Here is a 57,671-nt window from a genome sequence, read left to right on the forward strand (position 1 = left end):
CTCGGCAAATTGCACGCGTAACTTCGGAAGAAGCGTGACCCCATGATGGGCAACCATTGTGGGGTGGCACAGACCAGGGGGTAGCGACTGTTTATCAAAAACACAGGGCTCTGCGAAGTCGCAAGACGACGTATAGGGTCTGACGCCTGCCCGGTGCTGGAAGGTTAAGAGGAGGGGTGCAAGCTCTGAATCGAAGCCCCAGTAAACGGCGGCCGTAACTATAACGGTCCTAAGGTAGCGAAATTCCTTGTCGGGTAAGTTCCGACCTGCACGAATGGCGTAACGACTTCCCCGCTGTCTCCAACATAGACTCAGTGAAATTGAATTCCCCGTGAAGATGCGGGGTTCCTGCGGTCAGACGGAAAGACCCCGTGCACCTTTACTATAGCTTTACACTGGCATTCGTGTCGGCATGTGTAGGATAGGTGGTAGGCTTTGAAGCAGGGACGCCAGTTTCTGTGGAGCCATCCTTGAAATACCACCCTTATCGTCATGGATGTCTAACCGCGGCCCGTCATCCGGGTCCGGGACAGTGTATGGTGGGTAGTTTGACTGGGGCGGTCGCCTCCGAAAGAGTAACGGAGGCGCGCGATGGTGGGCTCAGACCGGTCGGAAATCGGTCGTCGAGTGCAATGGCATAAGCCCGCCTGACTGCGAGACTGACAAGTCGAGCAGAGACGAAAGTCGGTCATAGTGATCCGGTGGTCCCGCGTGGAAGGGCCATCGCTCAACGGATAAAAGGTACGCCGGGGATAACAGGCTGATGACCCCCAAGAGTCCATATCGACGGGGTTGTTTGGCACCTCGATGTCGGCTCATCGCATCCTGGGGCTGGAGCAGGTCCCAAGGGTTTGGCTGTTCGCCAATTAAAGCGGTACGTGAGCTGGGTTCAGAACGTCGTGAGACAGTTCGGTCCCTATCTGCCGTGGGTGTAGGAATATTGACAGGATCTGTCCCTAGTACGAGAGGACCGGGATGGACATATCTCTGGTGGACCTGTTGTCGTGCCAACGGCATAGCAGGGTAGCTATATATGGAAGGGATAACCGCTGAAGGCATCTAAGCGGGAAACCCACCTGAAAACGAGTATTCCCTATCAGAGCCGTGGAAGACGACCACGTTGATAGGACGGGTGTGGAAGCGCAGCAATGTGTGAAGCTTACCGTTACTAATAGCTCGATTGGCTTGATCGTTCTCATTGACCATGCTCATCAAAGATGAGCCAGTAGGAGTTGGGCAGTAGGCAGTAGTCTTCGCCGCTCCAGGACGTGTTCAAAGAAAGACTGTTGCCTAAGGCCTCAGTCACCAGCTTCTCAAATATGATTGCCCTTAGCTGACCTGGTGGTTATGGCGGGGTGGCTGCACCCGTTCCCATTCCGAACACGGCCGTGAAACGCCCCAGCGCCAATGGTACTTCGTCTCAAGACGCGGGAGAGTAGGTCGCTGCCAGGTCTGCTAAAGGCAATCAAAATCTTCTCATCACAAAAAGGGCCTCGTGCCCAAAACGAGGCCGCGAAAGCGGCCTTTTTGCTTCATACAATAACACCCGGGCCAGAGCAGCCCCGCCCTCCCCAAGGCAAAAAAGCCCAAAAGGAAGGCCAAAAAAACCGGGATCGCCCGGCAGCTCAGGTCTAACGCGGGGTGGAGCAGCCCCGCCCTCCCGCAGAGCGCAACGCGCGCGAGGAAGGGCAAAACAAAAATCCGGGCAAATCCCCGGACAGCTCAACATAACGCGGGGTGGAGCAGCCCGGTAGCTCGTCAGGCTCATAACCTGAAGGCCGCAGGTTCAAATCCTGCCCCCGCAACCAACCTTCCACCCGATCCCAAAGAGCCCCCACCGCGGGGCTTTTTGCGTTTCTGCAAGCCGTCATCGCAGAACTACCAAGCAACTGACCTGCCACCACCTCCCTCCCGGCAAAACGCCGGGCGCTCCTGGCTGCCGCCACAAACCAACAGCTCCGCCGCTATCGGAAGGAATTGCCTTGCGAGGCAGCTTCTTCATCCAGCCGCAACCGCAACGTCCCCAACCGGTTGCGGGGATCAGGTGACAGATCCGGCCGCCGTTCGCTGACGCCCCCATAGAGACGGCAAGCTCCCAGTACACATAGAAAAACAACCGCCGGTGCGTCAGCGCACCGGCGGCCTCCAGTTCTTGCAGCGCTGCGACGCCTGATCAGCTTCGCGGCTTCAGGTTTTCCGGATCGTAGAGCGGCTTATAGCCGACGCCGGCGACTTCGACCGGGTAAGTTTCGGCGAAATATTCGACGGTGAGCTTCCGGCCGACCTGACAATATTCCCAAGGCAGGTACGCGAGTGCGATGTTCTTGCCGATCGTCGGGCCGAAGGCGATCGAGGTGGTGTAGGAGCGGCGGCCCAGGCTGTCGACCAGCGTCTCGCCGGTCTCCGGGTCCATGACCGGGAGCGAGCCGACCGGATAGCGCTGCACGCCGTCTTTGTCGGTATTCTCCGTCATGACCAGCGTGCAGAGCATGGCCGGCTGGTGGTCCCGCGCCTTGTATTCGAGGTGCTTCGCCTTGCCGCGGAAATCGGCTTCCTTGACCTTCGGGCGGGCGAGGTCGGCTTCGATGAGGTTATACTGCGTGAGCAGGTCTGCGTTCTGCAGGCGCAGGCTCTTTTCCATGCGGCGCGAGTTTGCATAGGTTTCGACGCCGAAGGCCATGACGCCGGTGGCGCGGAGCGCATCCCAGACGGCAAGGCCGTCTTCGTATTTCATGTGCAGTTCCCAGCCCTGCTCACCCACATAGGAGATGCGGAAGGCGGTGACGGACTTGCCGGCGATTTCGATCGGCTTGATCGCGGCGAAGGCGAAGTTTTCCGGGTCGAGGCCGGCCGGATCGGCGACGGCCTTTTTCAGCGTCGCACGCGCATTCGGGCCCCAGATGCCGATGGTGATGTACTTTTCCGAGACGTCGGTGATGGTGACGTCGAGGCCGCGATCTTGCGCCACTCGCTTCATGTAGTGGAAGTCACGCGGCCCGGCATCGGCACCGTTCACGAGACGGCAGCGGTCGGCCATGCGGAAGACGGTGAAGTCGGCCCGCACCATCCCCTCGTCATCGAGGAAGTGGGTGTAGATGCCCTTGCCGATATTGGCGTCGCCGCCAATTTTTGCGGCGCAGAGCCATTCGAGCAGCTCGACATGGTCCGGCCCCTCGATGTCCACCATGTGGAAGTGCGAAAGGTTGACGATGCCGCAATCCTCGCTCATCGCCAGATGCTCGGCGTTGGAGACGCGCCAGAAGTGGCGGCTGTCCCATTCGTTCTCGCGGTCCGGAATCTTGTCGCCGTATTTTTCCAGGAGATGCTCGTTGGCGGCGTAGCCGTGGGCACGCTCCCAGCCGCCGAGCTCCATGAAGTATCCGCCGAGCTCGACTTCGCGCTCGTAGAAGGGCGAGCGCTTGACACCGCGGGCGCTGGCATAGGGTTCGCGAGGGTGAACGGCAGGGAAGTAGATCTTCTGGGCGGCCTCAAAGCAGCGGCCGGCGATGAAGTCCTCGGTCAACTGGTGCGGATAGAAGCGGGCGTAGTCTATCGAATTGTGATCGATCTCGGTGCGGCCGTCGGTCATCCAGTCGGCGATCAGCTTGCCGTAGCCGGGGCCGTCCTTGACCCAAATGGCGACGCAGTACCAGAGGCCGCGCACTTTCTGGCTCTCGCCGCAGGAGGGGCCGCCGGCGGCAGACACCTGCAGCAGGCCATTGAAGGAATGGCCTTCGTTGTAGCCGAGTTCGCCGAGGATCGGGGTGAGCTCGATCGCGCGCTCCAGCGGCTCGAGGATCTGCTCCATCTCCAGGTCGCGCTGTGACGGGGAGAGGCGGGCTTCATGCTTTTCGAGAAGGTCGCGCGGATGGCACATGCGCGGATTGGTGGTCTCGTAATAGCCCCATTCGATTTGGCCGCCCTCGGTGGTTTTCGGGTCGCCGGTGTCGCGCATATAGGCGGAATTGCCCTGGTCACGCAGCAGCGGATAGCCGATCTCCTTGCCGGTGCCTTCGAATTCGTTGAACGGACCGAAGAAGGTGAGCGGGTGGTCGACCGGCATGACCGGCAGGTCTTCGCCGACCATTTCTGCGATCAGGCGCCCCCAGAGGCCGGCGCAGACGATGACGTGATCGGCCATGATCGTGCCGCGATGAGTGACGACGCCCTTGATGCGGCCGTTCTCGACGATCAGCGATTTGGCCGGTGTGTTTGCAAAGGCCTGCAGCTTGCCGGCCTTCTCGCCGGCATCGACCAGCTTGCCGGCGACAGTCTGCGAGCGCGGGATGACGAGGCCGGCGTCGGGGTCGAACATGCCGCCCTGGACCATCTCCTCCTCGATTAGCGGGAAGAGCTTCTTGATTTCTTCCGGAGAGACGTAGTGGGCGCGGGTACCGAAAGCCTTGGCGGAGGAAAGCTTGCGCTTGATCTCTTCCATCCAGGCGTCGTCGCCGGTGCGGGCGACCTCGAGGCCGCCGATGCGAGCGTAGTGGCCCATCTTCTCATAGAAGTCGATCGAATACTGCGTCGTCCAGACCGAGAGATAGTCGTGGCTGGTCGTATAGCAGAAGTCGGAGGCATGCGCCGTCGAGCCTATGTCGGTCGGAATGCCCGACTTGTCGATGCCGACGATGTCGTCCCAGCCGCGTTCGATGAGATGATGCGCGATGGAGGCGCCGACGATGCCTCCCAGCCCGATGATGACGACCTTAGCCCTAGTCGGAAACTCTGCCATTGCCTGCGATCCTGATTGACGTTGACGCGGGATATTAGGGCGTAAGTCGGCCCGTGTGCAGCCTGTCTGCGACATTCTTCAAAGACTGCACGACCAGCACCGGAAGGCGTGGTGTCTAGGCGGCGATCTGCCGGCTGATGCCCTCGGCGAGACGGCGGATGTCGCCGGCGGGCAGATGGCCGATCAACATCGCGGCGTGGCGGCCATTCGACCAGAAGGCGATGTCGAGCGCGTAGCGACGTTCGCTTGCGATCGACGCTTCGGCCGTTCCAGAGGCGAAGATGCAGAGCGCGAGCGGGCGCCCTTCGGGGTCGACATAGAGGATCTGCGCGAGCGGACGGTCGTCATAGGCGAGGATCTGTGCGCGTTTGAATTCGCTGCCCGGAAGGGCGATCGCCTCCGGCGTCAGCGACAGGCCGAGGCGCTCGTTGACGATCGCGAGCTGGGCGGCCGCGGCCTCGCGGCCGGGATGGGCAGCGCCGAGCGTCTCGGCCGTATAGAGCGCCATGTACTGCGCGACGGCGTCGCGCCACTCCGCACTTTCGCCGACGGCGGAAGGCTCTGCAAACCGCATCCAGGCGCGATCGACGACGATGCCGGCGGCGACCGAGGCGGCGATGGCGGTGATAAAGCCGCGCCGGGCGAAGTTTCTCGGTTCGGCGGCATCCTGCGCGGGAATGGCGGCGAGCATGCCTTCGAGGTCACGGCGGGGCGCTTCGTCAAGAAGGGTGGCAAAGCTCTCGCGCAGTGGCAGGAGATCGGCGCGTTCGAGGAAGGCGAGCCGCTCGGCGGCCTGCGGGTTGTCTCGCACCGCTTGCGTGATCCGGGCATGCTCAGCGGCGTCGAGTTCTCCGTCGATGAAGGCGGTCAGCTCCTCGTCGGAGGGGATCGGTGTCTTGTCGTTCATGTCACACTCCCCCGTCGGTGCCGGCGGCGAGTTTCGCGCGCGCTGCGGCGAGCCGGCTCATCACGGTGCCGATCGGAATATCGAGGATCTCAGCGACCTCGCGGTAGGTAAGGCCCTCGACATAGGCGAGGAAGACGGCGGCGCGCTGCGCCTCCGGCAGGGCGTTCACCAGCCGCAGCACCTTGCCGGCATCGGCGCGGAGCTCGGCTTCGCGGGCGCCGTCGAAGGCGAGGTGCTCCTCGGCCGGTACGAGACCCTGTCCGAACCGAACCTTGCGGGCGCGGGCCTCGTTGAGCCAGACCGAATGCAGGATCGAAAAGAACCAGCGGTCGGGACTGCCGTCCGTCACGAACTGGCCGCAGCGCTCCAGCGCCCTCACACAGGTCTGCTGCACGAGATCGTCGGCCACGTCGCGCTGGCGCGATAGCACGAAGGCGTAACGCCACAGTCGCGGCAGACTGGCGAGAAGCCCGCTTCGTATGACTGCTTGGCTGGCGATCTCCGCCTCCCGTACACCATGGAGAGGACCCGTCTCGCTACGGGGCGTCTCCGGAGAGTGGCGACTATAGCCCGCCGTGACGTCCCATGCGATGACCATTTTCCTGTTCTTCCAGCGCTTTGTTCGCGAGGACCAGGCAGACAGCGTGCCGCCCGGTCCGAGATGGTCGAGGTGGATCAGATGTCAGAGGCGCCGTGGATCGCCTCGTCGAGATCGCGATATTCCTCGCAGCCCTCACCGCAGATCGTGCGGATGGTGGCGAGCTGTTCCTGGGCGAGGTCGAGCCGTCCCTTGATGACATAGGCCTCGCCGAGATATTCGCGCACCTTGGCGTATTGCGGGTCTGCGGCCACCGAGCGGAGATAATAGGAGATGCCCTCGTCGGTGCGGCCGAGCTTGCGGGTCGCGTAGCCGCGATAGTTGAGCACCTTGGGATCGTTCTGGTCGGCCACGGTGTCGAGCATGGCGAGCGCTTCTTCGTAGCGGCCGGCCTTGGCAAGCGAATAGGCGTAGTCGGTGCGGTTCTCGTCGGTGACGTTGGCGCCGCTCTGCTTCACGCATTTGCCGCTCGCCTCATCGTAGACCTGGCCGGCTTTGCAGGTCGGGGTGCTGGAACTGTCGTCACCCGCGGCAAGGGCGGGGCCGACGGAGCGAGGGAGGAAAGGCCGAGTACGACGGTGGCGGCGAGAAAGGTTTTCGTGTTCATCAAGATATCCCCATGCAGGACGTTGCAAGGGGAGAACACGCGATGCTGTCGTTCTATTCGGTGTTGTGGGAAATAAATCGATGCCCCCGACGGGCGGGCGGAATGACGCCGGAACGACGCACGATCGGCAGCATGCGTCCCGTCGCGGTAAAGATTGTATTTAGCATTCTCCGATAAATGATCCGTTAGGAATTTTTGTCTGGGCTGCAGGCGTCGCGATCGCGTGCCGTCCATGTCTGTTCGGAGTTGCGTGTTCCATGCGTGTGTCGGCTGCGTCACTTGTCGTCGTCTCTCTTCTGCTTGCGAGCTGCCGTTCGACCTCGGGGCCGGAGGAAGTGCTCGCGATCAAGCCCTCGAACGAGGTGACGAGCGCGATCTCGGCGCCCGCCGCGCCGATCCCTGCGGCGGAGGTCGCCGCGGACGCGGGTGCACCCCAGAAAGAAGTGCAGGAACAGCACGCACTCGCCTGGGCGGGGCAGGTGCCTCAGTCGCAGGCGCTCACCTCGGCGACGATGACCGTCGCGATGCCGGTGCCGGCCGAAAAGCCGGTGGCGATGCTGGTGCCGGACAATCCGGCGACCACGATGGAGCCGCAGAGCCGAACACGAATCTACAGTCATCGTTTCCGCGACGCCAAGCCGATCAATTTCGGCAAGTCCTCGCCGAAGAAATACGCCGTACACGGAGTGGACGTCTCCCGCTGGCAGGGCGATATCGACTGGGCGAAGCTCCGAACGCAGGGGGCGAACTTCGCCTACATCAAGGCGACGGACGGCGGCGACCACCTTGATCCGATGTTCAGGACGAACTGGCGTCGGGCGAAGGACGCCGGTCTCAAGCGCGGCGCCTACCACTTCTTCTACTGGTGCCGTACCGCCGGCGAGCAGGCCGAATGGTTCATCCGCAACGTGCCGCGCGACCCGGACGCGCTGCCGCCGGTAATCGATGTCGAATACAACGCGGAATCGAGTTGCAAGCGGCGGCTTTCTACCACCAAGATCCACGAGAAGATGCAGGTCTTCATGGACATGCTCGAGCGCCACTACGGCAAGCGCCCGATCATCTACACGGCGCCGGATTTCTATGGCGACCACCTCGACGGCGCTTTCCGCGAATACCCCTTCTGGCTCCGTTCGGTCGCCGCACACCCCTCGAAGATCTATCGGGGTCGCAAGTGGCTGTTCTGGCAGTATTCTGGCTCGGGGCTTTCGCACGGCGTCCAGGGCCGCATCGACCTCAACGTCTTCCGCGGCAGCGAGGAAGACTGGCATAATTGGACGGCAGCGCGGGCGAGCTGACCTCTCCCGCCCATCGGATATCAGCCGGCGATCAAGAGCAGGACATAGGCGAGAACCGTGGCGATGAGGCCGCGGAACGCATAGGACACGAAGCGGTATTTCTGGCCGGCGATCTGTGCAAGAATGTCCGCATTCTTCAGATACTCGTTGAAAAGATAGCGGAGATCACCGTATGCCGCCGCGCCCTCGAGCAGCGGACGATGCTTGGACCATGTACCCCAGAACAGCGAGGTGGATGTCGTGATATGACGCGGCAGGATCACCATGACTGCGGAAAGCATCGAGAACGTCGAGGTCAGTCCAAGAATAGCTGACAGCGTATTCTCCCAAATCGTCCGATCGTAGTAGCGTTCGAGCGTGAATACATTTCTGACTTCGCTCGATGTCACGAGAAAAGCCAGCATGAAAGTAAAAATATAGGCAGCCTTCTGGTCGGACGTCTTCACCTGATCATAGAAAACGTCGTTAATTTTTTTTATGTGGCTGAAATATTCTTGATTCACGTCCGCGCTCGCAGGCGGAGTTTCGATCAATTCGGTCGGTACCGTGTCAAAATCGGCCATCTTCTCCTGCCCCTCAGTTGAAAGTGTATTTTTGCTACTACACTCCCTTAAAAAGGCAAGGGTATTTGTGTTGGGGATACTTGACACCTCCCCGGGAGTTGAACACTGCTGTCGCCATGGCGGGAGAATCCTTCAAGATAAAGTCGACAATCGCGGCGCTGCTTGTCGGGGTGAGCTGGAATTGCTCGCCCGCTGCGGCGGAGCCGGTCGCGCGTGCTGCAGATGCCGCAGCCTCGGTGATCGCACGCAAGTTCGGCGAAGAAGTGCGCTTCATCGACATCTCGGACTGGCGCTTCGTCGACCTGAAGCAGGACCTTCTTCCGGGCGACGTGCTGCGCACAAACGCAACCGGACAGCTCGCCATTCTCTTTGCGGACCGCACGCAAATCCGCCTCGGGCGTAATTCGTCGCTCAGGGTGCGGCAGGTTTCCGCCGGCAGCGATGCCGAACTGGAGCTCGAGGCTGGCACAATGTGGGCACGCGCCGAGCGTGGCGGAACCGGCGTGAAGATCATGACGCCTGCGGCCACCGCGGCGATACGCGGCACCGACTGGACAATGACGGTCGAGGGAGCGAAGACGTCGCTCACCGTTCTCGAAGGCCTGGTCGAGCTCAGCAACGATTTCGGCAGCGTGCAGGTCGCCCAGGGCGAGGCGGCGGCGGCCACGATCGGCCAGGCGCCACGCAAAGTGGTGATCGTCGAGTCCGACGATCGTGAGCAGATGCTCTTCTATCTGGCACCGCGCAACGCCTTCAACTTCATGCCGGCCTCGCCGCTGAAGGTCGCGGACATGCGCCGCGAGATCGACCGGATTTCCGCCATGCCTATCGAAGCGCGGAGCTCCGAAGACCTTTTGGTACTGGCGGAAACGCAGCTTTCGCTGGAAGGTCGCGAGGCGGTGAAGGCAACGCTTGCGCTTTTGCGTACGCGGTCACTTTCACCGGCACAACGGGCGCGGGTCGACTTGATCGAGGCGACGCTCGCGGCGGCGGAGAAGCGCTATGACGAGGCTGCGGTACTGTTCGGCCGGGCAGCCGGAAAGCTCGATGCCCGCCGCCGGGATATCGCCATCTACGGGCGCTATTACGCCCGATCGCTTGCCGATCCGAACCGGGTCGAACCGCTGCCGACTGCGGTGAGCGGGCCCTACGGGGCCCTGCTGCAGGCCTATGCGCAGGGTTTCCTCAAGGATATCAAGGCGGCGATCGCGACGATAAAGGCGGCTGAACGGCGTTTTCCGGATGATCCTTCCCTGCCGGCCTACCGGGCACAGCTCGCGATGCTCCTGAACGACCGCGAACAGGCGGAGGAAGCGTTCAGCCGTTCGCTGTCGCTCGACCCCGCCGATCCCACGGCGCTCGAAGGACGTGCGAACTATCGCGCGGGGATCAAGGGCGATCTCGACGGCGCCCTTCAGGATCTGCAGGCGGCCGTCAGGGTCGCTCCCGGTTCGACAACGACATGGAATGCGATCGGTAACGTCCAGTCGGCGCGCGGTGACACGCAGTCTGCGGAGGAGGCCTTCAAGAAGGCGATCACTCTCGATACCCAGGACCCCGTCGCCTATGCGAACCTTGCGATCCTCTATCTCGACCAGTCGCGGGTGGAAGAGGCGAAGGCTGCGATCGACCAAGCGCTCGAGGCGGACCCGAGTTTCGAAGTCGCGCTGGTGGCGCGCGGGCGTTACCATATGCAGACGGGCGAGGTCGACCGCGCCATCGACGACCTGCTCGCCGCTTCGGTGTCCAATCCCTCCTATTCGCAAGGGCAGCTGCTCCTTGCCGCCGCACACTACCAGAAGGGCGACAGGGTGCCGGCCCAGCAGGCGGTCGACAACGCCGACAGGCTGGACGACAACGACCCGGTGATCTCTTCCTACCGGGCGGCCGTGGCGATCGACGACTACGATTCCGAAGGGGCGATCCGCAACGCCCAGGAGTTCATGCGGCGTTCGCGGGAAAGGGGCGGAGATTTCGGATCGCTCAGCGCCAACCGCGACGCCGGTTCGACCCTCAACAATGCCTTCCGTCTCCAAGGGCTCAATGCCTGGGGTGAATACTACGGCGATGTCGTGTTCGATCCCTTCGCCGGCAGCAGCTACATCGACCAGACGGTGCGCGGCAGCGCGACGCCCTTTGCCAACAGCTATGTCTATGGCGGCAATGTCGTCACCAATAGCGCAAACAGCCTCAGCTATTCGTCGTTCCTGCAGGGTCTTCTGCTTGATCCGCACATGCTGGCCGGCAGTTCGCTGACCGCCAACATCGTGCGCTCACCCTTCGTCGAGACGACTCTCGGCGGCGGCGTGACGACGGCCGGCGGCGATCCCGGCTACACGGCCGAGGGAGAGGTCCAAGGCTATTCCAACCTGCCTTTCCCGACCAGCTATTACCTGAATGCCGAGTGGGAAAAGGGCTACGACGAGCGAACGGATTCGTTCGGCACTGATCTCAGTTCGGAGGATCGCCTGCTGCGGGGCAATGGCTACCTGACGGCCAGCCCGACGCCGGACGACCGTGTCGTCGTCTATTTCAACCGCTCCGACACATTCTCCAACCTTGCGCTGACAGGAGGGCTGGACATCGAGAGCGAGACAGTGACGACGAATGCCGGCGTCGGCATCAGCCACACCATCGCCTACCGGAACGTCGTCAACGCGGCGCTGCTTTACAACGATATTAACGCAGACGGACTGGATGAACGCACCGTCTTCCTCCCCCCCTTCGGCCTTACCACAACAACGGAGAGTTCTCAGCGCACCTATGTCGCCGCTCTGAACCACAGCGTCGGCGAGGACGACCTGACCTGGCGCTACGGCATCGAGGGCGGCTGGATCGAATCTTACAACCAGCTCAAATTCGGCTCCGTCCCGACGATTGCCGACCCGAACGACCGGGCCGGTTACGGTCGCGTCTATGTTGACCTGCTGCATGAGATCACGCCGAGCCTGAAAGGCGAGTATGCGCTGTTCGGCACACTCGTCGACGGGGAGGCAGAAGACGTGACCCGGCTCGAACCGCGTGCCGGCATCGCCTGGTCGCCGGCCGAGGGCCATTGGCTGCGGGCCGGCTTCCTGCGCCAGAGCCTCTACGTCACCACGCCGACGCTTTCTCCGGTCGGTGTCGTCGGCCTGCAGCCGAACGAGATTTCGACGGGCCTCGGCGGCTATGTCGATACTGTCGCTCTGCGCTGGGATGCCGAATGGACGCCGGATTTCTTCACGGCGGCGGAGTTCCAGCATCAGGACGTCAAGGATGTGCAGATTACGATTCCGTTCTCGGCCTTTCCGTTCTCCGCATCCGAAGGTCGCATCGACCGCGGCAGCCTGACGGCCAACCTGCTGCTCGGCCACGGCTTCGGCCTTTCGGCCACTGCCGCCTATGCGTCGTCGGAGAACGAGGATCCGACATCCGCGACCTATGGCGAACCGCTGCCTTTCGTTCCGGATTGGGCGGGGCAGGTGGCGCTGACCTGGGTCAACGAGGCGAATGTGAAGGCGACGATCGCCGCGAACTATATCGGCGCGCGCGATGACGAAAATGGCGTCGAGCTCGACGACTACTGGACGCTCGACGCAAACCTGATCTGGGAACCCTTCGGCAAGCACATGGAGATCGAACTGGCCGGGTATAACCTGCTTGGCGAGGATTTCGAGGTGGCGAGCGGTGCCCCCGGATGGGGACCGACGTTCAAGGGATCAATGAAAGTCCGCTTCTGATGATCCGCGGGCTGTTCACGAGGGCTTCGGACCGCTGGAAGCCGCGCCGGCGTCGGCGCTCCGTGTTGCTGGCGCTCGTGGTTCTCGTGGCCGTCATCGGGATCACCCGGCTCGCCGCCTGGTCGCTGGTCGACGATCGCGGCTTCGATCTCTTCTCGACGCTGTGGCACGCTCCGTTGCCGGACGACGGACCGGTGATCGTGGCGATCGATGAGCCATCCTTCGCCGAGATCAATGCCCAGTGGCCGTGGCCGCGCAGCCTGCATGCGAAGCTCATCCGGGCTCTGCGCGACGCCGGTGCGAAGGCCGTTGGCCTCGACATCATTTTCGCCGAACCGACGACGGAGGAGGAAGACAGGGCCTTTGCCGATGCGCTGGGACCCGATGTCGTGCTGGCGGGTGACGAGACGCTGATCTCGACGGCCGTGGCCGATCAGTTCGTGCGCACGCTGCCGCTCGACCGCTTCCTCAGGACCGGTGCGCGGCCGGGCATCGCTTCGATCAGCCTCAGCGGCGACGGTGTCGTGCGCAGCCTGCCCGACATCTCCGACAGCTTTGCCGGCGAGGTCGCCCGGGCCGCGGGCCTGACGGTCGAGCCGCCGGCGCACGGCACGCTCATGCAGACCTTCGGTGGTCCGCGAACCTATCCGACGGTTTCCTATTACCAGGCTCTCGATCCGGAACACTTCCTGCCCCCGGACACCTTCCGCAATCGCGTGGTGATCGTCGGCCTCAGCCTACAGAACGCTCCGACTGTGGCGGGCGGTGGCGCGGACGCGTTTTCAACCCCCTACACGATGTATACCGGAAGCCTGGTGGCCGGGGCGGAAATCCATGCGGCGATCTTCGACAACCTGCGCAAGGGTTTCGGCATCGCCGCGGCGTCGCCGGAAGCCGGTCTTCTGTTTCTTTTCTGCGCGGTGGCCTCTGCCGTCGTTCTCACCTGGCGCGGGACCGGCTGGCCGACGGCCATCGGCGGTCTCGCCGTCGTCATAGCCATGGTGGCGGGCAGCTATCTCGTTTTGCATTACGGGCGGGTTTTCATCTCGCCGATCGCGCCGTCACTCGCCTTCATCCTGATCGCCGCAGGCCAGTCGACCTTCGACTATGCCGCCGAGCGACGCAGCCGCCGGGAGATCACGCGGGCCTTCGGACAATATCTCTCGCCGGACCTCGTCGAACGTCTGGCGCAGGACCCCTCGCACCTGAAACTCGGCGGCGAGAAGCGCGTCCTTTCGATCCTCTTCTGCGATGTTCGCGGCTTCACCACGATCGCCGAAGGCATGAAGGACGATCCAGAGCAGCTGACCCAGCTCATCAACCGGTTGCTCACGCCGCTCTCGGAGGTCGTGCTCGCCCATGGCGGCACCATCGACAAGTATATCGGTGACTGCATCATGGCGTTCTGGAATGCGCCGCTCGACGATGCCCTCCACGCGCAGCACGCCGTCTCGGCGGCACTCGGCATGCTGGAGGCAATCGACCGCCTGAACGACGAACTGCATGCGGAGGCGGAGGCGAGGGACGAACCGTTCACGCCCTTGCGGATCGGTATCGGCGTCAACACCGGCGAGTGCGTCGTCGGCAACATGGGGTCCACCCGGCGCTTCGACTATTCGGCGCTCGGCGATGCCGTGAACCTCGCCTCGCGGCTGGAGGGCGCCTCGAAACTGTTCGGCGTTCCGTTGCTGATCGGGGAGAATACGGCGACGCTCGTTGCCAACGAGTTCCCGCTTTTCGAACTCGACCGTGTCACGGTGAAGGGGAGGACCGTCGGAACGGCGGTCTCCACCGTCTTCGGCGGCGTTGCGGACGACGCTGCGGGCCTGCACCGCACCTTCGTCGCCGCCTTCTATGCAGGCGACATCGACACCTGCCGCGGGCTCGCCGACAGGCTTTCGGGCGAAATTCCAGTGCTCGCCGACTATTACCGCCAGCGCGCTGCGGCCGGGGGCTGACTACGGATACTGCGCGCCCGTCGTCGTGAGATAGACGGCGTAGAGCGATTTCGTGGCCGTTATGAACAGCCGGTTGCGGCGGGAGCCACCGAAGGTGAGGTTGGCGACCGTCTGCGGCACCAGGATTTTTCCGAGCAGGGTGCCGTCGGGGGCGAAGCAGTGGACGCCGTCGCCGGCGCTGGTCCAGAGATTGCCGGCGAGATCGAGCCGGAAGCCGTCTGGCAGACCGCAGTCGAGCGTGCAGAAAACGCGACCGTTTTCGAGCCGCATGCCGTCGACCACGTCGAAGACGCGGATGTGACGCGGTGCCGTTTCGTCATGGCTCGCCGCGGAATCCGCGACGTAGAGCAGCTTCTCATCAGGGGAAAAGGCAAGGCCGTTCGGCTGGCCGAAATCGTCGGCGACCATCGTAAGCATGCCGCTCTCCGGATCGAGGCGGTAGACGTTGCGGCTCGGCTGCTCGGGCTCCGCGCGGTAGCCCTCGTAATCGGAGAGGATGCCGTAGGTTGGATCGGTGAACCAGACGCTGCCGTCGGACCTGACGACGACGTCGTTGGGGGAATTGAGTCGCCTGCCCTCGAAACGGTCGGCGAGCACGGTGATGCTGCCGTCGACCTCGGTGCGGATCACCCGCCGGCCGGCGTGTTCGCACGAGACGAGGCGGCCCTGCCGGTCGCGGGTGTTGCCGTTTACGAAGTTCGACGGCTCCCGGTAGATCGACACGCCTTCGCCCGGGATATAGCGGAGCATCCGCTGGTTCGGGATGTCACTGAACAGCAGGCAGTTCATGTCGGCGAACCAGACGGGGCCTTCGGCCCAGCGGCAGCCGGTGTAGAGTTCCTCGAGTTCCGCACTCTGTACGATGAGATTGCGGAAGCGCGGGTCGTGGATTTCATAGACGCGATCGACCATCTTCACCATCGTCTTGCAGGTATGCCTCGTTTTTGAAAAGTCATGGGTGTTCATCGCGCCCGTCCGGCCGGCCGGCTGGCCGCCAGGATCACGGCAATGATGATGAGGCCGGTCAGGATCAGGCGGATGCCGGCCCCGAAGCCATAGGTATTGAGCATCGAAACGACCAGGAACATGAAGAGCGAGGCACCCCAGATGCCCGGGACGTTCGAATTGCCACCGGCCACCGCCGAGCCGCCAATGACGACGACGGCGATCGACATCAGGAGATATTCGGCACCCATGTTGAGTGCTGCGCCGCCGGAAAAACTTGCTAGCAGGTAGCCGCAGACGGACGCCAGCACGGCGCAGAGCACATAGGTGGCGAAGCGGGTGCCGTCGACCGGAATGCCGGCCATGCGGGCGGCAAAGGGGCTCTGGCCGATCGCCGAAATCCAGCGGCCGTAGATCGCTTTTTCGAGCGCCCACCAGACGGCAATCGACAGAACGAGGGCGACGAGCGCGACGTTCGGGATGCCGAAGGTGGTCGCGGTTGCGAAGGATGCCAGCGTCTCGGGCGGCTTGATGCGCAGGCCGCGATTGTACCAGATTGCCGCCGACTGCACGATGAAGCTCATCGAAAGCGTGGCGATGATCGGAGGAATGCGCAGCAGCTTGATGAGCCCGTAGTTCAGAATGCCGATCACAATCCCGATCGCCACCGCAATCAGGAGGCCCGGCAGGATCATCGCTTCCTGGCCGTCCATCAGCTTCAGCGCGACGGTGCCGGAGAGCGTGATCGTTGCGGGAACGGAGAGATCGACATTGCCGGGGCCGAGGGTGATGACCAGCATCTGGCCGAGGCCGACAATGACGGAGAAAGCAGCAAAGGTCAGCGTCGCCTGGGAAAGGCCGACGAAGCTTGCGCCGCCGGTGAACAGCAGGGTTACGATCCAGGTGGCCATCGCCGCGGCGAAGGACCAGATCCAGGGTTTCGACAGGAGCATCGAGGCGCGGTTCATTGTGCCTTGCCCTTCTGTTGGCTGCGGTTGAAGAGAAGACGCAGGGCCAGCACGACGATCAGGATCGCGCCCTGGGCGCCGATCTGCCAGTCGGGCGATATGCGCAGGAACGACAGGAAAGAGCCGGCGAGGGTGAGTGTCAGGGCCCCGACGACCGCGCCGACGGCGGAGACGCGTCCGCCGACGAACTCGCCGCCGCCGAGAATGACGCCGGCGATCGAAAGCAGCGTGTAGCGCAGCGCGATGTTCGCATCGGCCGAGGTGGTGAGCCCGACCAGCGCCATCCCGGAAAGGACGGCGAAGACGCCGGCCAGCGCATAGGCGGCGGCCTTCATTCCGAGCACCGACCAGCCGGCACGCGCCACCGAACGGCTGTTGCCGCCGATGCCGCGGATCAGCACGCCGAACGTGGTGCGCGCCACGATGAAATGGGCGAGTGCCGCGATCACGACGCTGGCGACGATCGCCATCGGAACGAGCGGCGGCTTCGCGGTCATTACGGTCCGCAGCCATACCGGTGCCTGACCACCGGGGGCGGGCAGTATGAGAACGGCAAGGCCGCTCCAGACGAAGCTCATGCCGAGCGTGACGACGATCGAGGGAAGATCCCGCAGCGTGATGACGAAGCCGAGGAGCGCGTAGACCGCGACGGCACCGGCGAGCATTGCGACGGCGATGAGGGGCGCGTCAGGCATGTATGCGGCGGTGACGCAGGCGGCGAAGCTGACGAACGTGCCCATCGAAAGGTCGAGATCGTTGACCGCGATGATGATCATCTGGGCGATCGTCGCGAGCGCTATCGGTACTGCCAGGTTGAACAGCAGATTGAGGCCGGTATAGCTCATCGCTCGTGGCTGCAGGTAGAAGACCGCGGCAAGCAGCACGACGAGGGAAACCGCCGGGATCAACAGGCGGAGGGTGTTTGCGGAGGGGCCCTTCATGCGGCTTCTCCGGAGAAGGAGGCGGCCAGCACGTGGTCCTCGGATATCTCGTCGCCCATGAGTTCGGCGACGATGGCGCCGTCACGGAAAACGTAGACGCGGTCGCAAAGGCAGATTTCGTCCATCTCTGTGGAATACCAAATGAATGTCCGGCCAGCGGCGGCTTCGCTGCGCAGGATGCTGTAGACTTCCTGTTTCGTGCCGATGTCGACGCCGCGCATCGGATCGTCCATCAAGACGGTTTCTGCGTCGCCCGAGAGAGCGCGGGCGAAAAGCACCTTCTGCTGGTTGCCGCCGGAGAGCGACAGGATCGGGTTGGCGAGATCCGGCGTCTTGATGGCGATGCGTTCCTTCCAGTCGGCCCCGACGGCGTCTTCGCGCCCGGTGTCGACGGTGCCCAGGCTTGCCAATGCCCTCAGATGGCCGATGGTGAGATTGCGAAGGATACTCCAGAGCGGGAACGTACCATTCAGCGAACGGTCGCCGGCGACGAAGGCGACGGAGGCCTTCCGTGTCGGGAGCCAATTGCTGCAGTTGCGGCCAAAGAGATCGAGCAGGGTCTCCGTCTGGCCGTGGCCGGCGAGGCCGGCAAGGCCGATGATCTCGCCCCTGCGTGCGCGGAAGTCGATGGTGCTGCCGCGACGTGCCGGCAGGTCGAGAACGACCGGCGCGGAGCTGGCGTTGCTGCGGCCTTCGGCCTTGCTGCGTTCCTTGACCACGCTTCCCATGGTTTCGACGAGGCTGCGCACCGAGAAACCGTCGGCCGGGCGTGACGCTACGACCTTGCCATCCTTCATCACCACGATGCGGTCGGCGGTCGAGAGGATTTCACCGAGAATATGCGAAATGAAGAGGACGGATCCGCCCTCGGAGACGAAGCGGCGGACATAGGCGAGCAATTGCTCCGCCAGGCCGGCATCGAGTGACGAAGTCGGCTCGTCGAGGATTACCAGCTTCGGCCTTTCGGTGACCGTCAGGAAATTGATGGCGATCTCCACCATCTGGCGTTCGGCGATCGAGAGATCTCCCACTTGGGAGGAGGCCTCGATGCGGTTGCCGGGAAAGATCTCGTCGAGCTTCTTGCGAACCAGCCCGCTGGCCTTCGTGCGCCAGCCGAAGCCCTGAAGGCCGGCGTGCATCAGGCGCGTGTTTTCCGCGACCGTCAGGTTCGGGCAGAGCGACAGCTCCTGGAAGACGCAGCGCACGCCGGCGGCGCGAGCCGCGGAAATCCCGCTGGCCGCCTCTCCGGCGTAGGAGATCGAGCCCTGGTGCGGCGTCAGGACACCGTTGATGACGTTGACGATGGTCGACTTGCCGGCACCGTTATGGCCGACCAGACCGATGGCTTCTCCGGCTCCGACCTCGAGATCGACGCCGTTCAGCGCCTTCACCGCGCCGAACTCGATCCTGACGCCTTGAACTGAAACAACCGTATTGGTTCCGGGCATGTCTACGCGCACCGTCCTTGAAACAGATAGAAGAAGGCCCGGCGCTCCGTCGACGTCGAGGGGCAGACGTCGGGAGCGCACGGGCTCAGGTCGTGAAGCCGGCCTTACTTGGCGGCTGCGATCACGGCCTGTGCATCCTCGAGCGTGTACTCGACGTTTGCAACGCCGCCCTTCTGGGTCGTTTCGAGGTTCTTCTCAAGCGTGTCCTGGTCGATGCGCAGGAACGGCACGACGAGGTCCTTCTTCACTTCCTTGCCGTCGAGGATCTGCTGTGCGACCCAGAAGGCGAGTGTCGAAACGCCAGGAGCGATAGAGACGGACATGGTTTCGTAGCCGTTTGCGTCCTTCTGCTTCTTCCACCACTGCAACTCGTCCTCGCGGTTGCCCATGACGATCACGGGCGTCGGACGCTTGGCGGCTTCGAAGGCCTGGGCTGCACCGTAGCCGTCACCACCCTGGGTTACGACAGCGGCGATTTCCGGCAGGCTCGGCAGAACGCCGGCGACGGCACGCTGTGCGACGTCCTGGGCCCAGTCGCCGTGGACGGAGCCGACGATCTTGAACTGCGGATACTGTTCTACGCCCGCATGGATGCCGGCCGAGATTTCGTCGTCGACGAAGACGCCGGCGAGGCCACGGATTTCGAGCAGGTTACCGCCATCGGGGAGCTTCTTGGACAGATATTCGACCTGGCTGCGGCCCATCTCCTTGAAGTCGACGGCGATGCGCCATGCGCAGGGCTCGGTGACGATGCCGTCGAACGATACGACGGTGATACCGGCATCGCAGGCTTCCTTGACGGCGCCGTTGAGGGCGGTCGGCGACGCAGCGTTCAGAACGATCGCGTCGTAACCCTGCAGGATCATGTTCTGGATCTGGGCGGCCTGTTCGGTCGCCTGGTTTTCAGCCGTCGTGAACGGATCGGCTGCGGCCACGACGCCGGCCTTCACCGCTTCCTTGGTGACCTTATCCCAGCTCGTCAGCATCGCCTGGCGCCAGGAGTTGCCCGCATAGTTGTTCGACAAGGCGATTTTTTTCGACGACGTATCCGCCTGCGCGGTCATCGGCACGGCTGCACAAAGGACGGCGACGGACGCCATCAGCATCGACCTGAAATTCATCTTTTTCTCTCCCTAAACGCCCTTTGGCGGCTATCCCCGAGACCGCTCCTCTACGGCTATCTCGTGGGCTTATCTCACGCCGAGGACCGGCCTCGACAAAATGAGGATGCAGGAAATGCTGAAAGCTGTATAGACGGTTAGAAGCAAAGCCGTTGCGGAAACCCGCAGATCGTTTGCGGGAAACCGCAAGACATCGCCGCCGGCAATTGCGCTATGCTAAATGCCTTGCGGCAGGCCGGTTCCGATCGGATGCCGGCGGGAGGAAATAATGCCGGACGAGCTATCAGCGGAACTTTTCGCGCAGTACATGCGCATTGCCCGGCTTCTGGCCGGTCAGCTCGACTTCCAGTCGGCGATAGATGCAGTCGCCAAGGAAATCAAGTCGATTGTTCCGCACGACCACATGGACGTCTGCATCATCACGCCCGGCAGCACGTTCCACACGGCCTATGAGAGCGGGCTCGCAACCGACTGGAGCAAGCGGCCTCCGGCCAGCATCCAGCAGAGCCCGCTCAGAAGCCTGCTCGTCGGCGAAGTCGATCGGCTCATCACTGCAGACGCCAGCATCGACCCCATCTTTCATTTCGAGGGAGCGTTTTCGACCCCGATCCTCGAAAACAAGCTCCGGAGCCGCCTGCACGCCGCGCTGAAGGTGCACGGCGAGACCATCGGTGCGCTCTCGTTCTCGAGCCTCACGCCCGGGTTTTACACGCCGCGCCATCTCGACCGGGCCTGCTCCATCGCCGACCTCATCGCCCCTTATTTCTATGCCCTACGCGCGGTCGAGGAGGCGAAACGTTCGGCGATCGTGGAAGCGGAGACGCGGGTTCGCGAGGAGGCGCTACGACAGGGAGCACGCCGGCTGACGGAAGCGCTTGACGCCGAGCGGCAGCGTATCGGCATGGAACTGCACGACCAGACGCTCGCCGACATGACGCGGCTGTCGCGCCGCCTCGAAAAACTGAGCCTGATGTCGAATCTGCCTGGAGAGATGCTGGAGCCGCTGACGCGCAGCCTGCAGGAATCCATGCACGACCTGCGCCAAATCATCGAGCAGGCGCGCCCCTCGGTGCTGCAGCTCTTCGGTCTCGTCGAGGCGATCGAGACCCAGATCGAGCGATCGGTCCGCGATAGCGGCATGACGTTCGACTGGCACCTGGTCGATGACACTGACGGGGCCTGCAACCGCCTGCCACAGACGGTGTCGCTCGCGATCTTCCGCATTGCGCAGGAAGCGATCAACAACGCGATCCGTCACTCCGACGGTGACCGGCTGGACGTACATCTCACGAAGGATGCACACCATCTCGTCCTCGAAATCCGCGACAACGGCGTCGGCATGAAGCAAAAGTCGGGCGCCCGCGGCAGCGGCATCGAGAACATGCGCACGCGCGCGCGCCTGATTGCTGCGCAATTCTCCTGCGGGAGCGACGCCAACGGCTCTTATGTGCGGGTGAGGTTAGCCGCGCCCGGAGAAGGGGAGAGGACATGAAGGTACTGATCGTCGAGGATGATCCCCTGCACCGCAGCTATCTGAACGAGACGGTTCGCGCGGCGTTGCCCGAATGCGACCTCATCATGGAGGCCGAGGACGGCGTTGCGGCCGAGAAGCTTGCACGTGAGCACCGGTTCGACCGGATCGTCATGGACCTGCAGATGAGCCCGCGAAACGGTATCGAGGCGGCACGGACGATCTGGCACGAGCGGCCGGACACCAGCATCCTCTTCTGGTCGAACTACGCCGACGAGGCGAACGTGCGGGGGATCGCCCGTATCGTGCCCGACGGGGCGGCTTATGGCTACATCCTGAAATCGGCTTCCGACGAGCGGCTGCGCCTTGCGCTGCGGGCGATCTTCGTCGAGAGCCAGTGCATGATCGACCGCGAAATCCGTGGTCTGCAGCAGCGTAGTCTCGGCACCGCGCGCGGCTTCACGGATTCCGAGTACGAAGTCCTCGTCGATATCGCGCTCGGCCTTACCGACAGGGCGATCGCCGCAAGGCGGCATCTTTCGCTCAGAAGCGTGCAGAACCGTTTGCAGAGCCTCTATGAGAAGCTCGGCGTCTACCAGCCATCCGTCGAAACGCATGGCGAGGCCTGGTTCAACCTCCGGGCCAGGGCGGTCACGGTCGCCTTCCTGCGCAAACTTCTCAACCATGCGGCGCTGGAACGGGCGGAGGCCGAACTCTCGGGCTGGCTGAAGCGGGCCGGCAAGGCACATCCCGAGCATTGAAGGTAATTCACGTATTTGCGGCTGTCGCAAATACGATGTGCCGAAGCGGGAAGAAGTCCCTTTGTCTTAAGTCGCTGTTAGTGAACTTTCGCCTAGTCTCCACCAGTTATCCGTGCAGCATTGCCGGTGCCGCATGTGACGATATTTGCCGGACGGGGACTCCGGAGGAGGTTTGCAAGTGTTCATTGATCGAGTTCTGTCACGTTTCAATATCCAGACGAAGGTGCTGATCTTCATCCTGCCCTTTGTCATCAGCATCTCTGCCGTCGGTTTCACGGGGCTTTGGGCCTCGGGCCTGCTGCAGGGCCGAATCGAGATATCGAACAGCGTGCTCCAGTCCTTGAGCGGCTTCCGCGACGTCTCGGCCACCATGAACGAATTCCTGGCGCACACCACCGAGCAGGGCCGTGACGACGTCAAGGGCCGGCTCAAGGAACAGCAGGACGTGCTCAAGACGACGCTTGCCCAGCTCGGCGAGGGTGCTGATGGGCGCGCAGAACTTGAAAGCGCATCGGGTCTCGTCGACAAGGTCGTGACCCGCATCGACGACCTCTGGTCCTTGCACGAAACGGAAGCGGGTCTCGTCAAGACGATCCAGAAGGGTGTCAGCACCGTCGTCAATTCGCAGGTCGATATCACTGAATCGCTGAAGAAGGTCCAGCGCGCCGTCCAGGACGACGACACCGCCGCCAAGAACATGCTGCGCGACGCCGAACACATCCGTGGCATGGGAAGCTTCCTCGTCGATACCGGTCGTGCCTTCGGCAAGGCGGCAACCCCCGACGAAAAGTTCAAGGTGGTCGCCGATGCCCTGCCGGAGATGAAGAAGCGGTTGCGTGTCCTCGCCATGTCCCTGCCTGATGCCAACAAGTCCGCCGCAAAGACCATTGAGAAGCTCATCGGCGATCTCGAAGCGGCGGTGGCAGCAAACGACAAGTCGGAAGCCGCGGTGACTGACATGGCGGGCAAGGTCCGCAATTTCACCCAGCTCAACGCCTATCTCGGACTTGCCGCGCAGCAGAAGATGAAGGACGCGACCATCAAGTTCGGTGAACTCGACGCGCCGCTCGAAAAGGCGACGGCCGTGCTCAACGACGGCCGGCAGCTGATGACGTCCGGCTACTCGATCCAGATCATGATGGCCCGCTTCCTGCTCGCGCCGACGGAAGAGAACCGCAAGCGCCTGGAGCAGGAATTCGCCTCCATGCGCAAGGACATGGGCAAGCTCAAGGAGACTGCGTCGGATCTGCCCTTCTACGCCGCACTCGAGAAGGATCTCGTGCCGGCGGTCGATACCATGGAGAAGGCGAGTGCCGATCTCGTGAAGGTCAGCGAGGAACGCAAAGCCCGCTTCGATGAAGCCGCGGGCGATCTCGGTGTCATCTGGGGACAGCTGACGTCGTTTGCTGAAGTGCAGAAGCAGAGCGCGGGCAATGACCGCCGCGAGGCCAATTCGATCTCGATCAGCGCGACCGTCCTCGGCATTATCATCTCGGTCTTCGCCGGTATCGGCCTCGTCCTAACCTTCAAGGGGCCGATCGGTCAGATCACCGCAGCGATGCGCCGGCTCGCCGACGGCGTGCTCGACACTAAGATCACCGGCGAAAGCCGCGTCGACGAGATCGGCGAGATGGCGCGTGCGCTCGGCGTCTTCAAGCAGAACGCGCTCTCGAAGATGGAGATCGAACACCGCAGCGAGGCCGAACGCGCCGAGGCGGAGGAAGAGCGCCGTCGCAACGACCTCGAAAAGCAGGAGACCGACCGCCAGATCGAGTTCGCCGTCACGGCGCTCGCTGCGGGCCTCGGCCGCCTTGCACAGGGCGACATCTCCGAGACCATCGACACGCCCTTCAACGGCCGCCTGGAGCAGCTTCGCAACGACTTCAACCAGTCGCTGCAGCGCCTGCAGGAAACGATGACGCAGGTGCGCTCGAACACTTACATGATCCAGCGCAACGCCGCGGAGATGAGTTCCGCCGCCGACAACCTCGCCAAGCGCACGGAACAGCAGGCGGCTTCGCTCGAGGAGACAGCCGCGGCCGTCGAGGAGATCACCGTCACTGTCAAATCTTCCGCCGAACAGGCCGAGGAAGCCAACGTGATCGTCGCCGATACCAAGAGCCGCGCCGACACCTCCTCGGTCGTCGTCGGAAACGCGATCGCCGCGATGGGCCGGATCGAGGACGCGTCGGGCCAGATCGTGCAGATTATCGACGTCATCGACGAGATCGCCTTCCAGACCAACCTGCTTGCGCTCAATGCCGGCATCGAGGCGGCGAGAGCCGGGGAGGCGGGCAAGGGCTTCGCAGTGGTTGCGCAGGAAGTGCGTGAACTCGCCCAGCGCTCGGCGGGTGCGGCCCAGCAGATCAAGGACTTGATCCACAAGTCGAGCACCGAGGTTTCCTCCGGCGCCAAGCTGGTGCAGCAGACGGGCGCGGTGCTCGCCGAAATCTCGACGAACATCATCACCGTGTCCGAGCGCGTCGCGATGATCGCGATGGCAAGCCGCGACCAGTCGAACGCACTCGGGGAGGTCAATTCTTCCGTCAACGCCATGGACCAGATGACCCAGCGCAACGCCGCAATGGTCGAGGAAACCAATGCCGCGACCCGCCAGCTCGCCGACGAGGCGGACGTGCTCATGCATCTCGTCAGCCAGTTCCGGCTGCCGGAAGGAAACGCCCGCTCCGAACGGAGTGCCTATGCGGCATAACCGGTTGCGCCCACCGTCTTTCGATCTTCGAGCCGCCGGCATACCCGGCGGCTTTTCGCATTTTCGCGGACCGGCCTGCCGGGCGGACTGTCCGCGCGATCCATGATAGACTTCGGCCGGAGGCGCGACGACGAACCGCGGAGGGCAGGCCATGGCCGGCGACAAGCGGAAGCACGAGCGGTGGTCCCGGGAGGTCACGGAGCACAGCAACGCTCTCGATCTGGAGGAGGACGTGTTCGTCAAGGACGATCCGAAGGCGGTGGCGAAATCGCTGAAGGCTTCCGCCGAGACGTCCTCGCGGCGCAAGAGCAGCCCCTTCCGGTCGGCGATGTCGATGCTGACGTTTTATCTGAACCGGGCGGGGAAAAACCTGCCCGCGGAGAGGAAAGCGGTGCTGGAGGCGGCCAAGAACGAGCTGCGGGAGCTTTACGGTCGTCCGCGACGTTAGGTCCGTATCGTTCAGCGATAGAACGGAGGTCGCACGAATGACGGAACACAGCCAAACAAGGAATCGGTTGTCCGGCGCCGATCCTCGCCGGCAATCACTCGTGTCCGCGATCCGCGCGGCGGCCGAGTCGCTGCCGGAGCCCGGCGAGACGGGGTTTGCGGCAGACTTCGACCGGTTCGCCGGCAAGCGGGTGGTGCTGCTCGGCGAGGCGACCCACGGCACTTCCGAATTCTATCGCGCGCGAGGTGCGATCACCCGCCATCTGGTGGAGAAGCATGGCTTTACCATCGTTGCGGTGGAGGCCGACTGGCCGGATGCGGCCATGGTCGACCGGCAGACTCGCGGCCTTCCGCCGCGTCCGGACCAGCCGACGCCTTTCGAGCGCTTCCCGGTCTGGATGTGGCGCAATGCCGAGATGGCGGAATTCTTCGCCTGGATGCGGCGCCACAACAGCGGGCGCCCGCGCACGGAATGCTGCCGTTTCTACGGTCTCGACATGTACAACCTGACCGCCTCGATCGCCTCGGTGCTCACCTATCTGGAAAGCGTCGACCCGGCGGCGGCGGCAACCGCCCGCGAGCATTACGGCTGCCTCACGCCGTGGCAGCACGATCCCTCGACTTACGGACGGGCGGTGCTGACGGATGCCTATCGCAAATGCGAGGAGAGCGTGGTCGAGCAGTGCCGCAGCCTGCTGGAAAAACAGCTCGAATACGAGCCGCACGACCGTGAGGGCTTTCTCGACGCCGCCCAGAACGCCCGCCTCGTGGCGGCGGCCGAACGCTATTACCGCATCATGTTCTATGGTGGCGCAGAAGCCTGGAACCTCCGCGACACGCAGATGTTCGACACGCTCGAACGGCTGCTCGACGCCCATGGTCCGGATGCCAAGGCAGTGGTGTGGGCGCACAATTCCCACGTCGGCGACGCGCGACATACCGAACTCGGCGGCGCCCATGGCGAACTCAGCCTCGGTGAACTCTGCCGGCGGCGGTTCGGCGAGGCGGCGGCGCTGATCGGCTTCGGCACGCATTCCGGAACGGTCGCGGCGGCGAGCGACTGGGACGGCGACATGGAGATCAAGACCGTGCGTCCGGCGCTGGAGGAGAGTTACGAACGGCTCTTCCATGACGCCGGCCTGTCGCCCGCCCTTGTCGATTTTGACGAGCGCCGGGAGCTGCGGGATCTGCTCGGGACGCCGATGCTCGAAAGGCTGATCGGGGTGATCTACCGGCCGGAAACCGAGCGCCGCAGCCACTACGTCGAAGCCTCCCTATCGAGCCAGTTCGACGCCTATGTCTGGTTCGACGAGACGCGGGCCGTGCATCCGCTGACGGTTCATTCGGAGCACGAAGGCGTGCCGGAGACCTATCCGTTCGGACTGTAGTTCGGCCCTGGCGTCAGTCTCTCCCGCGCCAGCGCTCGGTCGCGGCAATCCACGCCCGCGTCCGGGCCTCGGGGTCCGGGTTGCGGGTGATGTCCGTGACGACGGCGGCGCTGTCGGCCCCGTGGGCGAAAACACCTTCGAGCCGCTCGACCGTGAGGCCGCCGATTGCCACCAGCGGTAGCGGCCCGATCTCTTGCCGCCAGGCCGAAAGACGGTCGAGGCCTTGCGGCGCCCACTTCATCTGCTTCAGGATCGTCGGATAGACGGGCCCGAGCGCCACATAGTCCGGTTGCACCGCAAGCGCCGTGTCGAGTTCTGCCTCGTCATGGGTGCTGATGCCGAGCTTTATGCCGGCAGCGCGGATCGCCTTCACGTCGGCGTCGGCGAGGTCTTCCTGTCCGAGGTGCACGAAATCGCATCCTTCATCGATGGCGATCCGCCAGTAGTCGTTGACGATCAGCTGGCAACCCGCCCCCGCGCAGAGGGTGCGGGCACGGCGGATTTCTTCGCGGAGCGCTGCCTCCGGCATGTCCTTGATGCGCAGCTGCACGAGCTTGACCCCGAGCGGCACGAGGCGTTCGATCCACGCGGCGCTGTCGACGATCAGGTAGAACGGATCGAGCTTCATGCGAAAACTCCCTTGCCGATGACAGGTGTAGAAGGAACGGCCATGTCGCGCGGTGGAAGAAGCCCGGCGCGATGGGCCTTGCGGCCGGCGATAATCGCTTCCGCGAAGGCCTCGGCCATCGTCGGGGGGTCGCCGGCGCCGGCGACCGCGGTGTTGAGGAGGACGGCGTCGAAACCGAGTTCCATCACCGCTGCGGCATGGGACGGACGGCCGATTCCGGCATCGACGATGAGCGGGATATCGGGAAATTCCGCCCGCATCGCACGGAGCCCGGAGACGTTCTGCGGACCGGCGACGGTGCCGATCGGTGCGCACCACGGCATCAGGACCTTGCAGCCGGCGGCAAGCAGCCGTTCACCTGCCACCAGATCGTCGGTTGTATACGGGAAGATCTCGAAGCCGTCCGCGGAGAGGATACGGGCCGCCTCGACCAGCTGGAAGAGGTCTGGCTGCAGGGTATCGTGGTGGCCGATCAGTTCGAGCTTGATCCAGTTGGTGCCGAAGAGATCACGCGCCATCTTCGCCGTCAGAACGGCTTCCGAGACGCTGTGGCAGCCGGCGGTGTTGGGTAGCACCCGGACGCCGAGATCGCGAATGAGTTCGAAGAAGGCGCCGCCCGTCCTGCCGCCGGCCGTTTCGCGCCTGAGCGAAACCGTGACGATCTCAGTGCCGGAGCGGCGCGCGGCTTCCGCGAGGGTCGCCGGAGAAGGATAGCGCGCGGTGCCGAGGAGGAGGCGGGAGGTGACTTGCGTTCCGTAGAGTTCCAGCATGTCAGCCTCCCTGCATCGGCGAGAGGACCTCGATCCGGTCGCCGTCGGAAAGCGGGCAGGCGGGGCGATCCTCGCGGTGGACGAGCTCGCCGTTGACGGCGGTCGCCAGCCATTCGCCCTCGTATTCGAGGACGGTGAGGAGGTCGGCAAGCGTCGCGGCGGCGCTTTCGATGGTTTCGCCGTTCACGATATAGGTCATTGCAGTGCTCCCTGTGCGTAGAGCGGATCATGTCCGCCGGCGCAGATCCTGTCCGCCAGCTGCTGCGCCATCGCGGGAGCGAGCAGGAAACCGTGGCGGTGCATGCCGGCGATCGAAAAACCGTCCTCCTGATCGAGGACCCGCGGCAGATTGTCGGCGAAGGCCGGGCGGACGCCGACACCGGTCTCGACGAGGCGCGCCTCGCCGAAGGCGGGATGCACGGCATAGGCAGCGTTGAGGAACTCCATCACCGAACGTGCCGTGATCGGGCCGTCGTCATCCGTCTCGATCATCGTCGCCCCGACCATGAAGCGATGATCCTCGCGCGGTACGATGTAGAGCGGGTGACGCGGATGGAGCAGGCGGACCGGCCGCGAGAGAGTGATTTCCGCGGTTTCGAGGAAGAGCATCTCGCCGCGTACGCCACGCAATCCCGGCGTCGAGCCGATCGCCGCCGCGCCGGTGCATTCGACGACCGCAGAGTAGGCCGTTTCCGTCGGCGCTTCGGTGCTGCCGAGGTGGAAGCGCACGCCCTTTTCGACCAGCGCCTCGTAGAGCCCGGTCATCGCCTTGCGCGGGTCGAGATGGGCTTCTTCGGGGAAGAAGAGCGCGCGATCAAAGCGCCCGGCGAGATCCGGTTCGAGTTCGCCGATCGCATTGCTGCCGACCCATTCGTATCCCCGCGTGCGGGAGGCGAAGCGGTCGAGTTCGACACTGTCGCGGCCGGCGGCGATGACCAGCGTCCCCTTGCGGGACACTTCGCCGGGGACGGCCTCGGTCCACCAGTCGGCGGAGGAAAGGCCGAGGGTCAGCACCGCTTCCTCGGCCGCCTCGCGTTCGCAGTAGGGGGCGAGCATGCCGCCGGCATAGGTGGAGGCGCCCGTACCCACTGTCTCGGCGGCATCCATCACCTCGACGGAGATGCCGCGGCGGGAAAGTTCGAAGGCTGCGGTGAGGCCGGCGACGCCGGCCCCCTTGATCAGAACCGTCATCTCACTCTCCCGGCTGGCTTTCTGCCGTATTCGCGACCGGCATATAGAGATCGCCGCCCTGACGGTATTTCGCCGCCATGGCTTCCAGCCCCTCCTTCTGCGCCTCTGCCCTCAGATCATGGGAGATGCGCATGGAGCAGAATTTCGGACCGCACATGGAGCAGAAATGGGCGACCTTGTGCGCCTCCTTCGGCAGCGTCTCGTCGTGCATCGAGCGCGCGGTATCTGGATCGAGGGAGAGGTTGAACTGGTCCTCCCAGCGGAACTCGAAGCGGGCGCGGGACAGCGCATCGTCGCGGACCTGCGCGGCGGGATGGCCCTTGGCGAGGTCGGCGGCGTGGGCGGCGATCTTGTAGGTGATGACGCCCACCTTCACGTCGTTGCGGTCGGGCAGACCCAGATGCTCCTTCGGCGTCACGTAGCAGAGCATGGCAGTGCCGAACCAGCCGATCATCGCCGCACCGATGCCGGAGGTGATGTGGTCGTAGCCAGGCGCGATGTCGGTGGTCAGCGGCCCGAGCGTGTAGAACGGCGCCTCGCCGCAGGTTTTCAGCTGCTTGTCCATGTTCTCCTTGATCTTGTGCATGGGAACATGGCCGGGGCCTTCGATCATTACCTGGCAATCCTTTGCCCAGGCGATCTGCGTCAGCTCGCCCAGCGTCTCCAGTTCGGCAAACTGTGCGGCGTCGTTGGCATCCGCAATCGAGCCGGGCCGAAGGCCGTCGCCGAGCGAGAAGGAGACGTCATAGGCGCGGCAGATGTCGCAGATTTCCTCGAAGTGCTCGTAGAGGAAGCTCTCCTTATGGTGATGCAGGCACCACTTCGCCATGATCGATCCGCCGCGTGAGACGATGCCGGTGACGCGGTTGACGGTGAGCGGGATGTAGTGGAGCCGGACGCCGGCATGGATGGTGAAATAATCGACGCCCTGTTCCGCCTGCTCGATCAGCGTGTCGCGGTAGAGCTCCCAGGTCAGGTCTTCGGCGATGCCGCCGACCTTTTCAAGCGCCTGGTAGAGCGGCACGGTGCCGATCGGCACCGGCGAATTGCGGACGATCCATTCGCGGATGTTGTGGATGTTGCGTCCGGTCGAGAGGTCCATGACGGTGTCGGCGCCCCAGCGGATCGCCCAGACCATCTTCTCGACCTCTTCCTCCATTGAAGAGGTGACGGCGGAATTGCCGATGTTGGCATTGATCTTCACCAGGAAGTTTCGGCCGATGATCATCGGCTCGCTTTCCGGGTGGTTGATGTTGGCGGGAATGATCGCCCGGCCGGCGGCGATCTCCTGGCGGACGAATTCCGGCGTCACGTGATTGGGGATGTGCGCGCCGAAGCTCTCGCCGTCGCGGATGAGCGCCTCCTTCGCCGCCTTGCGGCCGAGATTTTCGCGGATGGCGACGAACTCCATCTCCGGCGTGACGATGCCGGCGCGCGCGTAGGCGAGCTGCGTCACCGCCTTGCCGTTGCTCGCACGCGAGGGCGTGTTACGGACCGGAAATTCCGGCACCAGCCGTTCGCCGGAGGCAAAGCCGTTGTCTTCCGGCAGCACGTGCCGGCCGACATAGGTCTCGACATCACCGCGGGCGGCGATCCAGCGTTCGCGCAGCCGCGGCAGGCCGGCCTTGATGTCGATCGCCGCGGAGGGGTCGGTGTAGGGACCGGAGGAGTCGTACAGGACAACCGGCGGCTCGCCTGAAGTCGGATGCAGGGCGACCTCACGCATCGGCACGCGAACGTCGCCGTGACGGTCTCCGTCGATGTGGATCTTGCGAGATGCGGGCAGGGGACCGGTCGTCACCTGCAGTGTCGGTCTGGTTGCGGCAATGTTCATGGTTGAGGCTCCAAGTTGCTATTTGGAGACCCAGTTCCACGCCGGAATGATGAGAAATACGCCCCTTGCGGTCCTCTTACGGATTCCGCAATCGTCTCAGCGCTCGCACCGTCCCTACGCCAGTATGAACTGGATCAGGTTCAACGGGTCACTGCGCTGCTTGCCCTTGTCGGGGATCGCCCAGCAGTATCTCAGCCCCTTGGCGGGACCCCCCTGGTGAATGGGCGAATGCTAAGGCAGTATACCGCGCATTGTCAATCCGCAAGCAGGGAGGCCGATCGGATGTCATATGGGGAGCCTTCGATTTCAACGGGATAGCCGAATCCGCGAATGCTGCTACAATCCGGTACCGGATCGGCCGCGACGACGCGGAAATCGACCGACCTCGCTTGAAGCGGAGGGAAGAGTGCTGACGCAGACGGAATTCGATCAAGGCTTCGATGCGCTGCAGGAGCTCGCCCTCGACATCCGGTGGTCGTGGAATCATGCGACGGACGCCATCTGGCAGGCGCTCGACGGTGAAATGTGGGCGCTGTCGCGCAATCCGTGGACGATCCTGCGGAGCGTCTCTCGCGACAGAATTCGGGCGCTTCTCTCCGATCGTGAGTTCTCTGAAAACCTGGCCGCACAGCTTGCCGAATCGCGCCGGTTGCGGCTGGCACCCGGATGGTTTCAGGAAGCCCATCCGGGCGACGAATTGCGGACGGTCGCCTATTTCAGCGCCGAGTTCATGCTCGACGAGGCGCTGCCGATCTATTCCGGCGGGCTCGGGAATGTCGCGGGCGACCAGCTGAAGGCGGCGAGCGACCTCGGCGTGCCGGTGGTCGGGGTTGGGCTTCTCTATGCGCGGGGTTATTTCCGCCAGTCGATCACGCCGGACGGACGGCAGGAGGCGCTCTATCCCGTCAACGAACCGGAGCAGCTGCCGCTGCGACTGCTGCGCGAGCCGAGCGGCGAGTGGCTGCGGCTGGAGCTGGAATTGCCCGGCTACAGGCTCTGGGCCAGAACCTGGGAAGTGCAGGTCGGGCGCACGCGGCTTTTCCTTCTCGACCTCAACGATCCGGCCAATCCGCCCGCCTATCGCTGCGTCACCGGCGAGCTCTACGGAGAAGGCCCCGAGACGCGTCTGAAACAGGAGATGCTGCTCGGCATCGGCGGGTGGCGGCTCCTGAGGGCAATCGGGCTCGATCCCGAGATATGTCACATGAACGATGGGCACGCCGCCTTCGCTGCTCTCGAACGGGCGCGCTTCTTCATGCAGGACCATGGGGTTCCGTTCGCGGAGGCGCTGCTTGCCACACGCGCCGGCAACCTCTTCACGACACATACGGCGGTTGCCGAAGGGGTTGACCGATTTCCTTCTGAGATGATCGCTCGCTTCTTCCGCCGCTACGCCGAAAAGGAACTCGGGCTCTCTCTCGACGACTTTCTGGCGCTCGGGCGAAGCAATCCGAGGGATACCACCGAGCCGTTCAACATGGCCTATCTCGCGGTCCGGGCGAGCGGCGCCGTCAATGCCGTCAGCGCCCTCCATGAAGAGGTGAGCAAGGCGCTTTTGCAGCCGCTCTTTCCCCGCTGGCCGGCAGGTGAGGTTCCGGTCGGCCACGTGACCAACGGCATTCATGTGCCGACATGGGATTCGGCGGCGGCCGACGCATTCTGGACGGAGGTGACCGGCAAGGACAGGTGGCGCGGCGATCTCGCCGGGCACGAGGCAGCGATACGCGATGTACCTGCGGCGCGGATTTGGCAGCTGCGGGCCACAGGCCGGGGACAACTCGTCGAAAGGGTGCGAGACTGTTGCTGCCGTCAACTAGCAGAGGATGGTACCCCCTCGAGCGAGATCGAGGAGTCGCGCGCAATCTTCGATCCCGACGCCCTGACGCTCGGCTTCGCCCGACGGTTCGCGACCTACAAGCGTCCCGACCTGCTGCTCTATGACGAGGACCGCTTGCGGCGCCTCCTCACCGATACGCGCCGGCCGGTACAGCTCGTCGTTGCCGGAAAGGCGCATCCGCGGGATACAGCCGGACAGGCGCTCGTCAAACGATGGACCGATTTCGCCAGACGCGCGGAGGTTCGCTCGAGGGTCGTCTTCCTGCGCGACTACGACATGCAGCTGGCTCAGGTGCTGGTGCAGGGCGTGGACGTCTGGATCAACACGCCCCGCCGTCCTTGGGAGGCGAGCGGAACGAGCGGGATGAAGATCCTCGTCAACGGTGGCCTTAATCTCTCCGAAATCGACGGCTGGTGGGCGGAAGCCTTCACTTCGGAGGTCGGCTGGGCGATCGGTGATGGTGTCGAGCATCACGATTTTGCCGATCTCGACCGGCGGGAGGCGGAGGAGCTCTACGAGCACCTCGAGCGTGACATTGTTCCGGAATTCTACGAACGCGACGCATCCGGCATCCCGCTGCGCTGGGTTGATCGTATCCGCGAAAGTATGGCGCGGCTGACTCCGCAGTTTTCCGCCAACCGGACGGTACGGCAGTACGCGGAAGATTTTTATCTGCCCGGCGCACGGGCCTTTGCCGCGCGCTCGGCGGACCGCGGCGACCTCGCGCATGCGCTCTGCCGGTGGAAGACCGAGTTCCGCCGGTGCTGGCCGCATGTGCATTTCGGCGAAGTCCGTTCGACGTCTTCGGAGAGCGAGCATGTCTTTTCCGCCGAGGTCTACCTCGATGATCTTGCCGCCGAGAGTGTTCGCGTCGAACTCTATGCCGATGCTGCAGGAACGCAGTCCGCCTTCAAGGCGGTGATGGATCGTGCGCCGCCGACCGCGACCTCGGGCGGCTGGAACCTCTATTCGGCGCATGCTCCGGCCGAGCGACCGGTGTCGGACTTCACGGCGCGGATCGTGCCCTTCCATCCGGACCTCTCCGTGCCTCTAGAGGCCGGCGAGATCCTTTGGCAGCACTGAGGCGCGTCCGTCCAGGTTCCCATGTGGACTGCCGCCCCGCAAAGCGCTAATTTTAGAATGTCCTCAAGCAGGGATCTTGGTCGACTTGACCTTGATCAACACATCGATGCGCAAACGGCGCTTCCATTCTAGTCAACGCGGTCGAGAAAGGAATGCCGACATGGTGTCACAATCACAGCTCACCGGTAACGACATTCGCCGCATTTGCGGCCACCTCCCCGATTGGAAAATCACCGAAATACTCGTCTGCGGCGGCGATATCGCAGCGCTCGAACAGGCCATGGCATGGTCGATGGGCGATGACGAGACGACGCCCGAACGACATCTGTCGCCCGAGAGCGCGGCAGCAAGAATCCTGGATGTGCTTCTTGCCGAAGAAGAACAGGATGAATGGGAGGCTGGACGCGGCCCGGAATGACGGGTTCGTCCATCGGGGCCGGTCATCTGCCGGGGTGACCTCAGCCTGTCGCGGCTCTGCCGCCATCGTACCCGGCGACAGCGTCTGGAGAACAGTTATGGAAGTCACACCCCGCGTCACGTTCCGAGGCATGGACCATTCGGAAGCGGTCGAAGCTGCCGTGCATGAAAGGATCGAGCGCCTCGGGCGCTTTCACGATCACATCACATACTGCAGCGTCGTGATCGAGGCTCCGCACAGGCACAGCCAGAAGGGCAAGATTTATCACGTCCGGGTCAACATCAAGGTTCCGGGCCGCGAGATCGTCGTCGGTCGCGAGTCGGAGGAGAACCACGCCCACGAAGACGTTCTCGTCGCGATCCGCGACAGCTTTGACGCGGCGCAGCGCCAGCTCGAGGACGTCGCCCGCAAGATGACCTCCTATCGGGTGAAGGAGCATCCGGTCGCGATGCGGGGAACTGTCGCCCGCGTCATCCCGGACGAGGGCTTCGGTTTCATCCTCGGCGCAGATGGCCGGGAATACTTCTTCCGGCGCGAGAGCTTGACCTCGGAGAGCTGGGGCACACTGGGTGAAGGCACCAAGGTGCGGTTTGCCGAGCATGACGGCGAGAAGGGGCCATATGCCTCGGCCGTGACCCCGGACTGAACAGGACCGAAATCGGGCGGGCGCTGTCAGCGCCCGCTCTTTCGTTGTTCAGGTGATGTCAGTCCGCTCAGAGGCGGCCGAGCTCGAAATCGGCGCAGGACATGTCGAACTGCGACAGCGCCTCTTCGAGGTAGTCGGCGAGAAGCGGCAGGCCGAGCAAGTATTCGGCGGTCTTGTTGTTGTGCGCCCGTGCAGCTTCAGCACGGATATCCGCCCATTCGGCAATGGTGCCGTCGCCGCGTCCGAGCCAGGCAAGCGCCACCAGATCGACTTGCTCGTCGACGTTCATGTCGCCGATCAGCGCGGTGATCTCCTCGACGACCGGATCGTCGGGATTATCCTCGAGCACCGAGTACATGTGATCGTCCGACGCGTTGGAGGCCGGATCCGGGATCGTCTGCTCGTCCTTGGCGTCGAATTCCCGCGCCTTTACGACGATGAAGCAGACTTCTTCCGGAGAGATGGAAAGTTCAGGCAAATCGGCGGCTTCTACTGGCTCACGTGCCATAGGCTGTCTCCCGCAATACTGGTTGGTTCACGACGGCGCCATCTACGACGCCCATCATACGCTCCGGATAGTTCTCCTGCCACAGGTATCGGTTGCGTGTCTCATGGAACGCAGATCACGGCAGGCCGTTCCACGCCGAGCACGGTCGTCGCCCTTGTCGGCGTTTTGCCGCAGCCTCCCGAGTGTCCGCTGGCGCGTTTTCGCTTGCGCCGTTTCAGCTGCAGGCGCAACTTGTCATTGTGCGGCATGGCCCGCACATTCTCCTTTCTGGAGGTGCGATAATGGCGAAACCCGAAGAAGCTCAATCTGCAGGCTGGTTCGATGGGTTGCTCAGGACGCTGGCGCGTCTCGGCATCCTGCGTTACGGCGGCAAGGCGGCAGTCTACCATTCCGGCAGCGAGCGGCCCACGGAGTTCCTGATGCCGGATGTGCTGAACGCCGAGCGCGACATGCCGCCGATGAAGGAACTTGGTGCCGCGTCGAAGCAGGACAAGACCGAGAAAGGCTAGCGCCGATCGGCAGCTGCTTTCACCGACAACCGGCCGGCGCGGTTCGTGAGTATTTGACCCGGCAAGCGCATTGCCTACATAGTGGAGGCAACACGCCGAGAGAGAGCTATGCGCATCATTCTCCTGGGCGCCGGCTGGATCATGGTCGCGGTCGGCATCGTCGGGATTTTCCTACCGGTGCTGCCCACCACGCCCTTCATGATCCTGGCTGCGGCGCTTTTTGCCCGTTCCTCACCGCGCTTCGAGCAATGGCTGCTCGATCATCCCCGCTATGGCAAGCCGCTTCTCGACTGGCGGCGGCAGGGTGCGATTTCTCGGCCGGCGAAGATCGCATCGGTCAGTCTGATGACCGTCAGCTACGGCATCGTGCTCTTCGTCGGGCCGCCCATGGTCTGGCTGAAGCTTATGATCGGCGTCATTCTGCTTGCCTGCGCAGCTTTTGTCCTCAGCCGCCCGCAACCAAGCGCTTGAGTATCGGCGCTCCTGTTGGCGCTGTTCAGTGCTGTGCCGCCTTCGCCTCGTCATAGGCACGGACGAGCGCGGTTGCCCGCGTCTTCACGACATCGGCCGCATCGCCCGGCTTGTAGAGGTTCGAGCCGAGGCCGAAGCAGCGGACGCCGACCCGCATATAGGCGGCGAAATCGCCCTCGGTCACGCCGCCGACGGCACCGAGCGGTATTTCCGGCGGCAGGACGGCCCTGATCGCGCCGATGCCCTGCGGACCGAGAACGTTCGCGGGAAAGAACTTGATCGCCGCGGCACCCGCCTTGATCGCGGCGAGCGCTTCGGTCGCCGTGAAGGCGCCGGGCATGGTCACCATGCCGCGCTCGACGCCGCGACGGATGACGGCGGGATCGGTGTTCGGGGTGACGACGAGATTGCCGCCGACATCGGCCAGACGGTCGACATCCTCCGGTGCCAGCATGGTCCCGGCGCCGATCATGCAGGAGGCGGGCGCGAGCTTCCGTGCCTTCTTGATGGAGGCGAACGGATCGGGAGAATTGAGCGGGATCTCGATTGCCTCGAAGCCGGCTTCGACGAGCGCTATGATCACGCCGTCGACCTCCGCCGTGGTGATCCCGCGCAGGATGGCGACGAGATTGCGGTCGAGCTTCGGCCAGGAGACGGTCGGGCGGGTCATCGGGAAACCTCGGAGCTTTGGAAGAGTGAAGATGCCGCGGCGAACAGGCCCTTGCGGACCAGATCCTCGCCGTCGAGCAGGCGCGACTGCGTGCCGGCGATCTCGAGCGCCCGGCCATATAGCGCGGTCAGCCGCGCCGAGCCGACGAGATGCACGATCATGCCCTGCGGCAGGAAGGTGCGGGTCGCCGCAATCTCGGCACCGATCAGCATGCCGGAGAGCCGTGCTGCGGGCTTCGGCGCGTCGCCGCCGAGGAGACCTGCGGCGCGGATGGAGAAGAGGTGAGCCGTCAGGGCGAAGCCTTCGGCAAGCGCCTCCGTCACGCCGTCGGAGAAGCCGCGGTCGTCGGCGGTGAAGGCGAGATCGTCGCCGATCGAATGCCTGAGGATCGAGTGACGGCTGAGGAGATCGAAAAGCTCTCCGGTCATCACCGTGCGGAAGGTGGCGATCCTACCGCCCTTCAGCTCGACCCATTTCGAATGGGTGCCGGGGAGGCAGAAGATGCCGTCGGCAAGACCGCTCCCGACGGCGCCGGCAAGCTGGGTTTCCTCGCCGCGCATCACGTCGAAGGGGCCGGTGGTGCGCTGGCAGACGCCGGGCAGGATGAAGACCGGCCGGGTGACGCCCTCCGGCGTCACGGCTTGCCTGTAGAGCGCATCGAGCGGAGCCGGGGTTTCGACGTAAGGGGCCTCGCGCCAACCGGTGCGGGCACCGGCCATGCCGGTGATCGCGACCGGCAGGTCGGCGGACGCGCCGAGGGCGGCGAGATGGCTTTCGAGCACAGCGGCAAAGCGCCCGTCGGCGCAGGCGAGAAGCCCCTCGTCCGACTGCCGCCGTCCGAGCACGTTGCCGGCCCGGTCGACGACCCAGAGGCGGAAATTGCTCGTTCCCCAGTCGGCAAGCGCGCAGAACGCGCCGGCCGTCGTCGTCTCAGCTTCGGTGTCCGTCACGATGCGCGCTCCTGGCCTTTAGCGGAGGTCCTCCGGCAGGATCGCGTGCGGCAGGTTCTGGTAAGAAACCGGCCGCAGGAAACGCCGGATCGACAGCGTGCCGACGGAGGTGGCGCCGAAATTGGTGGAGGCCGGGTAGGGGCCGCCGTGAACCATGGCGTCGCAGACTTCGACGCCGGTCGGGAACCCGTTTGCGAGGACGCGGCCGGCCTTGCGCTCGAGGATCGGCATCAACCGGCGGGCGAGCGTGGTATCGGGCTCGTCCAGATGCAGGGTGCAGGTGAGCTGTCCGGCGAGGCTGCCGGCGATCTTCACCATCTCTTCTTCGCTGGTCACAGTCACGACGAGGCCGAGCGGTCCGAAGACCTCTTCGCCGAGCGCATGGTTTTCGAGCCAGGCCTTGCCGGTCGTGGCAAAGAGGTAAGGTGTGGCGTTACGGAGATCGCAGGTAGACGTCAGAACTGCCTGGACGCCGGTCGAGCCCTCGATGCGCTTGGCACCGGAACGGTAGGCCTCGGCAATGCCGTCGGTCAGCATGGTCTGTGCGCCGACGCCTGCGAGCTCCCGCTTGGCGGTCGCGACAAAGGCTTCGCTTTCCGGACCTTCGATCAGGACGGCGATGCCGGGATTGGTGCAGAACTGGCCGGCGCCCATGGTGAGCGAGCCGACCCAGCCCTTGGCGATCGCTTCGCCGCGGGCCGAAAGTGCGTTCGGCAGCAGGAACATCGGGTTGACCGAACCGAGTTCGCCGAAGAACGGGATCGGATCGGGACGGCGGGCGCAGAGATCGAAGAGTGCGCGGCCGCCGGCGAGCGAACCGGTGAAGCCGACGGCGCGGATCAGCGGGTGCTGGACGAGAGCTTCGCCGACATCGCGCTTGCCGCCCTGGACGAGCGAGAAGACGCCGGGATGCAGGCCGAGCCGCTTGATGGCGGCATGAATCGCGTGGGCGACGATCTCACCCGTGCCCGGGTGTGCGCCGTGGCCCTTGACGACGACGGGGCAACCGGCCGCGAGTGCGGCAGCCGTATCGCCGCCGGCCGTCGAGAAGGCGAGCGGGAAGTTCGAGGCACCGAAGACGGCGACGGGGCCGATCGGACGTTGCATCAGGAAGATTTCCGGACGCGGCAGCGGCTGGCGATCGGGAAGGGCTTCGTCGTGGCGGCGGTCGAGATAGTCGCCCTTGCGGATATGGGAGGCGAAGAGCCGGAGCTGGCCGACGGTGCGGCCGCGTTCGCCGACGAGGCGCGCCTGCGGCAGGCCGGTTTCCTGGGTGCCGATCTCGGTGATCTCGTCGCCGAGCTTGTCGATTTCCTCGGCGATGGCTTCAAGGAAGACGGCGCGCTCTTCGCGCGAGGAGTAGCCGTAGGTCAGAAAGGCTTCCTCGGCGGCGCGTGCTGCACGGTCGACGAGCTCGGGCGTGCCGACTGCGAAGTCGCGTGCCGGCCCGTGTGCGGGGGAGGAGGCGAAGGTCCCGTTGCCCGCTACCCACTCGCCGGCAATCAAGTGCTTTCCAGTGAATTCGAATGTCATCGCATCATCCTTTTGTCTTCGCTTTGCGTCATGGCGAAGGGAATCCGGCCCGTCATGCCGAATTCCGGGCTCCGCCCGCGTCATATTCGTCTTAGGCGACCGCCTCAGTCGTGGAACGCGTCCACGTCCTGACGGCTGCCGCGCAGGAAGGCATCGGCCACAAGCCGCAACGGCTGGAAATCGGCATCGCTCTGCCGCCCGCGGATGAGCGCCGCGAAACGATCATAGATGCCGGGATATTCACGGTCCGGGCCGGACGATGCCAGTGCCCCGTCTATATAGAGCTCGGCTCCGCCCTTTGAAAGGCGAAGTTCGCCGCCGTCCGTCTCGACCGTGATGTCCCAGGTCTGCGGGCCTTCCTGGCGCCAGTCGAATTCGGCGCTGATCGGGGCACCGGCCGCGCTCGCCATGGAGAGCGAAGCGGCGATCGGCTGCTGCCGGTTCGAGGGGAAGGACAGGGCGGCGTGATGTACGACGATCGCACCGGGAACAATGGCAGTCAGGATCGAGAGCGCGTTGATGCCCGGATCGAAGACGCCGAAGCCGCCGGCCTCCCAGATCCATGCCTGGCCGGGATGCCAGCGACGCACGTCTTCCTTCCAGACGATGGAGACGGATCTGATCGTCTTGCCGGCGAGCCACTGGCGAGCCGGCTCGACGCCGAGCGCGAAGCGCGAATGCCAGGTGGCAAAGAGCGTGACGCCGGCGGCGGACGCCATCGCGGCCAGCGCCTCGGCCTCGCCGAGCGTGGTCGCGGGCGGCTTTTCGAGAAGCACGTCGCGGCCAGCCTCGATCGCCTTGCGTGCCATGTCGAAGCGGACTTCCGGCGGCGTGCAGAGCGAGACCGCCGTCACATCCGGACGGGCCTTCAGGAAGGCGTCGAAATCCTCGAAGTTCTCGACGCCGTCGATCTTGCCGTGCCGGCTGACGGCGGCGGCGAGTTCGAAATCCTCGCCGCCGGCAATCGACGGCATGTGCTGATCCCGGGCGATCTTGCCGATGCCGACAAGCGCCAGTGAAATACGCTTGGACATGTCCTTCTCCTCAGTGCGAGTCGCGGCCGACGGGCGCGCCGCGGCAACCCTTCAGGAAGTCGAAATCGGCACCGGTGTCCGCGCCTTCCACATGGTCGTGGAAGAGGCGGGCATAACCGCTTGCCGGCGGTTCGACCGAGGGACGCCAGTCGGCGAGACGGCGCTGCATTTCCTCGTCCGAGATGTCGAGGTGCACGCGGCGAGCGTCGACGTCGATCTCGATGAAATCGCCGTTCTTGACGATGGCGAGCGGACCGCCGCGTGCCGCTTCCGGCGAGGTGTGCAGGAGGACGGTGCCGTAGGCGGTGCCGGACATGCGGGCGTCGGAAATACGCACCATGTCGGTGATGCCCTTGCGCAGCACCTTCGGCGGCAGGCCCATGTTGCCGACCTCGGCCATGCCCGGATAACCGCGCGGGCCGCAGTTCTTCATGACCATGACGCAGCTTTCGTCGATGTCGAGGCTCTCGTCGTTGATCTTCGCCTTGTAGTCGTCGATGTCCTCGAAGACCACGGCGCGACCGCGATGCTTCATCAGGTGTGGCGAGGCTGCCGACGGCTTCAGCACGCAGCCCTTCGGTGCGAGGTTGCCGCGCAGAACGACAATGCCGCCCTGCTGGGTCAACGCCCGTTCGACCGGACGGATGACGTCGTCGTTCCAGTTCCTGACGTCCTTCACCTCGTCCCAGATCGGGCCGCCGGAGACGGTGAGCGCGTCCTTGTGCAGCTTGCCCGCTTCGCCGAGCATCTTGATGACCACCGGCAGGCCGCCGGCGTAGAAGAACTCTTCCATCAGGTATTCGCCGGACGGCATCAGGTTGACGACGGTCGGAATGTCGCGGCCGAGGCGGTCCCAGTCGTCGAGCGAAAGGTCGATGCCGACGCGGCCGGCCATCGCGAGCAGGTGGACGACGGCATTGGTCGAGCCGCCGATCGCGCCGTTGACGCGGATGGCGTTCTCGAAGGCCTTCTTCGTCATGATGTCGGAAGGCTTCAGGTCGTCCTTCACCATCTGCACGATGCGGCGGCCGGAGAGCTGCGCCATGACCTTGCGGCGGCTGTCGACGGCCGGGATCGCGGCGTTGCCCGAAAGTGCCATGCCGAGGGCCTCGACCATGGAGGCCATGGTGGAGGCCGTGCCCATGGTGTTGCAGGTGCCGGAGCTGCGCGACATCGAGGCCTCGGCCTCCAGGAATTCCTCCTGGGTCATCTCGCCGGCCTTCACGGCTTCGGAGAATTTCCAGAGATGCGTGCCGGAGCCGACGCGCTCGCCGCGGAAGTAGCCGTTCAGCATCGGACCGCCGGTCACGACGATCGATGGCAGGTCGGTGGAGGCGGCGGCCATGACCAGCGACGGCGTGGTCTTGTCGCAGCCGACGAGCAGCACCGCGCCGTCGATCGGCTGGCCGCGCATCGCTTCCTCGACCGCGAGTGCTGCGAGGTTGCGGAACATCATCGCGGTCGGACGGAAGGTGTTCTCCGACGCCGAGAAGACCGGGATTTCGACCGGGAAACCGCCGGCTTCCCAGACGCCTGCCTTCACCTTCTCTGCGAGTTCGCGCAGATGGCCGTTGCAGGGGGTCAGGTCCGACCAGGTGTTGAGGATGCCGATGACCGGGCGTCCGTCGAAGAGGTCATGCGGATGTCCCTGGTTCTTCAGCCAGCCGCGGTGATAGATCGTGTCGCGGCTGGTGCCGCCGAACCAGTGTTGGGATCGAAGTTTGCGGGGCCAGGCCGCCGGTTTGAAAGCACTCATGACGTTTTCTCTGTCTCTTTCTGGGAGAGCCTGCCGCCCGACCGGCGGAAAACCCTCAGAGCATGTTGACGGTGACGGGTTGCTCCGCTGCACGAACGAGCCGGTTGCGCAGCGGCAGACCGAATTGCGGCGCTTCGATTTCGAAGATGTCGCCTTCCTTCGTCGTGAAACCGTCCGCGCAGGAGAGCGTGGCGGTTCCGAACATATGCACGTGGAGGTCCCCCGGCTGGCGGAACAGCGCATACTTGAAATGATGATATTCGAGGTTCGCGATCGTGTGGGACATGTTCGCCTCCCCGGAGAGGAAGGGCTTTTCCCAGACGGTCTTGCCGTCGCGCAGGATGCGTGAGGTACCCTCGACATGGTCGGGCAGGGCGCCGACCATGAGCTCCGGGCCAAAGGCTGCCGGCCGGAGCTTGGAATGAGCAAGATAGAGATAGTTGATCTTTTCGGTGACGTGATCGGAAAATTCGTTGGCGACCGAGAAGCCGATGCGGAAGGGCGTCCCGTCCTCGCCGATGATGTAGTAGCCGGCAAGCTCCGGTTCTTCTCCGCCATCGAGTGCGAAGGAGGGGGAAACGAGGTCGTCGCCGGGCGCCACGGCTTCAACGCCGGTGCCCTTGTAGAACCATTCCGGCTGGACGCCGGTTTCACCCGGCTTCGGTTTGCCACCTTCGATGCCCATGCGGAACATCTTCATGGAGTCGCTCATACCCGCGGTATCGGTGTGCATGCTGTCGCGCGCCGAGGCGGAGCCGGTGTGGGTGAGGCCCGTACCGGTGAGATACATGTGCGCCGGGTCCGGATGACGGACCGGGCAATCGAGCTTGCCGCCGGCGGCAAGTGCCGCGAGATCGACTGCATCGCCCGCTCCCTGGCGCTCGATGATCGCGGCAAGCGAAGCCTTGGCTGCGACTGCGGCCTTGGCGATTTCGTAGGTCGAGGCGAAGCCGGGAACGAGGCGCGCGGCGTCACCCTGGCGGCAAATCACGCCGCCAGTCTTCAATTGCGAGAGAAACATAAGCCTATCCTCAGACTGCTTTGTTCTTGTTGTAGACGTCGAAGTAGACAGCCGCGAGGAGCACGAGGCCCTTGATCAGCTGCTGGTAGTCGATGCCGATCCCCATGATCGACATGCCGTTGTTCATCACGCCCATGATGAAGGCGCCGATGACTGCACCGGTAATCTTGCCCACACCGCCGGATGCCGAGGCACCGCCGATGAAACAGGCCGCGATGACGTCGAGCTCGAAGCCGACGCCGGCCTTCGGGGTGGCCGAGTTCAGGCGGGCCGCGATGATCATGCCGGCAAGGGCGGCGAGAACGCCCATGTTCATGAAGGCATAGAAGGTCAGCCGCTCGGTATTGATGCCCGAAAGCTTCGCCGCCTTCTCGTTGCCGCCGAGCGCATAGATGCGACGGCCGATCGTCGAGCGGTTGGTGACGAAGGAGTAGAGCGCGATCAGCACGCCCATGACGACCAGCACGTTCGGCAGGCCGCGATAGGTCGCAAGCTGGAAGCCGAGGAAGAGCGCGACCGCACTGATGATCGCCATCTGCACGATGAAGAAGACGAAAGGCTCGTTCTCGGTGCCGTGCTGCTCGTTGAGACGGCGGTTCTTCAGGCCGGAATAGATCGCGAGAGCCACGAGCGCGAAGACGACGAGGAGCGCCACGTAGTTCTTGATCAGGCTTGTGCCCGGATCGGTGACCGACAGGAAATCCGGAATGAAGCCGGTCGAAAGAAGCGTGAATTCCTTCGGGAACGGGCCAATCGGTCGGCCTCCGAGGGCTACATAGGTCAGGCCTCGGAAGACCAGCATGCCGGCGAGCGTCACGATGAAGGACGGGATCTTCTGGTAGGCGACCCAGTAGCCCTGGGCCGCGCCCATCAGGCCGCCGAGCACCAGACACAGCGGCACGACGAGGGAGAAATGCCATCCCCACTTCACCAGCATGATCGCCGATATGCCGCCGATGAAGGCGACGATAGAGCCGACCGAAAGGTCGATGTGACCCGCCACGATGATCAGCAGCATCCCGAGCGCCATGATGACGATGAAGGAGTTCTGCAGCACCAGGTTGGTAATGTTGACCGGCTTGAACAGAACGCCACCGGTCAGGAACTGGAACAGCAGCATGATGATGACGAGCGCCAGCAGAAGACCGTATTCACGGATGTTGTGACGCAGGTAGTCGCCCACGGAGACCTTGGGGGTTTCGGTTCTTGTTTCGGTGGTCATTTAGTTTTTCTCCCCAGAGCGCATGATGGCACGCATGATCGACTCTTGGCTTGCTTCTCCCTTCGGAAGCTCGGCGACGATGCGGCCCTCGTTCATGACGTAGACGCGGTCGCAGGTGCCGAGCAACTCGGGCATTTCCGACGAGATCATCAGGATGCCTTTGCCCTCGGCGGCAAGCTGGTTGATGATGGTGTAGATTTCGAATTTCGCCCCGACGTCGATGCCGCGCGTCGGCTCGTCGAGGATGAGGACCTCAGGGTTGGTGAACAGCCATTTCGACAGCACGACCTTCTGCTGGTTGCCGCCCGAAAGGTTGACGGCTTCCTGGTAGATCGAGTGCGAGCGGATGCGCAGCTTGTTGCGGTAGCTCGAGGCGACCTGAGCTTCCTTGCGCTCGTCGATGACGCCGCTCTTGGAGACATCGCCGAGATTGGCGAGCGTCGTGTTCTTGACGATGTTGTTCTGCAGCACGAGGCCGAGCTGTTTGCGGTCTTCCGTGACGTAAGCGAGGCCGGCGTCGATCGCCCGCGGGATCGTGCTCACGTCGACCGGCTTGCCGCGCATCAAGACATTGCCGGTGATCTTGTGGCCCCAGGAGCGGCCGAAGATGCTCATGGCGGTCTCGGTACGACCGGCGCCCATCAGGCCGGCGATGCCCACGACTTCGCCCGCACGGACGGTCAGATTGACGTCATGCAGGAACTGCCGGTCGCGGTGGTTCTGGTGGAACACGTTCCAGTTCTTCACCTCGAGCAGCACGTCGCCGATCTTCGGCTCGCGTGGCGGGTAGCGGTCTTCCATGTCGCGGCCGACCATGCCCTTGATGATGCGGTCCTCGCTGATCTCCTGCGTGTGACAGTCGAGGGTTTCGACGGTGGTGCCGTCGCGCAGGATGGTGATCTGGTCGGCGACCTTGCGGATCTCGTTCAGCTTGTGAGAAATGATGATGGAGGTCATGCCCTGCTTGCGGAATTCCATCAGCAGGGTGAGCAGGGCATCGGAGTCGTTTTCGTTGAGCGAAGCCGTCGGCTCGTCGAGGATGAGCAGGCGAACCTTCTTGGAAAGCGCCTTGGCGATCTCGACGAGCTGCTGCTTGCCGACGCCGATGTCGGTAATGCGCGTGCTCGGAGAATCCTTGAGGCCGACCTTCGCGAGAAGCTCCTTGGTCCTTGCAAAGGTCTGCGGCCAGTTGATCACGCCATTGACGGCGATTTCGTTGCCGAGAAAGATGTTTTCAGCGATCGACAGCAGCGGCACGAGCGCCAGCTCCTGGTGGATGATGATGATGCCCAGTTCCTCGCTGTCGGAAATGGTGCTGAAGTGACGGACCTCGCCGTCGTAATGGATTTCGCCGTCATAGGTACCGGCGGGATAGACGCCGCTCAGGACCTTCATCAAGGTTGACTTGCCGGCGCCGTTTTCTCCGACCAGGGCGTGGATCTCGCCTTCGCGAACCTTGAGGTTGACGTTGTCCAGGGCTTTGACCCCGGGAAACGTCTTGGTGATGCTACGCATCTCGAGAATGATGTTGTCCATGTGCAGAATTCCAGCGCAGGCGGGCGACCAAGGTACAGCCGGCGGCGCAAGCTCCCTCAACGCGTATGATATAAAAACGGGCCCGCGAAAGGTCGCGGACCCGTCATGATCGCAAGGATCAGTTGTCGATCTGCTCGGCCGTGTAGTAGCCGGCGCCGACGAGGACGTCCTTGGCATTGGCCTTGTCGAGTGCGACCGGCTTCAGCAGGTAGGACGGAACGACCTTGACACCGTTGTTGTAGGTCTTCTCGTCGTTGATCTCCGGGGTCTTGCCGCTCATGATGGCATCAACCATCGAAACGGCGACCTTGGCGAGTTCGCGCGTGTCCTTGAAGACGGTCGAATACTGCTCGTCGGCGAGCATCGACTTGATCGAAGGCAGTTCTGCATCCTGACCGGTGACGATCGGCATCTTGAGGTCGCCGGAGCCGTAGCCGACGCCCTTGAGAGCCGACAGGATACCGATGGACAGGCCGTCATAGGGCGACAGAGCGCCGTTCAGCTTGTCTTCGGTGTAGGTCGAGGAGAGCAGGTTTTCCATGCGAGCCTGGGCGACAGTGCCGTCCCAACGCAGGGTGCCGACCTGGTCCATGCCCATCTGACCGGACTTGACGACGATGTCGCCGCTGTCGATCAGAGGCTGCAGAACCGACATCGCGCCATCATAGAAGAAGAAGGCGTTGTTGTCGTCCGGCGAGCCGCCGAAGAGTTCGACGTTCCACGGCTTGGTGTCCGGGAAGCGTTCCTTGAGGCCGTCGACGAGGCTGGTCGCCTGGAGAACGCCGACCTGGAAGTTGTCGAAGGTGGCGTAGTAGTCGACGTTGCCCGAATCGCGGATCAGACGGTCATAGGCAATGACCTTCACGCCGGAATCGGCAGCCTTCTGCAGAATGTCGGAGAGCGTCGTGCCGTCGATCGCAGCAATGACCAGAACCTTGGCACCCTTGGTTACCATGTTCTCAATCTGGGCGAGCTGGTTCGGGATATCGTCGTCGGCAAACTGCAGGTCCGGGCTGTAACCGGCTTCCTTGAACAGCTTCTCCATGGTTTCGCCGTCCGAGATCCAGCGGGTCGAGGTCTTGGTCGGCATCGAGATGCCAACCATGCCCTTGTCTTCGGCAAAGACGTTGGACGTAAAGGATGCGATGCTGATTGCGACAGACGCAATCAGAGCGCCGAGTTTCTTCATGGTAACCTCCCTGGTCATACCGTACGGCGCCAAGCCCCTCCTGGCGCCGCTGAAACAAGAACGGGTGGCTGGTTTCCCAGCCCCCAGCTCCCGAGGCGAGTTTTATCGCCCGCCATATATCGATCAAATGATTATTTTGACTTTCTGCATATCATAGTTGATATACAGTTCATGTCCGAAATTCACTTTCAGCGCCTGCAACCGAAGCATTTCAGCCTGATCCGCGCAGTCGCGGAGCTCGGACAGCTCAGTCTCGCCGCTCAGGCCCTGTCGATCACACAGCCCGCTGCCTCGCGAATGCTCGGGGATATCGAGAGGCTGGTCGACGCCCCGATCTTCGTCCGCACGCCGAAAGGGATGGAGGCGACGGCGGTGGGGCTGGCGCTTGCAAGGCGGGCGCGGGCGTTGTTGGAGGAGATGGACGAGGCGATCCGCGAGGTGGACGCGATCAAGCGCGGTCTCACCGGTACCGTTCGCGCAGGCGCCGTTACCGGTGGTGCGGTCGGCTTCATCGTCCCGGCCATCCAGGCGCTCAAGGCCGAGGCGGCTTCGGCTGACATCCACGTCGACGTTGCCTCGAGCGACGCCCTGATCGGCGACCTTCTGTCGGGCCAGCTCGATTTCGCGCTGGGACGCATTCCGGCGGGGGTCGATGCCCGGCAGTTCGATATTCTCGACGCACGAGTAGAGGAGGTGAACCTCCTCGTCCACGAGAGCCATCCGCTCGCTTATGCAGATGACTTGTCACTCTCGGACATCGTGCATTTCGCCTGGGTCATGCAGGCGCCCGGCGCCCCGGTGCGTCAGGCCGTCGAGAACGTTTTCATCGAATCCGGCGTGCCGATTCCTTCGAACATCGTCAACACGACGTCGCTGCTGGTGATGATCGCCATGCTCGCGTCCTCGAATGCCATCGCGCCGATGTCGCGGGAAGTGTCCGACCTGCTCTGCGGCGGCACCGGCACCGGCCTTTGCAAGCTCGACATCCGCGTACCGATCGTGGTGGCGCCCTATCACCTCCTCACGGTCAAGCGGAAGCAGATGACGCCGGTGGCGGCGCGGCTCCGCGATCTGGTGATGCAGGAGCTCTGTGCAACTCCCCGGTGGGCGGGCAGTCGATAGCAGCGGCGTCAGGTCGGGGTGAAGCGACCGAGCCTGTCCACGAGCGTCGCGATGGTGCCAGCGTCAGCATTGGCGAAGGCGAAGCGCAGGTATGCCTCCTGACGCTCGCCGAAATAGGCGCCGGGAATGCAGACCACGCCGGCTTTCCTGGCGAGCATTTCCGCCACCTCGGCGGATGTGAGGTTATCGAACGGATGTCGGATGAAGGCGAAATAGGCGCCAAGCGAGTCCATTTTCCATGCGGGAAGACGCGCCATCACGGTGCGGAGCGCCTCTGCCCGGGCGAGGATTTCGGCGCGGTTGGCGTTTCGCCATTCCCTGAGCGCCGGAATGGCTCTCGCGACCGCGGCTTGCGGCGCACGCGGCGCGCATATCTGCAAATTGTCCATGACCTTGGCGATCTCGCTGACCGTCCGCGCTCCGGCGGTGACGGCGCCGAGCCGGTGGCCGGGAATGCAGAAGGATTTCGAGAAGGAATAGAGCAGGATGAGGTTCTCCTCCCATCCCGCCACTGATAGCAGGTCGTGCGGCCGTTCATCCGCCGGCAGGAAGTCGCGATAAGTCTCGTCGAGGATAAGCCAGACGCCGGCTTCACGGCAGAGTTCGAAGATGTCCTTCAAGAGCGGACCCGGATAGACGGCACCCGTCGGGTTGTTGGGCGTGACGAGAGCGATCGCCTTCACGCCCTTGTTCAAGATCGCGCGTACCTCGTCGATCTGGGGCACGAAGCCGTCGGCGGCGGCGAGCGGCAGCAATTCACAACCGATGCCGAGCATCGCCAGTGTCGTCTCCTGATTGAAATAGAAGGGATCGGTCAGCGCCACCCGATCGCCGGCGCCGGCGACCGTCATGACGGCGGCCATGAAGGCCTGGTTGCAGCCGGAGGTGATATGGATGTTCCCGGCGACGACGGATGCGCCGTAGATTTCTGTCATCTCCGCGGCATAGGCATTGCGCAGCACATCCTCGCCCTCGATCGGCCCGTAGCCGGCGGTGGTCTTGGAGGCAGCGGCCTCGCCGAGCCATGCGAGCATGTCCGGATGTGGCGGGTAGCCGGGGACGGCCTGCGAGAGGTCGATCAGTGGTCCCGATGCACCGTCATAGGCGCGGCCCCAGGCGAAGACCGACGGAACCGGTGGTGGCGACAGCCGGGATACGAGCGGATTGAAGGAGGCGGAGGGCATGGTTCGTCGTCTTTCCAGTTTGCTTATCGCTTCTCGCTCTTGCGACGGGGCTTGGCGGCAAGTGTGGCCCGCGGGTGAGGCCGCGTCGAAAACGTGCCGGGCGGATCGGGTTGCGCGGGTGCGGTACGCGGCGCGCGGCTGCGGATGAGGTGGCGGGCCGAGGTGCTCGGGCGGGAGAGCCGCTCGTTTTCGATGGTCGAGAACATCCAGTCGATGAAGACCTTGGCGATCGGGGCCGAACGCACCTCGTTGCGGCAGGTGACGTAAAAGGCGTCGGAGGCCGGAACCGAGAGGTCGAAGGGGATGACGAGTTCGCCCGAGGCGATGAGGCTGCTTGCGGTGATGTTGTCGCCGAGCGCGATGCCCTGGCCGTGACGGGCCGCTTCGGTGGAGAGCCTCGCGTCGCTCATGAAGTGCTCCCTGAGCCGCGGCATGTCGAGCTGATCGGCCGCGGCAAGCCAGGTGTTCCATTCGCGTCCGTCGTCGCCGTGCAGCAGGACGTGGTCACGCAGATCGCGCACGGAGCGCAGAGGCCGGCTGTTGAGAAGCGTCGGACTTGCGACGGGGAAGAGGTCGAGGCTGCTCCACAGCCGCGCCCAGCAGTCGCGCCAGCCGCCCGGACCATAGAGAATGGCGACGTCGATGTCCGGCGATTGCACGAGTGCTGCGTCATTGCTGGAGGTGAGCGTCAGGCTGATCTCCGGATATTGCTCGCTGAAGGAGGCCATGCGCGGGATCAGCCAGAGCGAGAGCAAGGCGGGGACGCAGGAGACGCGGAGGTTGCCGCTGGTCGAGGGACGGTTGACCAGAGCCGTCGCCGCGGCGATGCCTTCGAAGGCGGACGAGACCGCAGGCAAGAGCAGGGCTCCCTGCGGCGTCAGCTTGAGCCTCTTGCCGCCGCGCTCGAAAAGGCTCGCCTTCAGGCTTTCCTCGAGCGTCCTGATCTGATGGCTCACCGCGCCGTGGGTCACCTTCAGCTCGCGTGCCGCGGCGGAAATCGAGCCGAGTCTCGCGGCAGCCTCGAAGGCGCGGAGCGGATTGAGCGGGGGCAGGCGCACGGTCATGGCTTTGGCACTTGTGAGTTTTTCTCACATGGATTGCTATTACATCGTCAATTGCATTTCCATCCCTTTTGCGGGGATAATGCTCATCATAGAGGCAGGACCAAGGACTGCTGTTTTGAAAGCCATATCGCTGCCGGGCCCGCCGGCCTGCTTTCGAAACGCAGGGAAAGGAACGAAAAGATGGTGTGGGATCCGACGAAACTCGAGGCGCTGCGGGCAAAATACGGCGGCGACGGAGCCGGCGAGATCTTCGACCCGAAGTTCGCCAGGGTCGGCGCCAAGATCTTCTCGAACGGCACCCGCGCGGCTCCCTATGCCGGCGTTCCGACCTTCCTCAGCGCCCCGCACCGCCAGGTCGATCCGCAGTCGCCTGATTTCGGCGATCTGCAGGTGGCGATCGTCGGCGTGCCGATGGACCTCGGCGTCACCAACCGTCCGGGATCGCGGTTCGGACCTCGGGCCCTGCGCAGCATCGACCGCATCGGCCCCTACAACCACGTGCTCGATTGCGCGCCGGTCTTCGACCTCAAGGTGGCGGATATCGGCGACGTGCCATTTTCCAGCCGCTACCGGCTGGAGCTCAGCCATGAGGACATCGAGCACTATCTCTCGAAGATCGTCGACGCCGGCGTGCTGCCTCTTTCGGTCGGTGGCGACCATTCGATCACCCAGTCGATCCTGAAGCCCATCGCCCGCAAGCACGGACCGGTCGGCCTCGTGCACATCGACGCCCATTGCGATACCGGCGGTCCGTTCGACCAGTCAAAGTTCCATCACGGCGGTCCCTTCCGCAATGCGGTCCTCGATGGCACGCTCGATCCGACCCGCACCATCCAGATCGGCATTCGCGGCCCGGCGGAATATCTCTGGGAGTTCTCCTACGAGTCCGGGATGACCGTCATCCACGCCGAAGAGATCACCGGCCTCGGCATGCCCGCGATCATCGAAAAGGCCAGGAAGATCATCGGCGACGGCCCGACCTATCTCTCCTTCGATATCGACAGCCTCGATCCCTCGATCGCACCGGGAACGGGTACGCCGGAGGTCGGCGGGCTCAGCTCGCGAGAGGTGCTGGAGCTCATCCGCGGGCTGAAGGGGATGAACCTCGTCGGTGGCGACGTCGTTGAGGTGGCGCCGCAATACGACGCCACCCACAATACCGCCCATGCCGGTGCGCAGGTTCTCTTCGAAATCCTGAGCCTGATGGTCTTCAGCCCGGCCGTCAGGGCGAGCTGAACCGGGAGCAAGAGACGGCCGGGCCTTGCGTGGACAAGAATCCCGGCTTCAACTGAGAGACGACAACCAGAACGACATAAGGGAACAAAGCCATGACGAAATTTCTGCAGACATCGATAAGCCGCCGCGGCGTGCTGGCCGGGTCGGTTGCCGGCGCTGGCATGCTGGCCATGCCCTCCATTCTCCGGGCCCAGGACAAGTCGCTGAAGGTCGGCGTCTACGGCGGCTACTTCAAGGACTCGTTCGACAAGAACATCTTCCCGGAATTCACCAAGGCGACCGGGATCGCGATCGAATCCGTCGCCGAGCCGACCGGCGAGGCCTGGCTCGTGCAGCTCGAGCAGGCGGCCAAGGCAGGCCAGGCGCCGGCCGACGTCTCGATGATGTCGCAGGTCGCGATGCTGAAGGGTCAGGCGACGAACCTCTGGTCGCCGCTCGACCTCGGCAAGATCAAGAACGCCTCGAATCTGGTCGACCATTTCGTCAACAAGTATCCGGACGGCAGGGTTGCCGGCCTCGGTGCCGTCGCCTGGTACATCACGCTCGTCACCAATACCGATGTCTACAAGGAGGCACCGACCTCCTGGGCGGCCCTCTGGGATCCGGCGAACGAGGACAAGCTCGGCCTGCTCGCGCTCGTTTCCAACTCCTTCCTTCTGGAGGTGACGGCGAAGACCTATTTCGGGGGTACCAATGCCCTCGACACCGAGGAGGGCATCCTGAAGGTGTTCGACAAGCTCGCCGAGGTGAAACCGAACGTCCGACTGTGGTATCGCGACGAGGCGCAGTTCGAGCAGGCGCTGAAATCCGGCGAGATCCCGATGGGGCAGTATTATCACGACGTGACGGGGCTTGCCGCTTCGGAAGGCCATCCGGTGCGCTCCACCTTCCCGAAGGAAGGTGGTATTCTCGACTCTGGCTGCTGGGCGCTGTCGCGGGCTTCCGAAAAGTCGGAGGAAGCTCATGTCTTCATCGACTACATGTGCCAGCCCTCGATCCAGGCGACGCTGTCGCGCAAGGTCGGCACCGCGCCGACGGTCAAGCGCGACCTGCTCGACCTGACGGCCGAGGAGTTCGCTGCTGTCTCCTCGGACATTGATCCGGTCATTCCTCGCTATGATCTCTACCAGACGAAGTCCGACTGGCTGAACCAGAAGTGGACCGAGCTGATCGTCGGCTGATCTGACGGTTGCTCTTATTCCCTCTCCCTGCAAGCGGGGAGAGGGGAGGCTGTCGCCTCGACCCGGACTCTTCTGCTTGAGCGTCCCATGAGATTGCGACACAATTCGCCGGCGCGATGATACCCGGCGCGGAAGGGCCATGTGCCCAGACCTTATTTGACTTCGGAGACATGATGTCCGGACTATCCCTCAACGGCGTCACCAAGCAATTCGGCCCCTTCACCGCCGTGGACGACGTGGCGCTGACCGTTCCGCACGGAACCTTCGTCTGCATGCTCGGCCCGTCCGGCTGCGGCAAGACGACCCTGCTCCGGATGATCGCCGGGCTCGACACGCCGACGAACGGAGCGATCGTGCTCGACGGTGAGGACATCACCCGTGTTCCCACGCACAAGCGCAATCTCGGCATGGTGTTCCAGTCGCTGGCGCTCTTTCCGCATCTGACCGTCGGCGAGAACATCGCCTACCCGCTGAGGATCCGTGGCATCGCGCGCGAGGCGCAGGTCCGGCGCGTCGAGGAGCTCCTGTCTCTAATCCACCTGCCGGGCTATGCCGACAGGCCGGTGAACAAGCTTTCCGGTGGCCAGCGCCAGCGCGTGGCGATCGCCCGCGCACTCGCCATCTCACCAAAACTCTTCCTGCTCGACGAGCCGCTTTCGGCGCTCGATGCCAAGCTGCGCGAGGCGATGCAGGTGGAATTGCGCAAGCTGCAGCAGCAGCTCGGCATCACCACCATCGTCGTCACGCACGACCAGCGCGAGGCGATGACCATGGCCGATACCGTGGTGGTGATGAACGGCGGCAAGATCCGCCAGGCGGCGAGCCCGATCGAGATCTACCGCAAACCCGCCGACCGTTTCGTCGCCGATTTCATCGGCTCGACCAATCTTCTGCCGCTCACGGTCGAGAGCGGGCGCACGCTGGTCCTCGGCGAGACGGTTGAAGGCATTGCCGCGCCGGGCCAGTCCGCCTGCAGTCTTTCCGTCCGTCCGGAGGACATCCATTTGTCGGCGCCGGGTGCCGGCCGGCTTTCCGGCCGCGTCACCTTCATTCGCGATCTCGGAGGCATGATCGAGACCTTCGTGGACGTCCGCGGCACCGAACTCATCGCCGTCTCGACGCCGCGCGAGCGCCCGGTCGTCAGCGTCGGCCAGGAGGTCGGCGTCATCATCGACCCGCAGACGGCCGTGGTGCTTGCCGCATGAGACGCGAACCACCCCAGAAGGCGCTCGACTACGCGCCGCTCGCCTTTCCGGCAGGAATGCTGATCCTGTTCTTTGTCATCCCCTTCGGGATGATGATCGCCGTCAGCTTCTTCCAGCGCCAGCAGGGCGGCTTTTACGAGCCGGCCTTCGTCTTCGACAACTATGCGCGGTTCCTCTCCGCCTTCTTCGGCGGCGTGCTCGGCTTCTCGCTGCTTCTCGCGATCACGGTTGCCGTGGTCTGCGTCGTACTCGGGCTTCCCTTCACCTACCTGCTCTCGCGCATGTCGCGGAAGGTGCAGGTGGTCTGGCTGGTGGCGCTCTTGTCGATCCTGTCGCTCTCCGAGGTCATCATCGGTTTTGCCTGGTCGACGTTGCTCTCACGAACCGCGGGGATCTCGAACCTCCTCGTCATGCTCGGGATCATGGCAAAGCCGGTGGCGCTGATGCCGAATTTCGGGGCGGTGCTGACGGGCATGGTCTACCAGGCGCTGCCCTATACCGTGCTCGTCCTCTATCCCGCGGTGGTGCGTCTCGACCCGACGCTGACGGAAGCGGCGCGCACGCTCGGCGCCTCGCCGGTGAGAGCCTTCCTGACCGTCGTCGTGCCGGCGCTTCGCAACACCATCATCGCGACGCTGATCATGGTCTTCATTTTCGCGCTCGGTTGCTATCTGTTGCCGCAGATCCTCGGTCGCCCGCAGCACTGGACGCTTTCGGTGCTGATCACCGATCAGGCGATCTACCAGTCGAACATGCCGTTCGCCGCCGCCATGGCCGTCTTCCTGGTGCTGGTGACGCTTGGCATGGTGGCGCTGACGCTTCTCGTCGGACGCAAGGGAGAGGCTGCATGAGCCGCAATCTGACACGTCTCTATTTCGTCCTGATCGGGATATTCCTCGCGATGCCGATCGTGGTGGTCGCCGGAGTGTCGGTCAACGAGAAGCAGAGCCTGACCTTCCCGCCGCAAGGATTTTCGCTTTCCTGGTACGGCGCGATCTTCACCGATCCGGGCTGGCGGGCGGCCTTGTTGTCGTCGCTGCTGCTGGCGCTCGCCTCTGCGGCGCTCGCAGTCGCCATCGCCCTGCCGCTCTCCTGGTTCCTTTGGCGGCGTATCGCGCCTTGGGCAAACATTTTCCGGGTTCTTGGGATAGCCCCGTTCACGCTGCCGCCGGTGATCACCGCGCTCGGTCTCCTGACCTTCTGGGCGGCGACGGGCTTCTATGGCCAGCCGTGGACGGCGGTCATCGGCCACGCGATCTTCTTCGTGACCCTGCCGCTGGTGACGCTTTCCCTCGGATTTTCGGCGATCGACCGGTCGCTTGTCGAGGCGGCGGCGACCATGGGCGCCGACGACCAGACGGTGTTCCGGACCGTCGTGCTGCCGCTCATCCGGCCATATCTGGTCTCGGGCTACGCCTTTGCTTTCGTGCTGTCGCTCAACGAGTACATCGTCGCCTACATGACGGTCGGCTTCACGATGGAGACCTTGCCGATCAAGATTTTCAACGCGCTGCGCTACGGCTATACGCCGGTGATGGCCTCCGTCACCGTGCTTTTCGTCGCGGCGGCGGCGTTGATCTTCGGGCTGGTGGCACGCTTCGGCGACCTGCCGAAGCTGCTCGGTGCCATGGCCGCCGACGAACGCTGACCGTCGACGGCCTTGTGTTGCACGGCCGGCGTCAGGCCTGGAGGCCGCCGCGCAGCATCTCGATGATGGCGGAAAAGTCGCGCGCGCCCTGTCCCTGCTTTTCGAAGAGGCCGTAGATCTGCGCGGCCTCCGCACCGAGCGGGGTCGCCGCGCCGGTCGAGAGTGCTGCGTCCTGGGCGAGCTTCAGGTCCTTCAGCATCAGCGCCGCGGCAAAGCCCGGCCGGTATTCGTTGTTGGCAGGCGAGGTCGGGACGGGTCCGGGGACGGGGCAATAGGTGTTCAGCGACCAGCACTGGCCCGATGACGTCGAGGCGACGTCGAACAGCGCTTGGTGCGAGAGGCCGAGCGCCTCGCCGAGCACGAAGGCCTCGCAGACGCCGATCATGGAAATGCCGAGGATCATGTTGTTGCAGATCTTCGCCGCCTGGCCGGCGCCGTTGCCGCCGCAATGGACGATCTTGCGCCCCATGGCTTCGAGATAGGGCTTCGCGCGCTCGAACACGTCCCCCGATCCGCCGGCCATGAAGGTCAGCGTGCCGGCGGCAGCGCCACCCGTACCACCGGAGACGGGGGCGTCGAGCGAGGCGCAGCCCTTGCCGGCGGCAAGCTCATGGGCCTGGCGTGCGCTGTCGACGTCGATGGTCGAGCAGTCGATCAGGAGCGTGGAGGCGGGGACCGCCTTGACGAGTTCGCGCCAGACGGCGAGCACATGCTCGCCCTTCGGCAGCATGGTGACGACGACGTCCGCACCTTCCACGGCTTCCGCCAGCGAGGAAGCGGCAGTTACCCCATTTTCCTCCGCCGCCTTCAGAATCTCCGCGGAGAGGTCGAAGCCGCGAACTTGGTGCCCGGCCTTGACGAGGTTGGCGGCCATCGGGCCGCCCATATTGCCCAGTCCGATGAATGCGATGGGTGTTGCCACGGGGAGTCTCCTTCTATCGGTTGTCGGCAAGGATCATTTCGGCGGCCTTCTCGGCGATCATGATCGTCGGCGAGTTGGTGTTGCCGGAGGTAATAGTCGGCATGATCGAGGCATCGGCGATCCTGAGGCGCTTGAGCGCACGCATCCGGAGCCGCGGGTCGACGACGCTTTCGGTGTCGGCGCCCATGCGGCAGGTGCCGACCGGATGGAAGATCGTCGTGCCGATGTCGCCGGCCGCACGGATCAGGTCCTCGTCCGTCTCGAAGGCGGGGCCGGGCTTGTATTCCTCCGGCCGGTAGCGTGCGAACGAGGGCTGACCGGCGATCCTGCGGGTCAGACGGATCGAGCGGATCGCCGTCTCCCGGTCGCCTGCGGTCGACAGGTAGTGTGGGCTAATCACCGGCTGGGCGGCGAAGTCCGGGCTCTGCAGGTGGATCGAGCCGCGGCTCTCCGGCCGCAGGTTGCAGACGCTCGCTGTGATCGCCGGGAAGGGATGGACCGGATCGCCGAACTTGTCGAGCGACACGGGCTGGACATGGTATTCGAGGTCGGCGGTGTCCTTGTCCGGGCTGGACTTCGTGAAGATGCCGAGCTGGCTCGGTGCCATCGCCATCGGGCCGGAGCGTCGCAAGAGGTATTCCAGCCCGATCGCCGCCTTTCCGACGAGGCTCGACGCCTTCTCGTTCAGCGTCGGCAGGCCGGTCACCTTGTAGAC

The 57,671-nt window shown here is 63.9% G+C and carries 46 protein-coding genes, 1 tRNA gene, 2 rRNA genes, 2 pseudogenes and 1 riboswitch (2 of these 52 only partly in view); of the genes and pseudogenes, 22 read left to right on the forward strand and 29 right to left on the reverse strand.

The features are described 5' to 3' along the window. The 3 genes from H4I97_RS01740 to H4I97_RS01750 form a co-directional block, all read left to right on the forward strand. Positions 1-1,193, forward strand: a 23S ribosomal RNA gene (locus tag H4I97_RS01740) (it extends 1,605 nt beyond the left edge of the window). Positions 1,194-1,337: 144 nt separating this feature from the next. Then, a 5S ribosomal RNA gene (rrf, locus tag H4I97_RS01745) occupies positions 1,338-1,452 on the forward strand. 279 nt (positions 1,453-1,731) lie between these two features. Then, positions 1,732-1,808: transfer RNA gene (locus H4I97_RS01750), tRNA-Met, on the forward strand. A gap of 365 nt (positions 1,809-2,173) precedes the next feature. Here H4I97_RS01750 and H4I97_RS01755 read toward each other — a convergent pair. From H4I97_RS01755 to H4I97_RS01770, 4 genes and pseudogenes are all read right to left on the reverse strand, one after another. Then, positions 2,174-4,735 (reverse strand): GcvT family protein, encoded by a 2,562-nt coding sequence (locus H4I97_RS01755; protein ID WP_182306247.1) that lies wholly within the window; start codon positions 4,733-4,735, stop codon positions 2,174-2,176. A gap of 115 nt (positions 4,736-4,850) precedes the next feature. Next, a complete protein-coding gene (locus tag H4I97_RS01760) occupies positions 4,851-5,642 on the reverse strand; it encodes an anti-sigma factor (protein ID WP_182306248.1) in 792 nt (263 codons plus the stop codon). A 1-nt stretch (position 5,643) separates the two neighbouring features. Beyond that, positions 5,644-6,240 (reverse strand): RNA polymerase sigma factor, encoded by a 597-nt coding sequence (locus tag H4I97_RS01765; RefSeq protein ID WP_182306249.1) that lies wholly within the window; start codon positions 6,238-6,240, stop codon positions 5,644-5,646. 77 nt (positions 6,241-6,317) lie between these two features. Then, positions 6,318-6,847 (reverse strand): annotated as a pseudogene (locus H4I97_RS01770) (tetratricopeptide repeat protein). A gap of 257 nt (positions 6,848-7,104) precedes the next feature. Between H4I97_RS01770 and H4I97_RS01775 the strand changes: the two are divergent. Beyond that, positions 7,105-8,145: a glycoside hydrolase family 25 protein gene (locus H4I97_RS01775; RefSeq protein WP_182306250.1), complete on the forward strand. Its 1,041-nt coding sequence runs from the start codon at positions 7,105-7,107 to the stop codon at positions 8,143-8,145. A gap of 20 nt (positions 8,146-8,165) precedes the next feature. On the opposite strand, the gene H4I97_RS01780 is transcribed toward H4I97_RS01775, so the two are convergent. Beyond that, positions 8,166-8,708, reverse strand: coding sequence for a Pycsar system effector family protein (locus H4I97_RS01780; RefSeq protein WP_182306251.1), 543 nt, complete (start codon positions 8,706-8,708; stop codon positions 8,166-8,168). 116 nt (positions 8,709-8,824) lie between these two features. Between H4I97_RS01780 and H4I97_RS01785 the strand changes: the two genes are divergently transcribed. Beyond that, positions 8,825-12,427: a FecR domain-containing protein gene (locus H4I97_RS01785; RefSeq protein WP_182307512.1), complete on the forward strand. Its 3,603-nt coding sequence runs from the start codon at positions 8,825-8,827 to the stop codon at positions 12,425-12,427. Then, positions 12,427-14,385, forward strand: coding sequence for a CHASE2 domain-containing protein (locus tag H4I97_RS01790; protein WP_182307513.1), 1,959 nt, complete (start codon positions 12,427-12,429; stop codon positions 14,383-14,385). The genes H4I97_RS01785 and H4I97_RS01790 overlap by 1 nt, the downstream gene beginning before the upstream one ends. Here H4I97_RS01790 and H4I97_RS01795 read toward each other — a convergent pair whose 3' ends face one another. The 5 genes from H4I97_RS01795 to H4I97_RS01815 form a co-directional block, all read right to left on the reverse strand. Further along, on the reverse strand, positions 14,386-15,306 hold the full coding sequence (locus tag H4I97_RS01795) for an SMP-30/gluconolactonase/LRE family protein (protein WP_182307514.1): 921 nt from the start codon (positions 15,304-15,306) through the stop codon (positions 14,386-14,388). Between the two features lie 41 nt (positions 15,307-15,347). Continuing rightward, complete coding sequence (locus H4I97_RS01800) at positions 15,348-16,298, reverse strand: ABC transporter permease (RefSeq protein WP_182306252.1); 951 nt, start codon at positions 16,296-16,298, stop codon at positions 15,348-15,350. After that, complete coding sequence (locus tag H4I97_RS01805) at positions 16,295-17,239, reverse strand: ABC transporter permease (protein WP_182306253.1); 945 nt, start codon at positions 17,237-17,239, stop codon at positions 16,295-16,297. Before H4I97_RS01805 ends, H4I97_RS01800 begins: the two co-directional genes overlap by 4 nt. Then, positions 17,236-18,687: a sugar ABC transporter ATP-binding protein gene (locus H4I97_RS01810; protein ID WP_182306254.1), complete on the reverse strand. Its 1,452-nt coding sequence runs from the start codon at positions 18,685-18,687 to the stop codon at positions 17,236-17,238. The genes H4I97_RS01805 and H4I97_RS01810 overlap by 4 nt, the downstream gene beginning before the upstream one ends. A gap of 104 nt (positions 18,688-18,791) precedes the next feature. Then, positions 18,792-19,808 (reverse strand): ABC transporter substrate-binding protein, encoded by a 1,017-nt coding sequence (locus tag H4I97_RS01815; protein ID WP_182306255.1) that lies wholly within the window; start codon positions 19,806-19,808, stop codon positions 18,792-18,794. Positions 19,809-20,076: 268 nt separating this feature from the next. Here H4I97_RS01815 and H4I97_RS01820 point away from each other — a divergent pair, with 268 nt between their 5' ends. The 5 genes and pseudogenes from H4I97_RS01820 to H4I97_RS01840 form a co-directional block, all read left to right on the forward strand. After that, positions 20,077-21,300, forward strand: a complete 1,224-nt coding sequence (locus tag H4I97_RS01820; RefSeq protein WP_182306256.1) for a sensor histidine kinase — start codon at positions 20,077-20,079, stop codon at positions 21,298-21,300. Then, complete coding sequence (locus H4I97_RS01825) at positions 21,297-22,040, forward strand: response regulator transcription factor (protein WP_182306257.1); 744 nt, start codon at positions 21,297-21,299, stop codon at positions 22,038-22,040. Before H4I97_RS01820 ends, H4I97_RS01825 begins: the two co-directional genes overlap by 4 nt. Before the next feature lie 178 nt (positions 22,041-22,218). Further along, a complete protein-coding gene (locus tag H4I97_RS01830) occupies positions 22,219-24,753 on the forward strand; it encodes a methyl-accepting chemotaxis protein (protein ID WP_182306258.1) in 2,535 nt (844 codons plus the stop codon). Positions 24,754-24,904: 151 nt separating this feature from the next. Then, positions 24,905-25,201, forward strand: coding sequence for a DUF3175 domain-containing protein (locus tag H4I97_RS01835; RefSeq protein WP_182306259.1), 297 nt, complete (start codon positions 24,905-24,907; stop codon positions 25,199-25,201). 61 nt (positions 25,202-25,262) lie between these two features. Further along, positions 25,263-26,588: pseudogene (locus H4I97_RS01840) on the forward strand (erythromycin esterase family protein); the annotation flags it as partial. Positions 26,589-26,601: 13 nt separating this feature from the next. Here the strand turns inward: H4I97_RS01840 and H4I97_RS01845 are convergent. From H4I97_RS01845 to thiC, 5 genes are read right to left on the reverse strand one after another with little or no spacing between them, the layout of a single operon-like run. After that, a complete protein-coding gene (locus H4I97_RS01845) occupies positions 26,602-27,216 on the reverse strand; it encodes a thiamine phosphate synthase (protein WP_182306261.1) in 615 nt (204 codons plus the stop codon). Beyond that, complete coding sequence (locus H4I97_RS01850) at positions 27,213-27,986, reverse strand: thiazole synthase (protein ID WP_182306262.1); 774 nt, start codon at positions 27,984-27,986, stop codon at positions 27,213-27,215. Before H4I97_RS01850 ends, H4I97_RS01845 begins: the two co-directional genes overlap by 4 nt. Position 27,987: 1 nt before the next feature. Beyond that, a complete protein-coding gene (gene thiS, locus H4I97_RS01855) occupies positions 27,988-28,185 on the reverse strand; it encodes a sulfur carrier protein ThiS (RefSeq protein WP_182306263.1) in 198 nt (65 codons plus the stop codon). Further along, positions 28,182-29,177, reverse strand: coding sequence for a glycine oxidase ThiO (thiO, locus tag H4I97_RS01860; RefSeq protein ID WP_182306264.1), 996 nt, complete (start codon positions 29,175-29,177; stop codon positions 28,182-28,184). The genes thiS and thiO overlap by 4 nt, the downstream gene beginning before the upstream one ends. Before the next feature lies 1 nt (position 29,178). Continuing rightward, positions 29,179-31,011, reverse strand: a complete 1,833-nt coding sequence (gene thiC, locus H4I97_RS01865; protein WP_182306265.1) for a phosphomethylpyrimidine synthase ThiC — start codon at positions 31,009-31,011, stop codon at positions 29,179-29,181. 93 nt (positions 31,012-31,104) lie between these two features. Beyond that, a riboswitch (TPP riboswitch) is annotated at positions 31,105-31,236 on the reverse strand. Between the two features lie 181 nt (positions 31,237-31,417). Here thiC and glgP point away from each other — a divergent pair. The 3 genes from glgP (at position 31,418) to H4I97_RS01880 (ending at position 34,995) form a co-directional block, all read left to right on the forward strand. Beyond that, positions 31,418-33,931, forward strand: coding sequence for an alpha-glucan family phosphorylase (gene glgP, locus H4I97_RS01870; RefSeq protein WP_210297088.1), 2,514 nt, complete (start codon positions 31,418-31,420; stop codon positions 33,929-33,931). 160 nt (positions 33,932-34,091) lie between these two features. After that, complete coding sequence (locus tag H4I97_RS01875; RefSeq protein WP_182306267.1) at positions 34,092-34,349, forward strand: hypothetical protein; 258 nt, start codon at positions 34,092-34,094, stop codon at positions 34,347-34,349. A gap of 97 nt (positions 34,350-34,446) precedes the next feature. Beyond that, positions 34,447-34,995, forward strand: a complete 549-nt coding sequence (locus H4I97_RS01880) for an HPF/RaiA family ribosome-associated protein (protein ID WP_182306268.1) — start codon at positions 34,447-34,449, stop codon at positions 34,993-34,995. Between the two features lie 67 nt (positions 34,996-35,062). Here H4I97_RS01880 and H4I97_RS01885 read toward each other — a convergent pair whose 3' ends face one another. After that, the gene (locus tag H4I97_RS01885) at positions 35,063-35,503 is read right to left on the reverse strand and encodes a DUF3775 domain-containing protein (protein ID WP_182306269.1); all 441 of its coding nucleotides are present in this window, start codon (positions 35,501-35,503) and stop codon (positions 35,063-35,065) included. Positions 35,504-35,784: 281 nt separating this feature from the next. Between H4I97_RS01885 and H4I97_RS01890 the strand changes: the two genes are divergently transcribed. Both H4I97_RS01890 and H4I97_RS01895 read left to right on the forward strand, forming a co-directional pair. Then, positions 35,785-36,012: a hypothetical protein gene (locus tag H4I97_RS01890; RefSeq protein WP_182306270.1), complete on the forward strand. Its 228-nt coding sequence runs from the start codon at positions 35,785-35,787 to the stop codon at positions 36,010-36,012. 108 nt (positions 36,013-36,120) lie between these two features. Further along, positions 36,121-36,483, forward strand: a complete 363-nt coding sequence (locus tag H4I97_RS01895) for a YbaN family protein (protein WP_182306271.1) — start codon at positions 36,121-36,123, stop codon at positions 36,481-36,483. 25 nt (positions 36,484-36,508) lie between these two features. Here H4I97_RS01895 and H4I97_RS01900 read toward each other — a convergent pair whose 3' ends face one another. From H4I97_RS01900 to chvE, 9 genes are all read right to left on the reverse strand, one after another. Beyond that, positions 36,509-37,153 carry a 2-dehydro-3-deoxy-6-phosphogalactonate aldolase gene (locus H4I97_RS01900; RefSeq protein ID WP_182306272.1) on the reverse strand — a complete coding sequence of 215 codons (645 nt, stop codon included), beginning with the start codon at positions 37,151-37,153 and terminating at the stop codon, positions 36,509-36,511. After that, a complete protein-coding gene (locus H4I97_RS01905) occupies positions 37,150-38,103 on the reverse strand; it encodes a 2-dehydro-3-deoxygalactonokinase (protein ID WP_182306273.1) in 954 nt (317 codons plus the stop codon). Before H4I97_RS01905 ends, H4I97_RS01900 begins: the two co-directional genes overlap by 4 nt. An 18-nt stretch (positions 38,104-38,121) precedes the next feature. Next, a complete protein-coding gene (locus H4I97_RS01910; protein WP_182306274.1) occupies positions 38,122-39,636 on the reverse strand; it encodes an aldehyde dehydrogenase (NADP(+)) in 1,515 nt (504 codons plus the stop codon). A gap of 104 nt (positions 39,637-39,740) precedes the next feature. Next, positions 39,741-40,670 (reverse strand): Gfo/Idh/MocA family protein, encoded by a 930-nt coding sequence (locus H4I97_RS01915; protein WP_182306275.1) that lies wholly within the window; start codon positions 40,668-40,670, stop codon positions 39,741-39,743. Positions 40,671-40,680: 10 nt separating this feature from the next. Then, the gene (gene araD, locus H4I97_RS01920; RefSeq protein WP_182306276.1) at positions 40,681-42,426 is read right to left on the reverse strand and encodes an L-arabinonate dehydratase; all 1,746 of its coding nucleotides are present in this window, start codon (positions 42,424-42,426) and stop codon (positions 40,681-40,683) included. 55 nt (positions 42,427-42,481) lie between these two features. Further along, positions 42,482-43,447, reverse strand: coding sequence for an AraD1 family protein (araD1, locus tag H4I97_RS01925; protein WP_182306277.1), 966 nt, complete (start codon positions 43,445-43,447; stop codon positions 42,482-42,484). A gap of 10 nt (positions 43,448-43,457) precedes the next feature. Continuing rightward, a complete protein-coding gene (mmsB, locus tag H4I97_RS01930; RefSeq protein WP_182306278.1) occupies positions 43,458-44,669 on the reverse strand; it encodes a multiple monosaccharide ABC transporter permease in 1,212 nt (403 codons plus the stop codon). Continuing rightward, positions 44,670-46,205, reverse strand: a complete 1,536-nt coding sequence (gene mmsA / locus H4I97_RS01935; RefSeq protein WP_182306279.1) for a multiple monosaccharide ABC transporter ATP-binding protein — start codon at positions 46,203-46,205, stop codon at positions 44,670-44,672. A gap of 118 nt (positions 46,206-46,323) precedes the next feature. Next, complete coding sequence (chvE, locus tag H4I97_RS01940) at positions 46,324-47,394, reverse strand: multiple monosaccharide ABC transporter substrate-binding protein (RefSeq protein ID WP_182306280.1); 1,071 nt, start codon at positions 47,392-47,394, stop codon at positions 46,324-46,326. Between the two features lie 171 nt (positions 47,395-47,565). Between chvE and H4I97_RS01945 the strand changes: the two genes are divergently transcribed. After that, a complete protein-coding gene (locus tag H4I97_RS01945; protein WP_182306281.1) occupies positions 47,566-48,516 on the forward strand; it encodes a LysR family transcriptional regulator in 951 nt (316 codons plus the stop codon). Positions 48,517-48,524: 8 nt separating this feature from the next. Here the strand turns inward: H4I97_RS01945 and H4I97_RS01950 are convergent, their stop codons facing one another. Continuing rightward, on the reverse strand, positions 48,525-49,700 hold the full coding sequence (locus tag H4I97_RS01950) for an aminotransferase (RefSeq protein ID WP_182306282.1): 1,176 nt from the start codon (positions 49,698-49,700) through the stop codon (positions 48,525-48,527). Between the two features lie 23 nt (positions 49,701-49,723). Next, positions 49,724-50,764, reverse strand: a complete 1,041-nt coding sequence (locus tag H4I97_RS01955) for a LysR substrate-binding domain-containing protein (RefSeq protein ID WP_182306283.1) — start codon at positions 50,762-50,764, stop codon at positions 49,724-49,726. Between the two features lie 180 nt (positions 50,765-50,944). Here H4I97_RS01955 and speB point away from each other — a divergent pair, with 180 nt between their 5' ends. The 5 genes from speB to H4I97_RS01980 all read left to right on the forward strand — a co-directional run bounded on the left by speB (position 50,945) and on the right by H4I97_RS01980 (position 56,034). Next, positions 50,945-52,000 carry an agmatinase gene (gene speB, locus H4I97_RS01960; RefSeq protein WP_182306284.1) on the forward strand — a complete coding sequence of 352 codons (1,056 nt, stop codon included), beginning with the start codon at positions 50,945-50,947 and terminating at the stop codon, positions 51,998-52,000. Between the two features lie 92 nt (positions 52,001-52,092). Beyond that, a complete protein-coding gene (locus H4I97_RS01965) occupies positions 52,093-53,181 on the forward strand; it encodes an ABC transporter substrate-binding protein (protein WP_182306285.1) in 1,089 nt (362 codons plus the stop codon). A gap of 173 nt (positions 53,182-53,354) precedes the next feature. Then, the gene (locus tag H4I97_RS01970) at positions 53,355-54,386 is read left to right on the forward strand and encodes an ABC transporter ATP-binding protein (RefSeq protein WP_182306286.1); all 1,032 of its coding nucleotides are present in this window, start codon (positions 53,355-53,357) and stop codon (positions 54,384-54,386) included. Then, complete coding sequence (locus tag H4I97_RS01975; RefSeq protein ID WP_182306287.1) at positions 54,383-55,237, forward strand: ABC transporter permease; 855 nt, start codon at positions 54,383-54,385, stop codon at positions 55,235-55,237. The genes H4I97_RS01970 and H4I97_RS01975 overlap by 4 nt, the downstream gene beginning before the upstream one ends. Beyond that, positions 55,234-56,034: an ABC transporter permease gene (locus H4I97_RS01980; protein WP_182306288.1), complete on the forward strand. Its 801-nt coding sequence runs from the start codon at positions 55,234-55,236 to the stop codon at positions 56,032-56,034. Before H4I97_RS01975 ends, H4I97_RS01980 begins: the two co-directional genes overlap by 4 nt. Positions 56,035-56,065: 31 nt before the next feature. On the opposite strand, the gene mmsB (H4I97_RS01985) is transcribed toward H4I97_RS01980, so the two are convergent. Together mmsB (H4I97_RS01985) and H4I97_RS01990 are read right to left on the reverse strand one after the other, a co-directional pair. Further along, complete coding sequence (gene mmsB / locus H4I97_RS01985) at positions 56,066-56,920, reverse strand: 3-hydroxyisobutyrate dehydrogenase (RefSeq protein WP_244658751.1); 855 nt, start codon at positions 56,918-56,920, stop codon at positions 56,066-56,068. A 49-nt stretch (positions 56,921-56,969) separates the two neighbouring features. Next, a protein-coding gene (locus tag H4I97_RS01990) for a GMC family oxidoreductase (RefSeq protein WP_182306290.1) crosses the window boundary here: on the reverse strand, positions 56,970-57,671 show its 3' end. The gene runs 894 nt beyond the window's last position; 702 of the gene's 1,596 nt are visible here — the last part of the coding sequence; the start codon falls outside the window, past its right edge; its stop codon occupies positions 56,970-56,972.

It is taken from the genome of Ciceribacter thiooxidans, from assembly GCF_014126615.1.
GTDB lineage: Bacteria > Pseudomonadota > Alphaproteobacteria > Rhizobiales > Rhizobiaceae > Allorhizobium > Allorhizobium thiooxidans.

Bases quoted from the DNA above. Each gene is read 5' to 3' on its own strand.
- H4I97_RS01755 (WP_182306247.1), bottom strand. From the start codon at position 4,735: ATGGCAGAGTTTCCGACTAGGGCTAAGGTCGTCATCATCGGGCTGGGA.
- H4I97_RS01760 (WP_182306248.1), bottom strand. From the start codon at position 5,642: ATGAACGACAAGACACCGATCCCCTCCGACGAGGAGCTGACCGCCTTC.
- H4I97_RS01765 (WP_182306249.1), bottom strand. From the start codon at position 6,240: ATGGTCATCGCATGGGACGTCACGGCGGGCTATAGTCGCCACTCTCCG.
- H4I97_RS01775 (WP_182306250.1), top strand. From the start codon at position 7,105: ATGCGTGTGTCGGCTGCGTCACTTGTCGTCGTCTCTCTTCTGCTTGCG.
- H4I97_RS01780 (WP_182306251.1), bottom strand. From the start codon at position 8,708: ATGGCCGATTTTGACACGGTACCGACCGAATTGATCGAAACTCCGCCT.
- H4I97_RS01785 (WP_182307512.1), top strand. From the start codon at position 8,825: ATGGCGGGAGAATCCTTCAAGATAAAGTCGACAATCGCGGCGCTGCTT.
- H4I97_RS01790 (WP_182307513.1), top strand. From the start codon at position 12,427: ATGATCCGCGGGCTGTTCACGAGGGCTTCGGACCGCTGGAAGCCGCGC.
- H4I97_RS01795 (WP_182307514.1), bottom strand. From the start codon at position 15,306: ATGGTGAAGATGGTCGATCGCGTCTATGAAATCCACGACCCGCGCTTC.
- H4I97_RS01800 (WP_182306252.1), bottom strand. From the start codon at position 16,298: ATGAACCGCGCCTCGATGCTCCTGTCGAAACCCTGGATCTGGTCCTTC.
- H4I97_RS01805 (WP_182306253.1), bottom strand. From the start codon at position 17,239: ATGAAGGGCCCCTCCGCAAACACCCTCCGCCTGTTGATCCCGGCGGTT.
- H4I97_RS01810 (WP_182306254.1), bottom strand. From the start codon at position 18,687: ATGCCCGGAACCAATACGGTTGTTTCAGTTCAAGGCGTCAGGATCGAG.
- H4I97_RS01815 (WP_182306255.1), bottom strand. From the start codon at position 19,808: ATGAATTTCAGGTCGATGCTGATGGCGTCCGTCGCCGTCCTTTGTGCA.
- H4I97_RS01820 (WP_182306256.1), top strand. From the start codon at position 20,077: ATGCCGGACGAGCTATCAGCGGAACTTTTCGCGCAGTACATGCGCATT.
- H4I97_RS01825 (WP_182306257.1), top strand. From the start codon at position 21,297: ATGAAGGTACTGATCGTCGAGGATGATCCCCTGCACCGCAGCTATCTG.
- H4I97_RS01835 (WP_182306259.1), top strand. From the start codon at position 24,905: ATGGCCGGCGACAAGCGGAAGCACGAGCGGTGGTCCCGGGAGGTCACG.
- H4I97_RS01845 (WP_182306261.1), bottom strand. From the start codon at position 27,216: ATGAAGCTCGATCCGTTCTACCTGATCGTCGACAGCGCCGCGTGGATC.
- H4I97_RS01850 (WP_182306262.1), bottom strand. From the start codon at position 27,986: ATGCTGGAACTCTACGGAACGCAAGTCACCTCCCGCCTCCTCCTCGGC.
- thiS (WP_182306263.1), bottom strand. From the start codon at position 28,185: ATGACCTATATCGTGAACGGCGAAACCATCGAAAGCGCCGCCGCGACG.
- thiO (WP_182306264.1), bottom strand. From the start codon at position 29,177: ATGACGGTTCTGATCAAGGGGGCCGGCGTCGCCGGCCTCACCGCAGCC.
- thiC (WP_182306265.1), bottom strand. From the start codon at position 31,011: ATGAACATTGCCGCAACCAGACCGACACTGCAGGTGACGACCGGTCCC.
- H4I97_RS01875 (WP_182306267.1), top strand. From the start codon at position 34,092: ATGGTGTCACAATCACAGCTCACCGGTAACGACATTCGCCGCATTTGC.
- H4I97_RS01880 (WP_182306268.1), top strand. From the start codon at position 34,447: ATGGAAGTCACACCCCGCGTCACGTTCCGAGGCATGGACCATTCGGAA.
- H4I97_RS01885 (WP_182306269.1), bottom strand. From the start codon at position 35,503: ATGGCACGTGAGCCAGTAGAAGCCGCCGATTTGCCTGAACTTTCCATC.
- H4I97_RS01890 (WP_182306270.1), top strand. From the start codon at position 35,785: ATGGCGAAACCCGAAGAAGCTCAATCTGCAGGCTGGTTCGATGGGTTG.
- H4I97_RS01895 (WP_182306271.1), top strand. From the start codon at position 36,121: ATGCGCATCATTCTCCTGGGCGCCGGCTGGATCATGGTCGCGGTCGGC.
- H4I97_RS01900 (WP_182306272.1), bottom strand. From the start codon at position 37,153: ATGACCCGCCCGACCGTCTCCTGGCCGAAGCTCGACCGCAATCTCGTC.
- H4I97_RS01910 (WP_182306274.1), bottom strand. From the start codon at position 39,636: ATGACATTCGAATTCACTGGAAAGCACTTGATTGCCGGCGAGTGGGTA.
- H4I97_RS01915 (WP_182306275.1), bottom strand. From the start codon at position 40,670: ATGTCCAAGCGTATTTCACTGGCGCTTGTCGGCATCGGCAAGATCGCC.
- araD (WP_182306276.1), bottom strand. From the start codon at position 42,426: ATGAGTGCTTTCAAACCGGCGGCCTGGCCCCGCAAACTTCGATCCCAA.
- araD1 (WP_182306277.1), bottom strand. From the start codon at position 43,447: ATGTTTCTCTCGCAATTGAAGACTGGCGGCGTGATTTGCCGCCAGGGT.
- mmsB (WP_182306278.1), bottom strand. From the start codon at position 44,669: ATGACCACCGAAACAAGAACCGAAACCCCCAAGGTCTCCGTGGGCGAC.
- mmsA (WP_182306279.1), bottom strand. From the start codon at position 46,205: ATGGACAACATCATTCTCGAGATGCGTAGCATCACCAAGACGTTTCCC.
- chvE (WP_182306280.1), bottom strand. From the start codon at position 47,394: ATGAAGAAACTCGGCGCTCTGATTGCGTCTGTCGCAATCAGCATCGCA.
- H4I97_RS01945 (WP_182306281.1), top strand. From the start codon at position 47,566: ATGTCCGAAATTCACTTTCAGCGCCTGCAACCGAAGCATTTCAGCCTG.
- H4I97_RS01950 (WP_182306282.1), bottom strand. From the start codon at position 49,700: ATGCCCTCCGCCTCCTTCAATCCGCTCGTATCCCGGCTGTCGCCACCA.
- H4I97_RS01955 (WP_182306283.1), bottom strand. From the start codon at position 50,764: ATGACCGTGCGCCTGCCCCCGCTCAATCCGCTCCGCGCCTTCGAGGCT.
- speB (WP_182306284.1), top strand. From the start codon at position 50,945: ATGGTGTGGGATCCGACGAAACTCGAGGCGCTGCGGGCAAAATACGGC.
- H4I97_RS01965 (WP_182306285.1), top strand. From the start codon at position 52,093: ATGACGAAATTTCTGCAGACATCGATAAGCCGCCGCGGCGTGCTGGCC.
- H4I97_RS01970 (WP_182306286.1), top strand. From the start codon at position 53,355: ATGTCCGGACTATCCCTCAACGGCGTCACCAAGCAATTCGGCCCCTTC.
- H4I97_RS01975 (WP_182306287.1), top strand. From the start codon at position 54,383: ATGAGACGCGAACCACCCCAGAAGGCGCTCGACTACGCGCCGCTCGCC.
- H4I97_RS01980 (WP_182306288.1), top strand. From the start codon at position 55,234: ATGAGCCGCAATCTGACACGTCTCTATTTCGTCCTGATCGGGATATTC.
- mmsB (WP_244658751.1), bottom strand. From the start codon at position 56,920: ATGGGCGGCCCGATGGCCGCCAACCTCGTCAAGGCCGGGCACCAAGTT.